We start from the raw sequence: 52,909 nt of genomic DNA on the forward strand, positions 1-52,909 counted from the left end.
CCCTGCACTTTGAGCGGTCCGTCGATGCGCGAGATCGAGGTTCCGACGAGCCCATGTTTGTGGCGGTTCAGCGGGTCTGGCCTCTCTCCCTGGCCCCAGCTATTGGCAGCAAGCCCGACAGCGGCTGCCAGCGTTCCCGCATTATTTGCTGCACTCATGAGAAGTCTCCCGCGAGGCTCGTGAGCACGGCTGTCATCGTCCGGATGGCAAGCTCGACTTTGAAGCCATTCCCGCTGAGAGGTACGGCGTCGATGAGTTCGGCCTCCGCGGCGCTGCGAAAGGCCGCTTCAGTGGCTGGCCCACCAAGCAAGGCATTTTCTGATTGTCGGGCACGCCATGGTTTGGGAGCCACGCCGCCAAGGGCCAGCCGAACGTCGGTGACTTTGCCGTTCTCGACGGCGAGGACCGCCGCTACCGACACAAGCGCAAAGGCATAGCTCGCTCGGTCCCGAACTTTTCGGTAGCTCGACCTTGTTCCAACCAGGGGAGCAGGCAGTTCAATTGCCGTAATCAACTCGCCCGGCAGAAGGACCGCCTCATTCTGCGGGTCATCGTCCGGCAGAAGGTGGAGATCGGTCAGCGGTATCGCGCGGGAGCCGGCCGGACCCTGCAAATGAACGATCGCGTCCAGCGCGGCGAGTGCCACACACATGTCGGAAGGATGGGTCGCAACACAGGATTTGGACGTGCCAAGAATGGCATGGTTGCGATTGAAACCATCAATGGCGTCGCAACCTTGGCCCGGGCTCCGTTTATTGCAGCGTGAGCCTTCCGTATCATAGAAATAGGCGCATCGCGTGCGCTGCAGGATGTTTCCGCCGACAGTGGCCATGTTGCGAATTTGCGCTGAGGCACCGGCGACGATCGACCGGGTAAGCATAGGGTATTGCGAACGTACCAGCCGATGCTCAGCGAGCGCCGTATTTGTTGTGGCGGCGCCAATCATCAATCCACCGCTGGGCGTGCTTGTGATGCTGGAGGAGAGACCGGTGACGTCGACAAGCGATGATGGCCGCTCGATCGTCTCACGGAGAAGATCAACGAGGTTCGTCCCACCGCCAAGGTATTTTGCTTGTGCCATCGCACCAAGTTGGACGGCCTGGCCGGCATCGCTGGCGCGAGAATAACTGAAGGGGGTCAAGCTGCAGCCTCCTTCTTGTCCTGATCTTGACGACTATTTTGAACCTCGGCGATAGCGGCAATAATGCCGTTATGCGCACCACAGCGACAGAGATTGCCGCTCATGCGTTCGCGGATTTCCTCAAGGGTCAGGTCAGCACCGTAATCTTCGAAATCGACCGTCACGACACTCGGTACGCCACGCTCGAACTCGGCCGCCATGCCCAGTGCGGAACAAAGCTGTCCTGGCGTACAGAACCCGCATTGAAAGCCGTCGTGCTCGATGAATGCTCTCTGCAAGGGATGAAGACCGTGTTCGTCGGCCAGACCCTCGACCGTCGTGACGTCGCGCCCTTCGCATTGAACGGCAAGCGTGAGGCAGGACAGAACGCGCTGGCCATCGACCAACACAGTGCAGGCGCCGCAGGCCCCCTGGTTGCAGCCCTTCTTGGCGCCAAAAAGATGCAGGTCTTCGCGCAGCAAGTCTAGAAGCGACACTCTCGGGTCCGCCGGAGCGCTTGCTTCCGTTCCGTTGATCCTGATTGGCATGGTGTTACCTTTCAGTCTGTGCAAAGTGCATTTGTTTATCGTTGACCGCTTCTGGCAGCCTAGCCTTTGCGTCCAGGACAAGCTCGACTTTCCTTGCTGCTAGCTCCGCCTATTCTTGTTCAGGGGCCTGCCCACTCGTTACTTTGAGCCAGTTTTTAGCATGAGTAGATGCCCATCGGGATCCTGGGTCGGCTTGACGCTGATTTCATCGAAGCGATCGGTTTCAGATGTATCAAGAACTATTCTCACGGAAGCGATATCGCCAATCCCGAACATTTGCAGAGCAAATTCAGTTTTAGGGGCACGGTAAGAAAGCAGCTCCAAATGAGGCGTCCTGGAGCTAGCTGTCACCAAGGCGACAACATCAACGATTGGGTTAGGTGTGTCGTCTAGATTGCCCTGTTCGACACCATGGTTGATGCCTCGCGACAATGCCGTAAAGCCAAGTCCTTCATAATAGGCGAGGCTCTCTTCGACATTTTGGACAGTGATTGCTGTGTGATCATAGCCGAGGAAAAGGGCAGCCGAGGATTTAGTGAGCCATTTGGGGTCGCCGGAGCTTGGCGGAAACTCGATGAGTTCGAGAGGATGTCCGTCGGGGTCCCGAAACTTGAAAGCCTTCACACCGCCCGATGATGGCGGCAATTGCTGCGGACCACCGACGGTAATCGGCTCGAAGTCGAAGTGCTGAAGGCAAGCATAAGCGCTGTTGATATCCGATACAACAATTGCGATATGCTGGAACCAAGGGTCGGTTGCGGCGCGGGGCGACGGGTAGGGTGAGCCCAATATCAGTGGTTGAAAAAGCTCAAGAATCTCGTCCCCAAGCTGCAAGCACATGCGATGCCCGGGGAACTCCCCCATTACCGTCTCAGAAACAGCGATCACTGAGAAGCCTAGAGCATCACAGTAAAATCTCGATATTCTTTCGAGGTTGGAGACGGTGATGCTGATTCGAGCAATACGCGTGACCGGGCTCATGGTCGTTCAACACCCCGGACATTCAGATAGATGGCGTAGAGTGTATGCGAGCCGCAAATGAATAGCCGGCTCCGATTCCGTCCACCAAACGTCAAATTTGATACCACCGCCGGCACTTTGACTTTGCCGAGTAGAACGCCATCGACATCTATGCAATGAACGCCATCCGCGGCACTGCACCAGATCCGCCCGTCTTCATCGGCACGAAAGCCATCTGCGAAACCGGGGTCGATTTTGTGAAAGATGCGGCCATTGGCCAACCGGTCCCTCACGACATCGAAGACACGAATATGCTGCACAGGGTTTGCCGCGAACTGAAGGCCACTTTCAGCCACGTAAAGCCGCTGTTCGTCCGGTGAGAAACACAGCCCATTCGGTCCCTCAAAGTCATCTGCAACGACCATGATAGACCCATCGCTCGGGTCAAGCCGATATAACGCAGGCGGCAATTCTGGCGTTTGCTTACCGCCTTCGTAGTCGGTATTGATGCCGTAATGTGGGTCGCTGAACCATATCGTCCCATCAGATTTGCAGATGACGTCGTTCGGCGAATTCAGACGCTTTCCGTTATAGCGATCTGCGAGGACTGTGACCTTGCCGTCCAGCTCTGTACGCGTAAGACACCGATGGCGGTGCGAGCATCCAATGAGGCGTCCCTGACGGTCGCGTGTATGGCCATTGGCGAAGCCGCTCGGTTGCCGATAAACGGAAACACCGCCGGATTCCGTCCACCGGAGAATGCTATCATTGGGTAGATCGCTGACGAGGAGGCAGTCCTGGTCAGCAAACCAGACCGGACCTTCGAGCCAACGATAACCTTCCCCAAGCGTCTCTAAGGGAGCGTTGGGCAAAATCAGCGCGTTGAAGCGATCATCATAGGATTCGAATCCGCTTGTCATGTGAAGTGGCATGGAGAGTGTTTGGGCGGGACATGAAGCTGCACCGTCATCAACACCGCAGGTTGATCCCCGATCGTCCCGGATCGATGCCCTTTTTTCCTTGAAGGATCAGCAGCACATCCTTGGTCTTCCCCCAGAGAAAATTCGCCGGGGCCTTGCTCGATCCTCGTACCATCCATGGCCTCTATCCACCACCGTCCGGACAAAACGACGATCCATTGGGGAGCGGGGTTCTCGTGCCATTCGCCGACCCAGCCAACCGGCTGTACAGTGAAAACAACCGTAGAGTCAGCGTGGATCAGCTTGTCATTCCATTGCGGAGCGGCGTCACCGACGCCCTTGAACTCCCAGTCCGTGAGAGCGCATTGTGTTTGATGGCTGATACCCTCATCGTCACACCACAGATGCCAATAGGGAATGCTTGGGCTTTCCGGCATGATACGTCCCTCTCAATGCATTGCGTATGGATGGGTTGATGCGGTTGGGTTCGAGATGAACGCATGGAGACCGCCTCCATTCAGCCCAACCGTGATGAGTAGGAAGCCACCCGCCAGCGCAAAATTCTTGAGAAAGTCCCAAAAAAGGTCGCGGCCCTTGCTCTCGCCATGGGCCCAGAAATCGCCTGGCGTCCAAAATTGCTTAAAGAGTAAGGCGGTGACGATACAGTAGCCCGCAAGAATAAAGGCAGCGAGGCGATCAGCCGTGCCTGTGATGATCCCTAGTGGCATCAAGGCTTCAACAGCCAAGCCTGTGAAAATCATAGCCACTGCCACGGGACGGGCTTTGAACACCTGCTGCGCCTGACCAACAGCGCCCCCAAAATTCAAGGTTTTATCAAGGGCGCTGAACGGAAAGAACAGCACCACCAGCAGGCACCGGATGGCAAAGGCCGCGACGACCTGGCTGGTCATGCTGTAAGCCGCTCTTTGATCCTGTCGGCGACCCGGAGCGCGTTCGCGATGATGGTGAGCGTCGGGTTGACCGCTCCGATGGACGGGAAGAAGGACGCATCGGTGATATAGAGATTGTCGAGTTCGTGGGCCTTGCAATCGAGATCGAGCACTGATGTTGCCGGGTCCGTGCCGAAGCGCGCCGTTCCGGCCTGATGGGCCGTTCCGCTAATCGGAATGTTTTTGCCGAGATAAAGGCTGCGTTCAAGAAGCACAGGATGGGCGCCGACCACGCTCATGAGATGTTCGAGCTTCTTCTTGAGGCGGTGATGCGCCTCCATATTATTCTCGGTGACGTCAAGCACGACGCGGTCGCCGTCATAGTAGATCCGGTTTTCCGGCCGGGGCAGATCCTCGCTCTGCAGCCAGAAATCCATCGAGTACTCGGCCATTTTGTCGAATGGCATCGCTGGCAGCCATTCAAGCCATTTTGGAAGCGCCTCGCCTTTAATTTGTTCAGCATGGGAGGTCGCGCACATTTGGATCAGCCCGAGCGGATAATCCCAGTCGTCTGATTTGAAGTAGTAGTCGCTGAGAGCGAGCGTCTTCTGAAAAACCGTATGATTGGGCTCCTTCAGAATTGCCATCAAGACGCTCATATTATGCCGGATGTAATTACGTCCCACCTGGTCAGAACCATTAGCCAGACCGTGAGGATGCTGGTCATTGGCCGATCGCAGGAGCAGAAGAGCAGAGGACAAGGCGCCACAGGCGACGACTATGATGTCGGCTGAATATTCTTCCTCGCCCCCGTCACGCTCGACGACCACTTTGTTGACCCGACGACCAGAGGCATCGGTTTCCAGCCGCGAGACGTAAGCTCCGGTCATCAGCGTCACATTCGAATAGGCGGCGAGCGTCGGGTCGATCAATATGACCTGAGCATCGGCCTTGCCATTCAGCAGACAAGGAAAGCCGTCAAAAGCATCGCACCGGATGCAGATGCTTGTGGGCGTCGGCTTCCCGTTTTTTTCGTCGAGCAAGATACCAAGCGGCAGGTGGAAGGGCTTAAGGCCTTCATTCACCAAGCTATCGTTCAGTTCTTGAATTCGCGCCTCGTGGGAGACGGGCGGGTGAGGATAGGGCCCGCTTGCCAAAGGTTCCAGAGGGTCCTCGCCACGCTGACCATGGACATGAAACAGGCGCTCGGCCTCCGCATAATACGGCTCGAATGCCTCATACTTCAGGGGCCAAGCAGGCGAAACGCCGTCGACGTGGTGAACCTCCTCGAAGTCCGCCTTGCGCAGACGGAAAAGTGCCGCGCCATAGACTTTGGAGTTTCCGCCAACGTATCGATGTAGTGCTGGTTGAAAGGTTTGACCGTCTCCACCGTACCAGGTCTCGTCCGCCTGATAGGCGCCATCGACGAAGACAGTCTTTGAATCCCAATTGGCGGGCGAGCGAGGAAGATAGTCTCCTCGTTCCAGGATGAGGATTCTCTTGCCCGTCGGTGCCAGGCGCTGCGCGACGGCGCCCCCGCCTGGACCGCTGCCGATGATAATCACGTCATAGTCGTTGTTTGTCATCGGTCTATCTTGCCCAAATATGTCTGGTGCTAACCGCCGGTTGCGAAGCCGGGATAAAGCGTCATGCCGCCATCCACGAACAGGGTGGCGCCGGTGACGTAGTCGGCCGCTTCAGAGGCAAGCCAAACAGCCGCCTGCGCGATGTCATCGGGCTCGCCAATTCTCTTGTAGGGAACCAGCGTCATTAGGTCGGCGTAAGCCGAGGGCGTCTCCCAAGCGGCTGTATTAATAGGCGTCCGGATGGCACCGGGCCCGATGCTGTTGACCCGAATGAAATGCGGAGCGAGTTCCTGCGCGATGCTCCGCATAAGTTGCATGACACCGCCCTTGGACGCCGCGTAGTTGGCATGGCCCCCCCAGGGAATAACCTGATGAACCGAACTCATGCAGATAATTTTCCCGGCAGCCTTGGAAACGGAAGGCACGACACCGCGGCGCTTGAACTCGCGGGTCGCGGCGCGTGTGCACAGGAATTGCCCCGTCAGATTTACGCCGATCACAGTATTCCACTGCTCAAGTGTCATCTCATCATAGGCGGAGTCCCGCTGCAGGCCTGCGTTGCTCACCACGATATGCAAGGTTTCGAAATACGAAATGGCGTCGGAGAACATCTTCTCGACTTCGTCTTCGCGGCTGACATCTGCCTTCAAAGCAATCGCCCGACGTCCCATGCCAATGATTTCCTGAACGACAGCGTCCGCGGCATCAGGGTCTGTCACGTAATTGACCACGACATCGGCGCCGGCGCGTGCCAATCCGATTGCGATGGCCTTACCAATGCCAGAATTAGCGCCGGTAACGAGGGCAGGTTGGCCTGTGAGCACGGGATTATAAGCGACATCGGGAACACGGCTGCTATCGAATGATGCAGGCGCGGCTGGATCTTTTGAATTCATAGATGTTTTCCCGCTTAACGCGTTTGGGCTTCGAGAAATCGTACATGAGTAAGGACGCGAGAGACCAACTTGTAAAATTGGTTCGCATCTCGTCTCGACAGCAATCTCGATATCTTCGCCAGAGAAAGTCTCGCTCTAGCACAGAGGCAGAATGCTAGGTTGAAAGCGGAACTACTTGTCCTCGTAGTCACGCGTCCAGTGCCAATGGCGGTCGGCCTCGCCTTCCGGATGACCCTCCATTTCCCACAATTTGTACGCTCTCAGACGGAAGTGCTCATCCCGCGCAGCATGCCAAAACTCGGCATCGCGTCCGGCCGGACAACCAGCTGCAAACCATAAAAAGTAAGCCCGATCCCGAACACTTTGTTCAAGGCTCATTCGGGTCTCCGCCAAAGGCTCAAGACTGTCACCGTACGCGGTTAATTGGCCGCCACGACTGACATGGTCTCGCGCCGACAGGCGCTCTATTTCGTCTGCGGGTACCAGTTGTGCATGGCGGGCGGCAGACAACGCCTTCTCATATAGCTTTTCTTCAGTCGAATCAGGCTGTGGGATGTCAACGGGAAACGTGTGGAGCACATTTTTCTTGTCATTAAGCACGTCAACCAAGCGCTCAGTCATGATTTGACCTTTCCAGGGCGATGGACACTAGGTGGGGTGTGAGCCATTCACCACAAATCGAATTGCGATAAAGCATTCGACCCTCCCTATTTTGTGAATTCCGTGATGTGGGCCGCGCTAGGTCAACGGGCGCTAGCTTCATCGCCTGGACGGGTGGCGCTTTGCTTTTTTGGCGGATGCGGCTAGCCAAGAATCCCCACCGTTGGCGGAACTTGGGATCAGATTAATGATAGTGATTGTCAGACGATTAGCTTGGATCAGCGCTCTGAATTGCGTCGACTGGCTTGCCCAAGCAGAGAGGCCCTTGTGCTGATCGTATTCACCAGGACGCCGACCAGACGGTTACGGGTAGAGGATGAAGCTGTCCGCCTATCGCGGACGAGCGGACGGACGAAGTGGGAAATTGCGGCGGATCTCGGGATCGGCCTGTCGACACTGAAATAATTGCATGAAGCAATCAATGGCAGTCATAAATCGATTATGAAACGGTGAGCCGACGATAGCGCGTCGGCTCACGCAATTGCCCCAAGCTGGAGCAGAAGAAACCATACTGGCTGATTGGCTAGGATCCGCCGCCAGAGGCCGGTCCAGCCTTTGGAGCCGTTTCTTGTCGAGCCTTACTGATTTGTTGTGGCGTCACCTGGCCTTGGCGCCCGCTGAACTGGCCGATAACGTAGTTGCCCACCGCAGCCAATTCATCGTCCGTGTAAGCCCCCGTAAAGGGGTGCATGAACATCAGACCTTCGTTGGTTTCGATCTGGCTGCCGTTCGTCAGAACCTGGACAACGTTAGTTCCCGTTACATCGCCCGTGCTGTGGTCCCCACCGAGAGCGGCCCATGGCGATTGGCGGCCTGTGCCGTTCGGCAGGTGGCAACCCGCACAGGCACGAATGAAAATATGTTCTCCGAGAGAGGCCGTGGAGAGCGGCGTCACGGTCGCCGGCACGATGGCAGGCCCATCGTCGCGTGCGGGAATGGTGCGAAGATAGGTCACCATCGCCGCGATATCGTCAGGTGTCATATACCGCAGACTGTACTCAATCGCCTCTGCCATCGGTCCGGAAGCAAGACCATGACCGGGCGCCTTGCCGGTCGACAAAAATTCTTCGAGTGACGCATCGGACCAGGCACCAATCCCATGGACCGGGTCGCTGGTCAGGTTATAGGCGAACCAGCCCGCCTGTATGGTACCCGCAAATTGGCGGCTGCTTTTCGCCTGCATGAAGTTGCGCGGCGTATGGCATTCGGCGCAATGACCCAAGGCCTCAACCAGATAGGCGCCTCTGTTCCAGGCAGCCGATTTTGACGGATCCGACTGGAGCCGGGAATCCGGATTATTGATCAGGTTCCAGAACACCATCAGCCAGCGCTGATTGAACGGAAATCCGAAATTATTGGGTTTTGTTGGCGCGTGCACGGGGGGGAGGCTGAATAGGTAAGCCTTGATCGCGAGCGCATCCTCGTCACTCATCTTAGTGTAAGACGGATAAGGCATCGCCGGATAGAGATGCTGGCCTTCTCGCCCAATGCCCCGATGGAGCACACGTATAAACTGTGCGTCGGTGTATTGTCCGATGCCTGTCTCTTTGTCCGGCGTGATATTTGGTGAATACAGATCACCAAACGGCAATTGGAATTGGCGTCCCCCGGCATAGGTCGTGCCGCCCGGCGCTGTATGGCAGGCAGCACAATCGGCCGCCCGCGTCAGATACTCGCCCCTCTGTACCAAATCCGACGTAGAAGCAGCGCGCGCTGCGAGCGGGGCTGCAAGGCTCAGCAGCAACGCGAGAACGAGGCGCCTCATGATGACACCAATTGGCCAGTGCCAAAGGGGATGCGGCGAAGTCTTCGCCCTGTCGCGGCGAAAATGGCATTAGCAAGAACGGGCGCAGCCGCAACCGTTCCCGTTTCCCCGATGCCGCCGATCTCGCCGTCGGGATTGTGAACGATATGCACCTCGACCTTGGGGGCTTCATCAATGCGCAGAATGCGATAGTCATGGAAGTTGCTTTGATCGACGCGGCCATTGGTCAGCGTGATCTCGCTATAGAGCGCCATGCTGAGACCGAAGATAAGACCGCCCTGGACTTGGGCCGCTAAGGTGTCGGGGTTGACCACCGGTCCGCAATCGACGGCCACATCGGCCCTGATCAGCTGGATTTCATTGCCTGCGCCAATCTCGATTTCCAGCACCGTCGCCATATAGGTCTGGAATGCATATTGAAGCGCGACGCCGCGCCCGCGCCCGGCGGGCAGCGTTTCACCCCAGTTCGAGGCCTTCGCCGCGAGATCGAGCACGCCGAGCGCGCGCGGGTTCTTCGTCAGTAGGGTGCGACGGAAGGCAATGGGGTCCTGCTTCGCGGCCGCCGCCAGCTCGTCCATGAAGCTTTCAATGACAAAGACATTATGCGTGGGGCCAACACCGCGCCACCAAAGGGTTGTCAGAGCGCTCGGCTCGGAGCGGACCCAGGCGACCTGATGCGTGGGGAATTCGTAGGGCGTGTCGGCCGATCCCTCAACCGCATCAGGGTCAAGCTTGCCGCCCTCCTCCATGCCAGGCGGAGCCCATCGCGCCATGACCGACGACCCTGTGGTCCGGTGCGACCAGCCGGTGACATTGCCGGATGCGTCGAGGCCGGCTGAGATCTTATCGTAATAATAGGGCCGATAGAGATCGTGCCGAATATCTTCCTCACGCGTCCAGATAAGCTTGACCGGGTAAGGAACGTGTTTGGCGATGCGCGCAGCCTGCGTGACGCTGTCGATATCGAGGCGCCGGCCGAAGGCGCCACCCATGAACTGATTGTAGACCTTGACGCTCTCCTGCGGGAGGCCGGTTTCCTTCGCCACCGTCATCTGGGCGCGCACCGGCACCTGGGTGCCGACCCAAACCTCGGCACCATCGGGGCGGACGTGAATCGTGGTGTTGATGGGTTCCATCGGCGCATGCGCCAGGAAGGGAAGCTGATAGGTGGCGTCGTATCGGGATGCCGCTGCTTTGATCGCGCCCTCGGCATCACCGAGCTTCTTGGCAACGAAGCCCGCCTTCTCCGAGTCACTCGCAAGATGGGCGATCAGGCTTTGCGTGTCGATATGGGCGTTGGGGCCGTCATCCCAGACCGGGTTCGCGGCCTGCAGGCCCTTCATCGCGGCCCACATGTGATCGCCGATTACGGCCAAGACATCATCCAACTGCACCACATCGCGCACACCCGGCACCGCGCGGGCGGCCGCCTCGTCGATCCGCACCAGCTTGCCGCCAAGCACAGGGCTTGCCGCGACAGTGCCGATCTTCATGCCCGGCACCTGGATATCCATGCCGTAGACCGAGGTTCCGTTGACCTTGGCGGGCGTGTCGACCCGCCGCGGGGAGGTGCCGATCAGCTTGAATTGCGATGATGACTTAAGGGCGACATGCGTCGGCACCGGCTGCTTGGCGGCATCGTTGGCAAGATCACCGTAGCCAAGTGCCTGCCCCGCTGGGCCATGGACCACGCCACGCTCGGCATGGCAGGCGGACGGGCTGACATTCCATTTCTCGGCCGCGGCGGCGATCAGCATCATCCGGGCAGCGGCACCCGCCTCCCGCAGCGGCTTCCAACTGCCGCGAATGGAGGCAGACCCGCCGGTCGCCTGCTCGCCGAGCAAGGGATCCGTGTAAAGCTTGAGATCGGGGGGCGCGGCTTCAACCAGGATCTGGTCCATGCCGACTTCCAGCTCCTCGGCGATAAGCGTCGAGGCGCCGGTATAAATGCCCTGGCCGCATTCGGTATTGCGCATGATGAAGGTAATCGCGCCCTTCGGATCGATGCGGATAAAGGCGTTGGGCTCAAAATCTCCATCAAAGTCCGGCGGCGGCATCGGGGTTGCGCGCGTCAAGAACTCTGCGGCGCTGGCGGTTGAACTGAGACGCAGGCCGATGAGAAGACCGCCTCCAGCGGCGAGGCTCGCCTTCAGCAAGCCACGGCGGGACAAAGGCTTGGGGGCCAGACCGTTCATCCTAGGCGTCCGCCGCCGCGTGGATCGCCTCTCTGATACGGACATAGGTGCCGCATCGGCAGATATTGCCCGCCATCGCCATGTCGATATCGGCATCGGTCGGCTTCGGTGTCGCATCGAGCAAGGCGGTCGCGGCCATGATCTGGCCGGACTGACAATAGCCGCATTGAACGACTTCGTGGTCTAGCCATGCCTTCTGGATCTTGGCGCCGCTCGGGGTTTCGCCGACCGCCTCAATCGTCGTGATCGGCTGTCCGGCCACACTCGACGCTGGAAGAAGGCAAGACCGCACAGCGTTGGCGCCCACATGAACCGTGCAAGCACCACATTGCGCGATACCGCACCCGAATTTGGTGCCTGTCATACCGAGCACGTCCCGCAAAACCCAAAGAAGGGGCATGTCGGGCGGCACATCGACATCATGAGTCTGGCCGTTGACCACAAGCTGAAACATGGCTGTTTCCCTTGTAAAAAGATTGGCCGCCCTAGGCGGCAAGGACGAAAATCACTTGGCCAGGGGCAGCATGTGCCAAAACAAGAAGCGACGCCAGATCAGATATTATTAAGGAATAGGTCAAAACTGCGAATAGTTCTCACTCTCAATTTTTGATATTGGCTAGAAGGATTTTGTGCGACCAACTTGAAAGAACTCTGGCCAAGAATCGCTTTTTTCTAATTAACCGGACGGCATACCGTCAGCGCAATGTCATCGAGCGCATGTTTTGCCGCATGAAGGACTGGCGGCGCATCGCTACACGCGACGACCGCCGTGCCAGAAACTTCATCTCAGCCATCGCAATCGTCGCAACCGCTTGCTTTCGGCTCAGTTAATTGAGTCGGCAGCCTAGTCTTGCGGGGCAGGACTGGCCTGGGGGAACCAGGCGGGAATCGTGTGGCGGTTATCGTCGCGGGCCGCCTGAATGGCAGCGTCACGATGCTGACGATAGAGACTGCGGAAGGTCGCGTAAGGGTCCAGCGCACTGAACTGGATTTGGGAGATGGGCTTGAGGAGTTCGGCCCGCGTATTGACGATGGTCAAGGTTGTGCGGGCATAGCCGAGGTCTGTCACGATCGCACCCTGACCGACCCAGAAGAACGGGTCGGAGACGATGCCGACGCCGAAGCCGGCGGCGTCACGCGGGTCTGACGGGCCCAGAACCGGCAGATACAGGAAGGGTCCGGTGCCGACACCCCAAAGTGCGAGAGTGATGCCGAAATCCGCCTCATGCGCGGGCCAGCCCATCCCGGTCGCGACATCGAAAATACCGCCGACACCGAGCGTGGAGTTGACGACGAAGCGCATCAGGCTGTCGCCGGCGCGGCGGGATTTGGCTTCCAGAATGTCGTTGATGAAGACGACCGGCGTATGGAGGTTAGCGAGGATATTGCCGATATGATTGCGCACCACGCGCGGGACGACAAAGGCATAGCCCTGCGCGACCGGTTTCAGGGCATAGGTGTCGAGCGCGTTGTTCACCGCATAGAGCTTGCGGTTCATCGGTTCCAGCGGATCGTCATTCTGCTGATAGGCGGCCAGGGCGTCGGGGTTGGACGCTGACGGCCGGGTGGCACAGCCCGTCAGCAGGCTGGCTGAGATCAGTCCGGCGATCCAAAGCCTGGATGTCACGCAACGGCCCGGTTTTGACATGCTGTTCTTTGCCAAGGTTATGACGTTCGATGGCGCATCAAATACGTTCATCCAGACTTGAAAAGAATGTCTCGACTTCTCTCTCGTCACGGTCATGGTCGCGCAATTCAGCGTCAGGCGCGCGTCCATTATCGATGAATGCAATCATCCAAACGGCCAGTTTCAGCAGACATCGATCCAGAATTCGATCAGGCAACGACATAGGACTTTCCCCACTGGCCCTGACCGCCTAGGCGGCCAAGGACCGGTCTTGCGGATCAGCTGGGCCAGGCGGAGCCACGGATGACGGAGCAGAAATTGCCGCGATGGAAATGCGGATCCTTATCCGCGAGGACATCGGCCTTCACATTGCCAAAGGTCGTATCAGGCTTGTGCTTGATGCCATCATAGAAGGCCTGGATGATATCCTCCTTGAAATGGGCCGTGCGCGGATGGGCTTTGACAATGGCATCGCGTTCGGCATCGGTATAGTCGGGGTAAGTCAGGCCCAGCACATCCATTTCGACCCCGGCGGTCACCAGCGCCACAACGGGATGCATATGCTTTGGGATGCCGGGTGTCGTGTGGAGTGCGATCGCGGTCCAGACCAGATCGATATCGGCGGGTGCGATACCGCGCGCTAGCAGAAAATCGCGGGCTGCATTTGCGCCGTCGACTTCAAACCGCTCGTCAGGACTGCTATATTGCGGCACCAGCCCGACATCATGGAACATGGCCCCCGCATAGAGCAGTTCCGCGTCACAGCGCAGCCCGCGATGCTGTCCCGCCAGGGCACCGAAGTGATAGACGCGGCAGGAATGATGGAACAGGAGCGGGCATTCCGTGTCCTGGACAAATTCCGTGATTTCCGCGGCAAGCTTACTGTCCGGAACCGAGAGTCCTGGGAGCATGAGCGACATCAGAGTCTCTTTTCGTTTTGCTGCAGTCAATGGGCCAGGACGACTAGCCAAGCATCGGGATATTACTGCCCCTGCGCGTCATGATACCGCCCGAGCGCTTGCCGCACGCCGTCGCCATAGGCGGGGTCGGCGCGGGCGCAATTGTCGATATGGCGTTCCTGGATAGGCTCGGCCGCCCCGCCGATCTGTCTGGCCGTATTGTCAAATAGCGCCTGGCGCTGCGTCGCCGTCATCATGCGAAACAGATCGCCGGGCTGCTTGAAATGATCCTCGTCGATACGATGGTCCCAGTGCGCGGCCGCGCCTTCGATGCGCAACGGCGGATCGCTGAGCGTGGGCTGATCCTGCCATTCGCCCAGACTATTTGGGAAATAGCTCGGCGTGCCGCCGAGATTGCCATCGGTCCGCATGGCCCCATCGCGGTGGTAACTGTGATGCGGGCATTTCGGCGCATTGACGGGAATATAATTGAAATTGACGCCAAGCCGGTAGCGCTGCGTATCGCCATAAGAAAACAGGCGCGCCTGCAGCATCTTGTCGGGTGAGAAGCCGATGCCCGGCACGACATTGGCCGGCGAGAAGGCTGCCTGCTCAACCTCAGCGAAATAGTTTTCCGGATTCCGGTTGAGTTCGAAGAACCCGACCTCGATCAGCGGGAAATCGGCCTTGGGCCATACCTTGGTCAGATCAAAGGGATTGAACGGGAAGGTTTTTGCTTCCGCATCGGTCATGACCTGGATGAACAAGGTCCAGCGCGGAAAGTCGCCGCGCTCGACGCTTTCGTAGAGGTCGCGGCCATGGGTTTCGCGGTCCCGGCCGATCATGGCTTCCGCTTCCGCATCGGTCAGATTCTGGATGCCCTGCTGGGTCCGGAAATGGAACTTCACCCATTGCCGCGTGCCGTCGGTGGCGATCAGGCTGAAGGTGTGACTGCCGAAACCGTGCATATGACGGTAGCTGCGGGGAATGCCACGCTCGCTCATCACGATGGTCACCTGATGCAGCGCTTCGGGCAGCAGGCTCCAGAAATCCCAGTTGTTATTCGCACTTCTGAGGCCGGTGCGGGGGTCGCGTTTGATCGCGTGATTGAGGTCGGGAAAGCGCAAGGGATCCCGGAAGAAGAACACCGGCGTATTATTGCCGACGACGTCCCAATTGCCGTCTTCGGTATAGAATTTCATGGCGAAGCCACGAATGTCCCGTTCCGCGTCCGCCGCGCCGCGTTCGCCCGCGACGGTTGAAAACCGCACGAACATCGGCGTCTGCTTGCCGATGGCCGAGAATATCTTCGCCTTCGTGAACCGCGTGATATCGTGGGTTACAGTGAAGACGCCGTGCGCGCCGGACCCCTTGGCATGCATCCGCCGTTCGGGGATCACTTCCCGGTCGAAATGGGCCAGTTTCTCGATCAACCAAATATCCTGCAGCAGTGCGGGCCCGCGCGGACCGGCCGTCTGGATATTGAGATTGTCCGATACGGGCGCCCCGGTTGCATGCGTTAAAGGGCCTGGCACGTCCTGTATCGACATTGGGAACTCCAAATTTGACCGAACCATTGAAAAACGGCTTTCGCCACAGCCGGGAAACGGCGGCTTCTCATGAAGCGTGATGAGTTCAGCCGATCCCGAAAACCGTCCTAGGACAGGAAGACCGCGGCCTTGCGGAAAACGCTTGAATGCAATGACCCTAGAGGCGGGACGATAGCCGGTCTGGAACAAACGGGCGGTTTTTAGGATAAACATGCTACTAAAATTCGGCAGCATGCCAATCAGGCCTCGTCAACGCCGATAGCGCCTTGGCATAGTGTTAAGCATTATCCGCCTCAGGTAGGAATGGAAGGGGGCCATTGCGTGCTTGCTGACCGTATCGCGGACAATTTGGGCGAAAGGTTCCAGATTCCGCCGCCACCGACGCTTGCAGCCCGGCTCATCGGGAATACGCAAATCGGATTCTCGCGATTTCAGAATCTGGAATCGCGCTATGGCGATTCCGCGCCGTCCGAGCGCGAGGATGCATTTGCATTCATCATATCGCTGAGGGCGACTTATTTCTCGCGCGTGGTCATTGGGGGCAGCGAGCAGTCGGTGGTCCAATCCCCGGGCGAGGCCTATCTGTTCGACCTGAACGCCAGCAATCAAATCAGTCTCGATGGAGAATTTGATAGCATTCGGTTTTATATTACCCAAGCCGGCATCGATCAGATGGCGGAGGATAAGGGTAATTGCCGGATAGGCGGGCTGCATGCCAAATCTTTCGGGCAGGCAGATCAAATACTCCATCGTCTGGCGATGGTGATGATACCGGCTATAGAAAAATCGTCCGAGGTGACGACGGCCTTTGTCGAATACATGGGACTAGCGTTCTATGACCATGTCGCCCATACCTATGGCGGAGCGCAGAGCAGCGACCCGCTGGCGAGCGGCCTGGGCCATTGGCATCTGGGACGGGCTTGCGAATTCATTGAGTCTAACCTGGCCGGCGATCTTTCGATTGCGGCGCTCGCGACCGAATGCGGGATGTCCATGAGCCATTTTACCCGAGCTTTCCACATGGAAACAGGAATGACGCCACATCAATGGATCATTCATCGTCGTTTGTCCCGGGCCAAGATCCTCATGCAAAACGCGGATCTGTCCTTGAGCGACATTGCATGCGCCTGTGGTTTCGCGGACCAGAGCCATCTCGGCCGGCATTTTGTGCGGGCAACAAAATTGACGCCGGCACAGTGGCGTCGTCAGCGATAGTGAGACGGATAGAGACGAGCGATCCCGGCCGGAAAAGGGAGAAAGATTTTCGCCCGAAAGAACAGGACGCGACGGCAGTGGATAAGGATTTTTTCGACAGAGACGACAAGGAACGCGAGCTATGGATGTAATGTATTATAATCCGGCGCAGCTGACGGGCCCGGACTTGATCGAAAAACTATCGGCCGATCATAGTTGCAGCAGATTCTTCTCCAGACTTGGCAGCACCTGCTATACGGCCTTGTCTCAATCGGAACCCGAACGGGTTCTGTGGCTGCAAGAGGCTGCTTTTCGGGGGTCAAAGCTCAATCAGCTTTATCTCCATCTCTCCGAATACTGGAGGATGAAAGGCAGATCAGCGAGTTTGCCGGCAGAGACGGAGTTTTTGGAGGATATATTCTCGATTTTTTATATGCTCCAAAGGCTGGAAGATGGAAAATTGGAGATTCAACCCATCATCCACACAGTTTGGTCGCTGTCCGAACTGTTCAAGCCGCTGTCTCTCGCCCGGTTTTCTTCCGAAGGGCAATCCGATCTGTGGTTGCCGTTGCCGGTTGCGCGGGCAACCCTTCTCATTGTCTTCGATCTGCTCCTGGCATCTCTGGTCAGGCAGTTGAGCCACCTGGTTCCCGGACAAGTTCATATTTCCGTCGAACGTCTGGGCCGTTACGACGGGCAGATAACCTATACCGATCCCACCATCGGCCCCGGGGACTTCATGGACTCGCCCATTTTTTCTATAGCAAACGGCCTGTTTTCCGCGTTTGATGGGGAGCAGGTTGTTCAACCTGTCCCACAGGAGGGGACCATGTTCGTCGCCCGATTTTCCTGCACAAAGGCAAGATGGATCGCACGCTCGAATGCCAGAGTGATCGCGGCGCCGGGAAAGCCTGCATCGGTACAGCCGGTTCCTTGAACATATGGACAGGTTATCTGATGGATTTTGATAAGGGTGATAAGGCGCTCCACTCGTCTCACCGGATCAGGATGGTCTGGGTCCTGGCGGGCTTTTCAGCTTTGATGTCATCGACGGCTGCGAACGCGGCAGCGGGCGCGGCCGCGCTGCCGCCTGCGGATAGCGGCAGCATCTACACGGTCCGGGTCGAGAATGACGTCACCGGCACGACGGACGAATACTATACCAGCGGCCTCCAGCTGGGTTGGACAGGCCCAACCGGTGCGGTGCCGGGTTTTCTGGCCCGCCTGGGGCATGCGGCTCTTGGTGTCGGCAATCAGCGGGTCAGCATCGATCTCAGCCAGCAGATGTATACGCCGTCCGATACCCAGCTTAATCCGCCGGACCCGAATGACCGTCCCTATGCCGCGACGCTGCTGCTGACCGGCCAACTCATTCAGGATAATGAAACAAGCCGCACGCGGCTTGGCATGCAGGTCGGCGTATTGGGCCCCGATGCCGGCGGTGAGATTGTCCAGAACGGCTTTCACACCATTATCGGTGACGCGCAGAATCAAGGCTGGGACGATCAGCTTGATAACCGGCCGGTGCTCAATGTCTTTGCTGATCGCACCTGGCGCTTGCCGTTATTGGCGCTGACATCCTTGCCGGCGCTGAACGCGGCGCCGATCGGCATCGATATCCTGCCCGATGTCACCGGCTTCGTCGGCACCGAGCAGATCTACGCCCAGGCCGGCGGCATCATGCGCATCGGGCAAGGGCTGGAGGACGATTACGGCGCCGGCCGCATCCTGCCCGGTATCGGTGGTGGGGATGCCTATCTGCCCGATTCCGGCTTCGCCTGGTATCTCTTCGGTGGCATGGACGGGCAGGCCGTTGCCTATAACACGCTGTTGGAAGGCAATTCCTTCGCCAATGGACCAAGCGTCACCAAGAAGCCTTTCGTCGGCGAGTTCGAAGTCGGGCTGGCGATGATCTGGCATGGGGTGCGCATCACCTTCAGCCAGACCTGGCAGACGCATGAATTCACGTCGCAGCAGGGCGGGATGTTCGATTTCGGCTCCGTCGCCGTCTCCGCCCGGTTCTAGGAGAAGGGCTGCCGTCAGCCCTGCCGGCGATAGCGATCGGCGACGTCACATCAAAGTCGGATTATGCGGAAAGATCGCCGAGCAGCCGACCGAGCTCAAGTTCAGCCTCGCGGGTCTGAAATCCCTTGGCGACGGCCGCCTTGATGCGCTGCTGCGCTTCAGGCTGTTTCACGCCATTGCCGAAGAGGTCGGAATCCCGCCTGAACTCCTCCACCGGCGCCAGAGCGATGGCATTGACCCGATCCTTGACCGCAGCATAGCCGGAAGCCGGGAAACCGGCGATGCGTTGAGCGAGCTTGGCGACGAAGGGCCGCAACTCGGCGGCCGGCAGCGCGCGATTGATCCAATTGTAGCGCTCGGCCAAGTCCGCGTCGTAGTCGTCAGCGCTGAGCAGAACCTCAAGCGCCCGCGCGCGCCCCAGAAGGCGCGTCAGATGCTGGATGGCGCCGCCGCCCGGCACCAAGCCGAAGGCCGGCTCATTCTGGCAGAAAATGGCGGTTTCGCGCGCGGCGAACGTCATGTCGCAGGCGAGCATGAATTCGCTGCCGGCGCCCCGCACCCGGCCTTCGATCATCGCGATGGTCACGGCTTTGGTCTGGCTCAGCCGGCGGAACAGCATGGCGATGGACGCCTCACCGGTCAGACGCGCTGCTGCCTCGCGGTATTCACGGATTTTGGTGACATCGACATGGGAGATGAAAAAATCCGGATCGCCGCTGGAGAAGACGACGACCTTGATGGGGTCGGCCCGGTCCAGCTCTGCAATGAGCGATACAAGATCAAGGATGAGTGCGGGGCCGATCAGATTCATCGGCGGCGCGTGGATTTCGGCAAAGAGCACGGCGCCCTCCTGCCTTGTCTTCAGTGTTTCATAGGTCTGGGACATTCTGGCCTTCAATCATGGGACGGCGGATCGACAAATCTTGGGCCGGTGAGGTGCCACAGGCCCGTGCCGCACAGACCTTGAAGCGAGGCGCTTGAATGTTGCCGATCCTGCGGCTAGGAACACTCAGCGTCTGGAATAGTCGGATCTTTTTTGGATAATTCTGCGGCTAAAATTATGGCGCTTCCCATCGGCTCTCGGCATCCTGTGACCTTGGTGGCAGACCGGTCTGTGGTTTGCGGCTGGGCGCAATCGTGAAGGAGGGTCTTGGCGTGCAGGTCGATCGCATTTCGGGCGCCTTGAGCGGTCGGTTCAAGATTCCGCCGCCACCGACGATTGCGGCAAGGCTGATCGGCAACAACCAAATCTCGTTTTCCCATTTCAGGAATTTGGAATCCCGGCCGGAAAGCTCGGCGCCGCCCGAACGGGAGGAGGGATTTGTCCTATGCGCGTCGCTGACAGCGACTCGCTTCTCGCGGGTTTGTCTCGCGGGGCGCGCTCAATCGGTCCTCCAATCGCCGGGGGAGGCTTATCTGTTCGATTTGACGTCCCAGTATGAAATCAGTCTTGATGCGCAATTCGACAATGTTCGGTTTCAAATTTCCCAGGCCGCTATCGATGAGATGGCCTATGAAAAGGGAATAGGCCGGGTCGGCGGCCTGCATTCGAAGTATTTCGGGCAGCAAGACCAGATTCTCCATCATCTGGCGCAGACGATACTGCCCGTGATCGAAAATACATCTGCCGTCACGACCGCTTTTGTTGAATATATCGCACTCGCCTTCCACGATCATGTTATCTACACTTATGGCGGCGTTCGCAAAGGCGGCCAGGCGGTGGGGGGATTGAGCCCCTGGCAACTCCGCAGGGCCTGCGACTTCATTGAAGCGAATTTGGCGGGTGACCCTTCGATCCAGGCGCTATCGGCTGAATGTGGCCTCTCCACGAGCTATTTCACCCGCGCCTTTCGCTTGTCCAAGGGCATGACGCCCCATCAATGGATCATCCAGCGGCGCATTTCGCGTGGGAAGAGCCTGCTGCGCGATCCAAGACTGACCCTGGCCGAAATTGCCCAGCTATGCGGCTTCGTCGATCAAAGCCATTTCGGCCGCCATTTTGTGCGAGCAACCGGAACGACGCCGGCGCAGGCGCGGCGCGACGGACGATCGCGCGGTTAGCAGGCAGGACTTGGATCGCCGCACGGCCGAATCTGGACGACCAGCAATGCCGCGATCCTGCCCTGGTCTCAGAACTCCGCCAGCGTTTCGCGCAAGGTCGAGGTCGCATAGGCGCTGCGCACCAGACCTTTGCGTTGCAGCGCAGGAACCAGGCCGTCGGTCACTTCGATGATGTATCGGCGGCTCATACGCAATGAAGGCGATGTGATCAGGAAACCGTCGCCGCCGACCTCCTCCATCACCTCGCCCATCTTTGTCGCCACCTGATCCGGCGTGCCGACCAGTTCGAAGGACGAGACCAATCCGCCCGAGGCTTCGATCACCAATTGCCGCAAGGTCTTGCCGCTGCCCCATTGCGCGAATTTGTCAAGCGAGCCTTGCTCTCCATTCGTCGTCATATGGGGCAAAGGCTCATCCAGATTGAAGGCTGAGAAGTCGATATCGGTGACGCCCGCGATGAAGGCGAGGCTCTGCTCGATAAACCGATCTGAATTGATCATGCGCGCGTGCTTGGCTTTTGCCTCCTCCTCGGTCTCACCCAGGGTCGGGGTGATGCAGAAGAAGATCTTGATGGCGTCGGGATCGCGCCCGGCCTTCACGGCGCGGGACCGGATATCCTCCCGGTATTTTTTCATGCCGGCCACGCCATTGCCGACGGCCACGATGGCGTCCGCATGCTTGGCCGCGAAATCCTTGCCGCGCGGCGAACCGCCGGCCTGGAAGAAAGCCGGCCGGCCTTGCGGTGACGGCGCGGTATTCAGCGGGCCACGGCACTTGAAGTATTTGCCATTGAAATCGATCGTGCGGACCTTGCCGTGATCGGCGTAATACCCCGTCTCCCGGTCCATGACGACGGCGTCCTTATCCCAGGAGCCGAAAAGCTGGCGGACGAGATCAAGATATTCCTCAGCCATATCATAGCGAATCTCACGCGGGGGGAGTTCGTCCATGCCGAAATTCTGTGCCGAGGCATTCTCGCCGGTGGTGACGATATTCCAGCCGAAGCGCCCGCCGGAGATGTGATCGAGGGTCGAGCACAGCCGGGCCAGCATGAAGGGCGGATAGGCCATGGTCGACATGGTCGTGACGACGCCGATATGCCGCGTCGCCGCCGTCATCAAGGCCGCCAGCGGTGCCGGGTCATGCTTCGGTGCCATCAGCGCATGTTTGAGATAGACTTCCCGGGAATGGCCATAGGCTTCGGATACCATGAGCGTGTCTTCGACCATCATGAAGTCGAAGCAGGCGCGTTCCAAAGCCTTCGCCATCTCGACATAGAAGCCGCCGTCCCACGGCGCGCCGCCATTGGCGAAGGGCTCGTTCCATTCATCCGGCGAGAATCCCATGAACCAGCCGAGATGGAATTGCGTCGTCATGATGTTTTCCTCTTTGTTGGGCCTTAGCCGCGATAGCGCGTGATCAACAAGGCCAGTGCGGTGATCAACAGCGTGATCAGGATAATGCCGGTGCCGACGGCGTTGATGGCGGGGGTGATGGTCGTCCGCATCATCCCCCAGATGAGGGTCGACAGCGTATTGCTGCGCGTCGTGAAGAAGGCGATGACGAAATCGTCCAGCGACAGCGCCATGGCGATCAGCAGGCTGCCGACGATGGAGGTGCCGATGGCGGGTAGCGTCACATGCAGGAAAGCGCGGAGGGGGGAGGCGCCGAGGTCACGCGCGGCCTCGACGGCCGCCTGGTCAAGCGCCACCACCCGGGCATAGAGCACGGCGGTGACGAAGGGCTGGGTGAAGACGAGATGGGCAAGGATGGTCGCAGGCACGCCCGGATGCAGGCCGATAAAGGTGAAGAAGGTCAGAAGCGACAGGCCCAGCACCAAGGGCGGCAGCATCAGCGGCAGGCAAAGCAGCATGAGCCCGAAAACGGCCCAGCGCGGTCTGAGCCGCGCGAGGCCGAGGGCCGCCATCAGGCCGATCAGCGTCGCGGCGATGCCGCAGCCGAGGGTGATCCGTGTCGTCGTCGAGACCGCCTGCCAAAATTGCGGATCGGCCGAGATCACTTTGTACCAATGCAGCCCCAGGCCCGGAATCGGGAAAGCCGAGGACAAGCCGGTCGAAAACGAGAAGAGCACGCATAGAACCAGCGGCGAGATCAGGAATAGGACGACAAGGCCGGCGAAGGCGCGCGGCAGAAGGGCAAGGCCGGTCATCGCGCGCGGAACACTCTGTTGATGACGAAACCTACGACGCAGAGCAGTGCCAGGCTGGCGGCGATCAAGGTGAAGGACATGGCCGCACCCTCGGGCGTGTTCATGCGCAGGCTGAACTGCTCCTGGATGAAATTGCCGAACATGGCCCGGCCGGGACTGCCGACCAAAGCCGGCGTCACGTAATCGCCGGCCGCGAGCAAAAAGCACAAGCCGAAACTCGCCAGAAGGGCAGGGCGGATCTGCGGCAGCACGATGTCGCGCATCGCGCGGCCGCCGCTGGCCCCCATGTCGCGCGCGGCCGCCAGTTCCGTTTCATCCACCTCGCGCAGCGCGCCGTAGATCGGCAGAATGGCGAGCGGCAGCAGGTAATGCGTCAGCGTCACCACGACAGCGCCGGTATTATAGAGCAGGATCTGCAGGGGCTGGCGGATCAGGCCAAGGCGGATCAGGGCGCTGTTCAGGATACCGTCAACGCCGAGGATGGTAAGCCAGGCGTAGATCTTGACCAGATAGCCGCCGAACAGGGTGGTCAGCGCTGTCAGCAGCAGAACATTGCCGAGCGAGCCGAGCGAGAACCGCACGGCATAGGCGAACAGGAAGCCGAGGATCGTGGTGACCGTCGCGACCAGAAAAGCGATGTCGAGCGTGCGCAGCAGCGGCCCGCTATATTGAGTGAAGACCTCAATATAATTGTCGAGATAGAAGCCCGGCACGATGCTGAAGATCGACGCCTTCCAGAAACTCTGCACGAAGAAAAAGGACAGCGGGGCCACAAAAAGACCGAGGAAGACCAGGAAGGCGGGCAGCAGCAGCACTATGGTAGCGATGCGGCTGCGACCGTCCGGCGATGGTGTCGCGGTCAATTTCGTGGCCAAGTTTTCTGGCATCAGGCCTGGTCCAGGACCAGATGATTGCCAGCCTGCCAGCCCAGGGTGACGTTACTGCCGAGGGCCGGCATTCTATTGAGGTCGTTACTGTCGATCTGGACGAGAAGACTGGCGCCGGTCGCCAGTTCGCAGCGCAGATGCGAAAAAGGACCGAGGAAGATCGCATCGACCATACGCGCTTGCAGCCGGATGGCGGTCTCGGCGCCTGGGCCGAACTGGATCTGCTCCGGCCGGATGACGACATTGACGGGCTGATCGGGGCCGGGATCGGCCAGGACGGTGCCGGGAGCGAGTTCGATCACGCCGCGCAGACGATTGGCCGGCAGGATATTGGCCTCCCCGACGAAAGCGGAGACGAAGGCATCGGCCGGGCGCGTATAGATGTCGCGCGGTGCGCCTTGCTGCACCACCTTGCCGCCATTCATCACGGCGACGCGGTTGGCGAGCGTCATGACTTCGGTCTGATCATGGGAGACCAGGATGAAGGTGCCGCCGATCGCCTGATGGATCTGACGCAACTCCCGATGCATGGCCTTGCGCAGTTTCAGGTCGAGAGCCGCCAGCGGTTCGTCCAGCAGCAGGACCTGAGGTTTCAGAATGAGCGCGCGGGCCAAGGCCACGCGCTGGCGCTGCCCGCCGGACAATTGCGGCACAAGCCGGTCCGCGAAGGCCTCCAGATGGACCAAGGCCAGCATCTCATCCACGGCCCGGTCCAAGTCGCGGCGCGCCGTCCGGCGCAGCCGCAACCCATAGGCGATATTCTGACGCGCGGTCATATGAGGAAAGAGGCCGTAGTTCTGGAAGACCATGCCGGTCGGCCGCCGTTCCGGCGGCAGGCGGGTGACGTCCGCGCCCGCGACCAGAATCCTGCCCTCCGACGGCGGGACGAAGCCACCGATCATGCGCAGCAAGGTCGTCTTGCCGCAGCCGGACGGTCCCAGGATCGCGAAGAAGTCGTTCTTCTCGATGGCGAGGGAGGTCGGGTGAACAGCCGTATGGGCCCCGTAGCGCTTCGCCAGACCGCGCAGTTCCAGCAGGGGTCCCACCATCGGCCTGTTCCCTATCCCAGTCCTCAGGCCTTCAGGAAACGCTCATAGGCATCGAGAACCTGCTCGTAGGAGACATGGGCCCCGTCACTCTGGGCGGGATACATGCGGGGATAGACATGGGCATGCGCGAAATAGGCGTCGAGATTGTCGAAACCATAAAGCGCCTTGACCTCGGGTGTCAGTTTCGCAATCGCGTCGCCGTTGGTGACGCCCAGAAAATTGTCGTTGCCGAACTTCGCCTGGGCATCGACGCTCATCACCTGATCGATGAAGAGGTAGTCGAGATCGAGGTTCGGCGCCTGTTTGGCGATGTTGAAGGTATCGACAAAACCCCAGGTGCCCTCGACCGGCTGCGCGATTGAAACGTCAACGCCCTTGGCCTTGCACCAGAGCACCATCGGCTCCCAGCCCATGATCATGGCGACTTCACCGCGGGTCAGCAGATCGGCGCCGTCGCCCAGGCTGGCCGGCATGGCGCGGACATGGTCCTTCTTCAGCGTGATCAGGAGCTGAATGGTCTGATCGAGCTGGTCCGGCGTCAGCAGGGTCGGGTCTTTGACGCCGGTCGCGACCGGCGCCCAAACCAGGATATTGGTCAGGGCGTCGCTGAACAGCGCAACCTTGCCCTTGTATTCCGGCTTCAGGAAGTCCTTCCAACTCGTCGGCGCGGCCGAGACCATCTTGGGATTGTAGAGAAGGGCGCAGGAGCTGAAGGTGAAAGGCACGCCGAAGCACTGGCCGTGGCTTTGGAAGGCCATCTGTTTGAACTTGGGCAAAAGTTCGTTGAAATTGGTCAAGCGATCTGTTTTCAGGGGGACGATCAACCCGGCCTCAGCCATCAGCGGGGCGTACATTTGATTGAAGGTCGTGAGGTCGACGATGCCCATGCCGCCGGAGCGCAGCTTGGTGATCATATCCTCGCTGGCATTGATATAGGTCGTGTCGACCGTCGCATTATGCTTCGCGAGAAAGTTACCGACATGGAAGCCGGCGTCATAGCCTTCCCAGCCGACGAAAGAGACGTGCTTCAGGGCGTCTGCGTAAGCGCTTTGCTGAAAGCCACCGAGGACGCCGGCGGCGAGGGCAGCGGCCGCGCCGCCCAATAGACTGCGGCGAGAGAGCGCGCCGGCCATGGCCTCGGCCGGCGATGCCGCGCGGCGCGCGTGATCCTGCGGAAATGAGCGCATCACATCGATCTCCATGCAGTTTATGGGGCAATGTCCTTCGGTCGCCGACGAAGCGGGGCGGGAAGGGTCAGCCGCGGTGTATGGCGAATTATTTGGTCATACGATCATAAACGTCAACAGATTTTCGCACCCTAAATGAGCATTTATCCATGATTAATCCCTGAAAATGCTCATATGGGCAAAAATCGGGCATCCGATTGCGCGTTTGCTCCAAAATCTGCTTTATCTGATGCAGGATAGCGAGACCTGATGGGGAGCAGAGCATGGATGACGGCCCGCTGATGGAACTGGACGCGCTCAGCCGCGGCATCATCGTGGCTTTGCAGGATGACGGCCGGGCGTCTTTCCGCGAGATCGGCATGAGGCTGGGCGTTGCGCCCAATACGGTCAGGGCGCGCTACCGCTTGTTGCAAGAGCAAGGCATCATCGATGTCATCGCTGTGCCCAATCATTGGAAGATGGGCCTCACCTGCCACGCGACCATTGGGCTGAAGCTTCGCCCCGGCTATGCCGAGCAGGCGATCGCCGTGCTACAGGCGCGGCGCGAGGTCGCCTGGGTCGGCCGCCTGCTCAATGGATATGACGTGCTGCTGGAGGTTGCGGCGACCGACGCCTTGACCTTCGTCCGGCTGAAGGAGGAGTTGTTTACCGCGATCGAGGGCTTTGTCGACGCGGATGTCTTCATGATGTCCGACGTTCGTAAATTCCGATATCGAATCGAAATAGGTGACGCCTAGAGTTTGTTGGGTTTTAGTAGATAATGCGTCATCCGCGCACTCGTTGCGCGGACCTACCCGTCGCGGCGCCCAGACGGCCGCTTGCCTGTTCGCAGGGGTAGATGCGCGGGTCGGGGCCCGCGCACGACAGATTTGAGGGCGTTTCCAACTAAACCTGACAGGCTCCAGCCCTCAGGCGGGGATCAACCCCAAAGACCGCGCCAGCGCCTGCATCGCGCTGATCAGCGCCCGCACGGCGGAGCGCGAGCGCGCAAGATCGGGCGCGGCCAGTTCCTGCAGAATGATGCCGTCGATCCCCGCCATCACCAATTGCGACAGCCGCTGCACATTCTCCGCCGTCGTCTGGTCATTGCCAGGCGCATGCGGCGCGAAGACGTCGTTATGGGCTTTGATATAGTCGTTATACTGGCGCTGGGCCATCCAGGCGGCGCCCTTCGTGCGCAGCGCGTATAGCGTCAACTCGTACTGCACGAGCTGGATCGCGAAATTTTCTTCGGTGGCGTTCCAATCCGTCAGCAGCGCCCTTTGAATGCATTCGTCCAGATTGCGGCTGCCGGCCACGCCGAGGCGCAGCGTCCGGGCCAGCCGCGCGCCCAGCATGTCGAGCACGGCCAGCAGCAGCATGTCCTTGTTTTCGAAGTGGTAATGCAGGGTTCCGAGTTGCACGCCGGCTCTTTCGGCGATCTTGCGCGTCGTGATCCCGGTGACGCCGTCCTCGCACAGAGCGAGCAGCGCCCCCTCGATCAGCTTCTCTCGCGTCTCCCTTGCCTTGCGGCTGGCGCGCGGGGCCGTCAGCACGGCGCCGGATGTCCCCTCGATGGCCTCGGCCAACCTTACTTCCTTCATGGTCCGTATTGCCTCGACAGCCGACACCAATCGTCCGGCTGCGCCTCTATAAGGCGTGCGGTCACGAAAGCGATGGTGCGCCGACGGAAAAGCGGTGGCTGGCCGATATACCGTTGAGATGCCCGGTCGGTTATTTGGTCTATTGACCAGTTTTGCAAAATGCATCCTTATTGAAGCCCGGCGATCTTGAAGCCCGAACGGGCTGAAGAATCGTCGAAATACGCCCATATAATAGGTCGGTCGTCCAATAGAAAGCGACGACGGCCCAACCCCATTCAGGGAGCTGCGCGTTGCGGAGAATCGGCGTCGATACGGGTGGAAGCTTTACCGATTGCGTGCTGATCGATGATGCGCTTGGCACAGTCACGGTCGAAAAAGTACCGTCGCAGCCGGCCCATCCCGAGCGCGCGATTCTGGACGGTATCATGCGTCTGGTCGCGAAAGCCGGGCTGACGCCCGCCGATATCGGCGCCATCGTGCATGGCACGACCATCGCGACCAATATCGTCATCGAGGGAACCTACGCGACCGCCGGCATTCTTGCGACCGCCGGTTGCCGCGACGTGATCGAGATCGGCACGCAGCAGCGCCCACAGCCCTATGACCTGCTGCACCGCCCGAAGCCCGTGCTGGTGCCGCGCGACAGGCGGCTGGAGGTGGCGGGCCGGATCGCGGCCGACGGCGCGGAAGTGGAAGCGCTGGACGAGACTGCGGCGCGTCAGGCCATCACCGCGCTCGCGGGCGCCGGGGTGCAGGCGATTGCCGTCACCGGGCTGTTCTCCTTCGTCGCGCCAGCGCATGAGACGCGGCTTGCGGCGCTTGTCAGTGAGATCGCACCCGAGATCTATGTCGTCGCCTCCTCCGACGTATCGCGGGAGATGCGGGAATATCCGCGCTTCGCCACCACGGTCGTGAATGCGGCGCTGGCCCCCAAACTGGACCCCTATATCCGGCGCCTGCAGGAGGAGATCCGCCGCCAAGGCTTTGCGGCCGATCTGTATGTCATGCAGAGCAGCGGCGGCATCGCGACCGCTCAACGGTCCATGGGCCAGCGGGCGCATCATCTGGTGCTATCGGGTCCCGCGGCCGGCATCATCGGCGGGCTTGTCACCAGCCGGCTCGTCGGCATCGATCGGCTGGTGACTTTGGATGTCGGCGGCACCAGCGCCGATATCGGCATCCTGGCCGAGGGCCAGTCCCGCATTCGCTACGAGATGCCGATGCCGAACGGCATGCCGCTGCATGTGCCTAATCTGGAGATCGAGACGATCGGGGCGGGCGGCGGCAGCATCGCCTGGATCGATGCCGGGGGCGCCTTGCAGGTCGGTCCGCGCAGCGCCGGCGCGCGGCCGGGGCCGGTCTGCTTCGGCCTCGGCGGTACCGAGCCGACCGTGACGGATGCCCAGCTTGTATTGCGGCGGCTAAACCCGGCCGGGCTGCTGGGCGGTGCCCTGACCGTGGACCGCGATGCCGCCGTTTCGGCCGTCGGGCATCTGGCCGAGCGTCTTGGGCTTGGGGTGGAGCAGGCGGCGCTGGGCATCGTCGCCGTCATGGAAGCGAATATGGCCGGCGCCATCATGCGCACGGCCGCGCGCCACGGCGACGACTTGCGGGACTTCGCGCTGATCGCGGCCGGCGGTGCCGGCGGGCTGAGCGTCGTCCCGCTTGCCATCGCGCTCGGCATGCCGCGCGTCGTCATCCCGCCGCATCCCGGGCTGCTGAGTGCGGCGGGACTTCTGGCGGCGGATCTGCGCCATGACCTTTCGGTGCCGGTTCTGATGGACGCGGCCAAGCCGGACGCGGCTTTGGTCGCGCGCCATCAGGCGGATCTGGAAGCGCAGGCGCTGGCCTATCTCGCGGCCGACGGCATTCCGCCCGCGCGCAGGCTGTGCGAGCATGCGCTCGATATCCGCTATTTCGGCCAGGAATATGCCGTGACCTTGCCGGTACAGACCGGCGAAAGGGCAGACGCCGTGCTGGCGCGATTCCACGACAGCCATGCCAGGATCTACGGTCACAGCGCGCCGGGGACGGGTGTCGAACTGACGGCGATCCGCGTCACCGGCCGCAGCCTGCCGCAGGCCGGCGCGCTGCCCATGAGCGAGGCCGCGACGGAACCGGCTGCGGGGACAAGCCGGGCCGTCTGGTTCGAAGAGACCGGCGGTTATGTCGAGACCGCCATCCTTGACCGGTTCGGCCTGCTGCCCGGACAGATCGTCGCCGGGCCAGCCATCATCGAGCAGCTTGACAGCACGACCGTGCTGCCGCCCGGCTGGACGGCGCGGGCCGCTGCCGGCAATTGCCTCATCATCGAGAGGATGACGCCATGATCGATCCCGTGACCGTGGCTGTGGTCGGCAGCGTGCTGAAGGCGCTGATCGGCGAGACGGGTGACGCGCTGCGCCGCAGTTCCCATTCCCCGATCATCCGCGACATGCTCGACTATTCCTGCGCCCTGTTCAACGCCCAGGGCGAGGCTGTGGCCGAGGACGCCAATATTCCGGCGCTGCTCGGCTCCATGACCTATTCCATGCCGCATCTGCTGGCGGAGAATCCGACCGAGACGGTCTTCCCCGGCGACGTCTTCATCGGCAACGATCCTTATCGGGGCTGCACCCATACGCTCGACATCCATATTTTCGCGCCGGTCTTTGCGGAGGGGCGGGTGGTTGCCTGGATCGGCAATCTTGCCCATCACAATGATATCGGCGGCACCAACCCCGGTACCGAGGGCTTCGCCAACCGCTCCATCTACGAGGAAGGGCTGCGCTTCCCCTGGGTGAAGCTGGTCGAGCAGGGGCGGGAGAACACGGCACTTGTCCGCTATTTCGAGAATAACACGCGCGACCCGATCGCCAGCCTGGGCGATTTGCGGGCGCAGATCGCGGCGGCCCGGCTGGGCGTGCGCCGCATGGCCGATGTCGTCGGCAAATTCGGCGTCGTGACGTTGGAGGCAGCGATGGCCGAACGCCTTGCGCAAAGCGAGCGGCGTATCCGCCGCGTTCTGGCCGAAACCCCGGACGGGGCCGGTTTCGCCGAAGGGTTCCTCGACAATGACGGCATCGGATCGGAGCCCGTGCGCATCGCCGTTTCGGTCGCGGTGGCGGCCGACGAACTCGTGGTCGATTTCACCGGCACGGATCCGCAGATGGCGGGCGGCATGAACTGCTCGCGCACCGCGACCTTGGCCGGCGTCATCTTTGCGGTGAAGGCGGCTTTCGATCCTGACGCCGATCAGACCGCGGGCAGTCTGCGCGCGTTGCGGGTGATCCTGCCCGAGCGCACGGCCGTCAACCCGGTCTATCCGGCGGCCGTCAGCTTGCGCCATCTGGCGGCGCAGCGTGTGACCGATACCATCGTCAGGGCGATGACCGGCTTCAAGCCCGATCTGGCGGTCGCCGGCGGCTTCGTCGGCTTCTCCAGCCTGGCCGCCGAATGCCGCCATCCGCGCACCGGGCTGCCCGTCATCATGGCCGATGATCTCGGCGGCGGCATGGGCGGCAACCGTCTTCATGACGGGCTGAGCGCGGTCGACCCTTATCTGGGCAATGTCGGCATCCTGCCGATGGAGGTCTGCGAGCGCCAATACCCGATCCGTATTCTGACGACGGCGTTGGAACCGGATAGCGGCGGCTGCGGGGCGCATCGCGGCGGGCTTGCCATCCGGCGCGTGTACCAGTTCCTCGACCGTTGCGACGTCGTCTTCTACACCGAGCAGACGCGGGCGGAATTCGCGGCCTGGGGTGCTTCCGGCGGCAAGGCCGGCGCACCGGCGCGCCTGGTGCTGGAACGGGCCGACGGCACGCGCCTGCCGATCACCAAGAACCGCCTGATGGTCGAGGCCGGCGACCGGTTGGTGACCGTCACCGGCGGCGGCGGCGGCTGGGGTGACCCGGCACAGCGCCCGGCCGCGCGCCTCGCCCAGGATCTGCGCGAGGGTAAGATCAGCCGCGAGGCCGCCACTGCCTGTTATAATTTGGCAGCAATATCATGAGCGCGCTGGTGCCGGACCTGCTGTCCTTCCTGGCCGCGAACCCCGACATCACCGCGATCGACGCGGTTTTCGTCGATGCCAATGGCCGGCTGAGGGGCAAGCGCCTGCCCCGTGACGCGGCGGCGGCGATAGGCGGCGGCAGCGTCACCATTCCTCAGGCCACGATGGCGCTGACGACGCCGGGCGAATGCCTGGATGCCGGCGGGCGCGGCATTTCCGACGGCGATCCGGACGGGATCGGCCTGCCCGTCGCGGGCTCCGTCGTGCGGCTGCCCTGGGCCACCGCGCCCACCGCGCAGGTGTTTCTGCGCCTGGCCTCGGCCGAGGGCGCGCCGCTCGGCCTGGACCCGCGTGACGTGCTCGACCGGGTGGTGACCCGGCTGGCGGCGCTTGGCCTGCGGCCGGTCACGGCCTTCGAGGTGGAATTCTACGTCATCGACCGGACGCGCGCGGCCGACGGCGCGCCGCTGCTGCCGGCGGCGATGACCGCCTTGCCGGTCTGGTCGCAGCGGTCCCACGCGGTCGAGCCGCTGGACGCCCTGGCGCCCTTCTTCGCGACGGTCGAGGCCTATGCGGCGGCCCTGGGTCTGCGGACGGGCGGGGTGACCGCCGAGACCGGCATCGGTCAATTTGAGATCAACCTGATCCATGGCGAGGATCCTGGCCGGGCGGCTGATGAGGTTATTCTGCTGCGTCAGGCCTTGACCCAGGCGGCGCGCGCTTGCGAACTCGACGTTACCTTCATGGCGAAGCCGATGGCCGACCGGCCCGGCAATGGGTTGCACCTGCATCTGAGCCTGATCGACGCGGAAGGCCGCAATATCTTCGCGGGCGAGCAGGGGGAGGAGATGCTGCGCTTCGCTCTTGGCGGCCTGCGCGCCATGATGCCGGACGTGCTGGCGATCCAGGCGCCGAACCATAATTCCTATCGTCGCTTCGTCCCCGGCAATTTCGTGCCGGTCAACCGCAGTTGGGGCCGCGACAACCGGTCCGTCGCGCTGCGTGTGCCGAGCGGGTCGTTGTCCGCGCGCCGTATCGAGCATCGGATGGCGGGCGGCGACGCGCATCCGCATCTTGTCATGGCAACCGTGCTGGCCGGGGTGGTTCATGGATTGGAGAACCGCCTTGATCCCGGGCCGGCGTCGGACGGGAATGCCAATCTTCTGGCCGATCCCGCGCTGCCGCGCGATTTGAGCGCGGCGCTGGATGCCTTCTCCGCCAGCCCGGTCGTGCGGGACTATCTCGGCGCCGCCTATGTCGATCTTTATACCGATCTGCGCCGCAAGGAATTCGACCGCCTTTTGAGCTTCTATTCCCCCAAGGAATACGAATGGTATCTGTGACGGCTCTCGCGCATCCCGACACGCTATATGCCGCGACCTGTGCGCTGTTGCCGCCGCAACCGGCTTTGCAGGGCCGGGCCGAGAGCGATGTCTGCGTCATCGGCGCGGGCTTTACCGGCCTCGCGGCGGCCATGCATCTGGCGCGCGCCGGTCGCAGCGTCATCGTGCTGGAGCAGGGGCGCATCGCCTCGGGCGCTTCGGGCCGCAATGGCGGCCATGCCAGTTTCGGCATGCGGCTGAAACAGGACAAGCTGGAAGCCTGGCTCGGGGTCAAGGACGCGCAAGGGCTGTGGCGGATGTCGCTTGACGCGATGGCGCATCTCAAAGGTCTGATGGCGGATGGTCTTGACTGTGACTTCGTCCCTGGCGTTCTGCGCCTGGAGCACCGGCCGCAGGACGTCGCCGCCGCCCACCGCTACGCCGAGCGGATGCGGCGCGACTATGGTTTCGATGCGCTGGAACCGCTGACGGCCAGCGAGGTGCGGCAGCGGGTCGCAACCACGGCCTATCACGGCGGCATCTATGATCGGGCGTCCGGCCATCTTCACCCCCTGAAGCTCGCCATGGGGCTGGCGCGGCGCGCGCTGGACGCGGGTGCCGTCATCCACGAGCAAACGCGCGTCCAAGGGGTCGCGGCAGCGGGCGAGCGGTTGATTGTGCGGACGGATCGGGGGCAAATACTTGCCCGCGACGTGATCTATGCCGGCAACGGCATGATGAGCGGCTTAGACCGCGATATCGACCGCCATATCATGCCGATCCGCAATTATATTCTGGCGACCGAACCTCTGCCGCCGGAGGTCGCGGCCGGTTTGATCGCCGAGGGCGCGGCGGTCAGCGATTCGCGGTTCGTCGTCTACTATTTTCGGGTCTCCGCCGACCGGAGACTGATCTTCGGCGGAGGTGAGACCTATAGCTATCGCACCCCCGCCGATTTGAAGGGCTTCGTGCGTCGGCATATGCTGGGGGTCTATCCGCAGCTTGCGGATCTGCGGATAGACTATGCCTGGGGCGGGACGCTGGGCATTACGCGCTCGCGCATGCCCTATCTGCGCCAGCCCGCGCCCGGCCGCTGGCTGGCCGGAGGCTATTCCGGCAAGGGCGTTGTGCTGGCACCCTATATCGGCAAGGTGCTGGCCGATGCGATCGGCGGCGACCGGCGCGCATTCGACCTGCTCGCGCGCCTGCCGAGCCGCCGCTTCCCCGGCGGCGCCACATTACGGGCGCCGCTGCTCGCGGCCGGCATGGCCTATTACAAATTCCGCGACGGCCTTGGTTGAGAGCGCGGAGATGTTCTTATTGCGCCATCATCAATAGAGCGGCGGCGTCACCGCCCAGATGACGACGCATTGGACTGATCCCGAATTGGAAAAGCGATGCGGCAAGGTCGCGGGAAACCGGAAGGAATCGCCCGCATTCAAAATCTGCTCGTCACCGTCGACCTCAAGCGTCAGGCTACCTTCGAGGACGGTGCCTGCATCCTCGCCCGCATGGGTATAGGTCGAATCGCCTGAGCTTCCCTGCGGCGCGACGGTGACGATCATCAGCTGAATATGACCTTCCCCGGAGCAGAGCATTTCCTTCCGGCAACCGCGGGACGGCAGATCGAGCACCCGCCGCTGGGTCCGCCGCTGCACCCAGGCCGGTCCGGTGGCCGCCGAGCGTGTCTCGTCAAAGAACCAGCCCATGGTCACGTGGAAAATCTCAGCGAGGCGTTGCAGCGTGCGGATGGAGGGGGAGGCGATGTCGCGCTCCAACTGGCTCAGCATGCTGACGGATATGCCGCTGCGCGCCGAGAGATCCTGCAATGTCCAGTTCCGGCCCTGCCGCATGATGCGCAATCGGGCTCCGGCACCCACCGGCTTATCCTCGATGTCGGCCTCCGTTCCCGCGGCCTGCACCCGATCCAGTGCCTTTTCAGCATCCGGACTAAAAATTTTAGTCATTTTTTTTAACTCTATTGTCAAACTGGCGAGGTGATTATAACGTTGCCACACGACGACGCTGAGGTAAAGATATGCGGGTAGGCATCGAAGTTGGTGGCACGTTCACCGATCTGGTTGCGATTGACGACGGCCAGGTGCGCGTGGTCAAGGTTCCGAGCACGCCGCGAAGTCCGGATATCGGGGCATTCAACGCCTTTGGCGCGGCGGGTCTCGATCCCACGACTGTAACTGACCTGGTTCATGGATCGACCGTCGCCACCAATGCGATTTTGGAGCGCAAGGGCGCGCCGATCGCTTTTATCACGACAGCCGGGTTTCGAGACATTCTTTTCATGCAACGGCATGACCGGCGCAATATCTACGACCTCAAATACCAGAAGCCGCTTCCTCCGGTGCGCCGGCGCGACTGTTTCGAGATCGCCGAGCGGATCACCTCCTCCGGTGAGGTGATCGCGCCGATCAAAGAAAGCGATATCACGGATATCCTGGTACCCGCATTGCGGCAGGGCCAGTATGATGCCATCGCGATCTGCCTTCTGTCGTCCTATGCTTCGGCGGCCCATGAAATTATCCTCAAGACTATTCTAGAGCGTCTGCTGCCGGACGTACATATTACCTGCAGCCATGAAGTTGCGGCCGAATTTCGGGAGTTCGAGCGGGCGTCCACGGCGTCGCTGTCCGCCTATGTCCAGCCCGTCATCAGCCGCTATCTCGATCGGTTCGAGCATACGCTGCGCGAGGCTGGCTTTCGCGGGCATTTCAACATCATGCAATCGAACGGCGGGCGCATGCCGGCCGCCGCCATGCGCCGCAACGCGATTACCGCCCTGTTGAGCGGTCCCGCCGCCGGTGTTGTGGGGGCAATACGCCAGGCCGCGCGGTCGCAGCGCAGCAACCTCATCACCTTCGACATGGGTGGTACATCAACCGACGTGTCGCTGGTCCAGAACGGCGAAGCCTCGCTCGCGCCGGAAACCGAAGTGGACGGTCTGCCGATCCGCACGCCGGTTCTGGACATCGTGACGGTCGGCGCGGGCGGCGGCAGCCTTATCTGGATCGATGACGGCGGCATGCTGCGCGTGGGGCCCAGAAGTGCCGGCGCGGATCCTGGCCCTGCCTGTTACGGGCGCGGCGGAACATTGCCGACGGTTACCGACGCCCATGTCGTTCGCGGCACCATCCGCCCGGACGCGTTTCTGGGCGGCGCGATGAAGCTGGATACCGAGGCCGCGCATCTGGCCTTCGCGGATATCGCGGCACGTCTTGGCGTCAGCGTGCGCGAGGCGGCGGCCGCCGCCATCAAACTGGCGGTCGCCAATATCGTCCGCGCCATGCAGTTGGTCTCGACCGAACGGGGACGCGACCCGCGCGACTATACGCTTTTGCCCTTCGGTGGCGCAGGCCCGCTATTGGCGGCCGAAATCGCCGATGAAATCGGCATTCGGGAAATCCTGGTGCCGCCGAACCCCGGTGTCATCTCTGCCCTTGGCCTGCTTTCGGCGGACTATGTCAAAGTACAAGGTGTGACGCGCCGCCAGGCGCTGAACGCCGAAGCGCCGGCCATGCTGCAATCGGCCTTCGCCACGTTCCAGGAACAGGCCAAGCAGGAATTCGGCGCCTTGGGGCTGGACGGTGCGCTGGACTATTCCCTCGAAGCCGATATGCGCTTCGTGGGTCAGGCCTTCGAGATTCCCGTGGCCCTGGATACGACGGCGCTGACCAGCCTGCGGGAAGCCGATCTTGCCGCGCGTTTCGCGGAAGAACATCAGCGCGTCTATCTTCATGGCGGGGAGCCGGGACGCAAGGCAGAGTTGGTCAGTCTTCGCTTCGGTGTCAGACGCCGGCTGGACGCGATGCCGGAAGTCTATGAGAGACCGTCCAATATGGAACGGCCGCCGGCCACGGAAATTGTCGTCGATGCGAAGGTTGTGCCCGCCCGCATTCAGGACGCGGCCGATCTTGTAACCGGTGACAGCCTGACCGGACCGGCCTTGATCGAAGGCTATTCCTCCACAATTTGGGTACCGCCAGGTTGGCGCGCGACGCGCGATGCTGGTGCAAACATCCTTCTGCAGCGGGAAGATTGAAATGGCAGCCAGCGAGAGGCTCGACCCTGTCGAATACGCCATTCTCAGCCAGTCGCTTATCGCGGCCGCGCGCGAGATGGGCGTCAAACTGATCCGATCCGCCTATTCCACGGTCCTGCGTGAGGCGCGCGACGGCTCGGCCGCCTTGCTTGATGCGGCGGGCGGCACCGTGGCGCAGGCGGAACTCATCCCCATGCAGCTTGGCAGCATCGGCAAGATATTCCAGGCCTGCGCTGCGCTCTATCCGGTCGAATCGCTTGAAGAAGATGATTTCCTGATCATCAACGATCCCTATTCCGGCGGGCAGCATCTGCAGGATGTCTTCTTCTTCCATCCGATCTTCGATGACGGCGTCGTTATCGGTTTCGCGGCCTCCGTCGCGCATCACCTCGATGTCAGCGGCGGCAGCCCGGGGCTCAACCCCAACGCGATGGATCTCTATGCCGAGGGCCTTATCATCCCGCCCTTGAAGCTGAACATGAAGCGCGATTGGCATGGCGGCGGCTTCCAGCGTCTGCTGCGCGCGAATGTGCGCGTTCCGCAGCAGACGATGGGGGATTTCGACGCGCAGATCGCCGCCAATAATATCGGCGCGCTGCGCGTGCGCGAATTGGTGCAGCGCTACGGCCGCGAGAAGGTGGCGCTGACCATGGCCGCCTTGCAGGATTATTCCGAGACAAGAATGCGGGCCGCGATCCGCGCCGTGCCGGACGGCATCTATTACGGCGAGGCGGTGCTGGACGATGATGGGCTGGGCAGCCCGCCCTTGCCGGTGCGTGCTGCCGTCACGGTTGCGGGTGATTCGATCTCCGTCGATTTCACCGGCAGCGCCCCGCAGGTACGCACGAATTTGAACGCGCCCTTCGCCTCGGTCATTTCGGCGGCCGTCTCCTGCGTCAAGGCCGCGCTCACCGACCCGGATATCCCGTTCAATGACGGTTCGCTGCGGCCGATCAGCGTTTTCGCGCCGAAAGGGAGCATCCTCAACCCCAATCATCCCGCACCCGTCAGGGCGCGAATGATCAGCGTTTCGCGCGCCTGGAATGCGGTGATGCGCGCGCTGGCCCAGGCAGTGCCGGAACGGGTCATTGCGGCCGGCTATGACACCACGACCTCCTTTTGTCTTTCCTATCTCGAACCGCATGGTTGGTCGGTCTATCTGGAGATTTTCGGCGGCGGCTATGGCGCCAGCATCGAGAAGGACGGTTGCGACGCGGTCGACAATCCGCTGTCCAATTGCTCGAATACGCCGGTGGAAGCGACGGATCAGGATTTCAGCTTCTTCCGCATCTCCCGCTATGCGCTTGAGACCGACAGTTGCGGCGCCGGGGAGTTTCGCGGCGGGGCCGGTTTCTCGCGATCCTACGAAATTCTGAAGGACGGCGTCAGGCTCGCGATTTACAGCGACCGCTTCACGCAATCCGCTGACGGCATCTTCGGCGGCGGGGCGGGCGAGCATGGCGGTTGCACGATCATGCGCGACGGCCAGGCTATCACGGTCCGCTCCAAGGACGCGGTGGAGCTGCGGCTGGGCGATACCGTGACCATAACGCTGGGCGGCGGCGGCGGCTACGGCAGCCCGGCCTTGCGGTCGGAAGCGAGCCTGCTTCGGGATGTCGAGGACGGTTTCGTTTCTGCGGACAAGGCGCGCCTTTGGGCGCAAGCGGCGGCGGACTGACCTGTCAATGAACACCTCCTCCGCTGCGAGCATTGATGACGCTCTTTGGACGGCCACGGCGCAGGAACCGGCCATTCGCGCCGAGCCGCTGACTGAGGAGATCCTGACGGATGTCGCCATTATCGGCGGCGGCATCACGGGATGCGCGGCGGCTTTGGCTTTGGCCGAGACCGGTGCGTCCGTCCATCTTGTCGAAGCGAAGCATATCGGTTGGGGGGCGTCTGGCCGCAATGGCGGTCAGGTCATTCCCGGCCTTAAATACGATCCGCCGGCCCTTCGCGAGAAGTTCGGCGAGCGCGTCGGCCAGGCGCTGGTGGAACAGGCCGGAGGGGCCGCGGATTTTGTCTTTTCGCTGATCGAAAAGCATCAGATCCGCTGTTCGCCACAGCGAAAAGGGTGGATCCAGGCCGCACATTCGGTGAAGGCGCTGGAAACGGTCCTGTCCCGCGCCCGCAGCTGGCAGGCGGAGGGCGCACCGATCGAACTGCTGGAGGCCCCTGTGCTGGCCGCACGCACCGGCGCCGTCGGCTATCACGGCGGCTGGCGGGACGCGCGGGCGGGGACCATTCAGCCGCTCGCCTTTGTCCGTGGTCTTGCCCGCGCGGCGCAGGCGCTGGGGGCGGTGATCCATACCGCGACGCCGGTCCTGTCCCTGTCGCGTGAGGGCGACCGATGGAAGATCCAGACGCCGAGTGGGGTCTTGTGGGCGTCTTCCGTCATTATCGCGACGGACGCTTATTCCGATCGGCTCATAAAAGGTCTTGAGCAGACAATCATCAAGGTACAGAGTATCCAGATCGCGACGGAACCCTTGTCGGAGGATCGGGCATTGCCGGGCGGGGAATGCATGTCCGAGACAAGACGCCTCGCTTTCTACTTTCGGCGTTCGCCTGACGGGCGCATCATGTTCGGTGGGCGCGGCGCGGTCGGTGACCGGCAAAGCCCCGCCATGTTCACGTCGTTGATCGGCGCGATGAGCCGTATCCTGCCGGGCACCAAGGGTGCCAGGATCGACTACCGCTGGTCCGGCCAGGTTGGCCTGACACTCGACGGATTGCCGAAGGTTCACGAGCCGCTGCCCGGCGTCTTCATCGGCCTGGGCTATAACGGACGTGGTGTGGCGATGGCGACGCGCATGGGCCATTGGCTGGCCGCGCGCATCCATGCCGATATTGAAACGCCTTTGCCTAGGACTAGCATAGAGCCTCACGTCTGGCATCGGTTGCGGCGTCCCGTGATTGCCGCGGGTGTCGCACTCGCCTGGACTCAAGATCGCCTCGGCTTGGGGGCATGACTCAGCGAACCACAAATCACCAAGAGGATTTCATGGACAATCGTCGCGGCTTGCTAAAGCGGTCTGCCGGTGTGGGCGCCGCGAGCATTGGTCTTTTGGCTGGGATAAACAAGGCGAGCGCGGCCGACGCGGGCAAGCCGATTCCGGTCGGCTCCGCCCTGCCGCTGTCGGGCATTGCCGCCGCCGACGGCGTGGAATATCGCAACGGCCTGACGCTTGCGGCCGAAGAGATCAACGCGGCCGGTGGCATTCTGGGGCGGCCGATTCAGCTCCATATCGAAGATACCGGCAATATGGGCCCGGTGTTGACGACGCAGGCCATGCAGCGCCTGATCGACCGCTACAATGTGCCGGCCATCATCAACGGCTATAACGATGCCACCAATATGGCCGAGATGGATACCGCGGCCGATGCCGATATCATCTTCTCGCATTACAACACGCTGCTCTCGGCCAATACCAAGTTCAATTCGAATCCGAAGAAATACTATGGCTGCTTCCAGGGCTGTCCGCCGGAATATTACTACGGCGTCGGCCTGCTGGTTTATCTGAAGACGCTGATGGATGAGAAGCGCTGGACCCCGGCGAACCGCAAGATCGCCATCATCCCGTCCTCCGTCGAATATGCCATCGTCATCGCCAACGCGATCCGTGACAAGGCAAAGGATTTCGGATGGGAAGTCTCCCTGTTCGAAACCGTGCCCTTCCCCAATAACCAGTGGGGCCCGACGCTTGCGAAAATCCGCCAGGATACGCCGGGCGTCATCGCCGTCACGCATCCGCTGCCGCAGGACCTGGCGCAGTTCGCGCTGCAGTTCACGCCGCAGCCGACCAATAGCCTGCTCTACATGCAATATGGCCCGTCGCTGCCCGCTTTCCGCCAGATCGGCGGCAAGGCCACGACCGGCGTGATCTACTCGACCCTGATCGGTTGCGTGCCGGATGAATTCTCGGAACAGTTCCGCCATGACTATACGCAGAAGTTCGGGCCCAATTCGACCTATCTGACCGGCAGCCAGACCTATGACGCTCTGTGGAAATGGGCGCTGTCCGCGGCCATTGCCGGCGGCCCGGGCGAACCCTACCAGAAGGCCCAGGCGCAGAAGATCGCGCAGGTGATGCGTCAACTGGTCTATCGCGGCACCAGCGGCACCTCGCGCGTCGATCCCGACGGGCAGTCGGCCTATTGCTACCCGACCCAGACGCCCGATCCTTCGCTCGGCATGCCGCATCAGTTCCTGCAGGTGCAGGATGCGACAAAAACCCCGGCTCTGATCGCGCCGGATCTTTATGCGCAGGCGAAGTTCGTGACGCCGCCCTGGATGTCGTGAGCAGCTTGGCCGAGGCACTTCTCTCCTGTCGACAGGTGAGCCGATATTTCGGCTCGCTTGCCGCCGTCAAAGACGTCTCGCTGGACGTTATGCCGGGTGAAGTGCTCGGCATCGGCGGGCCGAATGGCGCAGGTAAAAGCACGCTGTTTGATGTCATCACCGGTCTGGTGCCGGCCAGCGCCGGCAGCATCAGCTTCGCCGGGCGCAGTATTTCAGGCAAAGGTGCGGACGAAATCTGTCATGCCGGCGTTGCCCGGACATTTCAGCTCAACGCGGCCTTCGAACATCTGTCGGTTCAGGAGAATATCGAGGTCGCCGCGCATTTCGGTTCGACCGCGCGGATATTCCCGGGCTTCCGCGTCGCTGCTTCGGCCAGGGCGGCGGCAGCCGAAAGCCTGGAGACCGTGGGGCTGATCGGCAAATCCGCGCAGCGCGCGGGCGCCCTGCCGGTCTTCGATCGGAAGCTGCTCATGATCGCAGGTGCGATCGTGACCAAGCCCAAAATTCTGTTCCTTGACGAGCCTGTCGGCGGTCTTAACCGAGACGAGATCGACCTGATCCAGGCTTTGATAGAACGTCTACGCACCAGCGGCATGACGATCGTGGTGATCGAGCATGTCATGCGCTTTCTTCTCACGCTGTCGTCCCGGGTCATCATCATGCATCACGGCGAGATCATCTTCGAAGGATTGCCGGGCCAGGTCGCGGAAGACCGCACCGTGGTCGATATCTACCTGGGCCAAGGCGCGGCACAGCGATTGCGCGCTCATTTTTCCGATACCCAGCATGCATGACATCGCCAGTCTTTCGCTCTCGGACGTATGGGCGGGCTATGACGGTCCCGATATCCTGAAAGGCATCTCGCTGGAGGTGCAGCCGGGACGGATCGTGACCGTGGTCGGGCCGAACGGCCACGGCAAGTCGACGCTCCTCAAGGCGATCTCCGGCCTCATTCGCGTGCGGCGGGGCGACATTACCCTGTCCGGCCGCTCCGTGTTGCCGCTATCCCCGCACCGGATCGCCGCGACCGGTGTGGTGCATGTGCCGCAAGGCGATTTGCTGTTTCCGAATATGTCGGTCTACGAAAATCTTCTGATGGGCGCTTACGGCGAGCGCGATGCGAAACAGACGGCGCAACGTCTTGACGAAGTCTATGCGCTTCTGCCGCGCCTGGCCGAACGTCACCGCCAGATCGCGAGTTCGCTATCGGGCGGCGAACGGCGCATGGCGGGCATCGGCCGCGGGTTGATGGCGGGCGGGCGCATCCTCATGCTGGATGAGCCTTCGCTCGGTCTCGCACCGCTCGTCATCGAGCAGATTTACGATGTCATCGGAAAACTCCGCGCCCAGGGCCGCACCATCCTTCTGGTCGAGGAAAATCCAGCACGTGTGGCCGATCTTTGCGATGACATGCATCTTCTCGATGACGGTCATATCGTCTGGTCCGGACCGCCGCATGAATTGATGGGTCGGGACGAATTGCTGGCCGCTTATCTCGGGGGATAGACATGCTCGATACAGTGGTCACGGTGCTGACGACCGGCCTTACCAATGGGGCCTTATATGCGCTGGCAACCATCGGTCTCTCCCTCGTCTGGGGATCGATGGGCATGTTCAACATGGCCCATGGCGCCATGCTGGCCTTGGGCGGCTATCTGACCTTCACGGTCTGCACGCAGCTCGGCCTGCCGCTGCCTGTCGCGGTCATCGCGGCCGTCGCGGGCGGCGCCTTGTTCGGTGTCCTGCTCTACCTTGTCGTGGTGCAGCGACTTTTGGCGCGCAGCACGGAGCATTTCGAAACCAGCGTCATGATCGCGACGGCCGGCATTTCGATTGCTTTGGAGGAGGCATTGCTGGTGGCCTTCGGCGGCCAGCCGCTGAAGCAACCTTTTACCGTCTCGGGCAATCTGCATCTCGGCCAAAGCGTCGTCCCGCTGCTCGACCTCGCCGATGTCGTCATCGCGCTGATCGTCATGGGCCTGACCTATTGGTTTTTGTCGGGCACCAAGATGGGGCGGGCGATCCGCGCGACAGCACAAAATCGCGATGCCGCCGTGCTGATGGGCGTGCCGGTGCAGCGCATCTTTCTTCAGGCGCTGGCAATTTCCGGTGCCCTGGCCGGCATCTGTGGTGTGTTGATGAGTTCCGTCACGCAGCTGACGCCCTGGTTCGGGGACGATCCGATGCTCAAGGCCTTCATCATGTGTGTCGTGGCGGGGCTCGGCAATCTTCCCGGTGCGATCGCGGCCTCCTTCTGCCTGGCGATCATTGAGGCCGCGGTCGAATTCCTGGCCGGGGCGCGCTGGGGTTTTCCCGCCTTGCTCTTCATCGTCATCGCGATCCTGATTTGGCGCCCGGCCGGCTTGTTCGGACGCAGCCAGATCCGCCGCCTGTAATTCGGAGCGCTCTGATCTTGGTCAATTTCATCAAAGACCGCTCATCCCGCTGGACGCTGCCCGCAGACGCATGGATCGGTCTCCTCGTCATCATTATTGCTGTTGCCGTCCCCTTCGTGATCCAAAGCCGCTATCTGCTCGGTGAAGTCATCCTGGCTTTGATCTGGGCGGGCGTTGCCTCGCAGTGGAACCTGCTTTTCGGTTATGCCGGCGTCTTCAGTCTGGCACCGATGGCCTTTTTTGCCTTCGGTGCCTATGCAACCGCGATGCTGAGCTACTATCTGGGCTGGAGCGTCTGGCTGTCGATCCCGGCCGGCGCCATCGTCAGCATTCCGTTTTCCCTGATCATCGGACTGGCTTGCCTGCGCCTTGAGGGCGTGTATGTGGCACTGCTGACTTTCGCCGTCGCGCAGATGATGTATCTCCTCATCGTCACCGACACCGGTTGCTTCCAGCAGATCGGCGGGTCTTGCGTGCAATTCACCGGGGGCGCCACGGGTTTTTCCGATTTCGGTGATTTCGGCATGCGGCCTTTGCTGCATCAGTATTGGATGATCGGCAACTACGCCGTCGTATGCTGCGGCGCCTTCCTGACCATGCTGGTGTCCTGGATCGTCATTCGCAGCCCGATGGGTCTGGCGTTCCGCGCCATCCGCGACAATCCCGGCTATGCCATGGCGCGCGGCGTCAATCGTTTTCGGACGCATCTTCTGGTCTTCGGCATATCGGCCTTCTTCATCGGTCTTCTCGGTGGTCTTTACGCGGTCCATTTCCAGGCGATCGGCCCCACGGTTTTCTCGCTCTCGCAGCTGTTATTCGTCATCGCCTCGGTCGTCGTCGGCGGCGTCGGATCCTTCTGGGGGCCTTTGCTCGGTGCGGTGGTGCTGACCGGCGCGGACGAATTTCTATCGGATTTCGGAGAATATCGAAGCCTCGGGCTTGGCCTGATCATTACCGCCTTCGTGGTATTTTTGCCGCGCGGTCTGGTCGGCGAAATTGTTCATCTATTCGCATTGTGGCGCAGAAAGCGACAATCCCATGTATGACACGATCATTCTTGGTGCGGGCAGCGCGGGTTGCGTGCTCGCCAATCGGCTCTCGTCCGATCCGGATCGGAAGGTGCTGGTTCTGGAAGCCGGGCGGGAGGCGCCGATCAACTCCCGCGTGCCGTCCGACTGGGTGTCGATGTTCAATACCGCGGTCGACTGGGGTTATCACACAACGCCGCAGGCGGGTTGCCGGGGCAGGCGCGTGTTCTGGCCGCGCGGCAAGATGATCGGCGGTTCAGGCGCCATGAACGCGATGATCTATATCCGTGGCCTGCCGTCCGATTTCGACGGATGGGAAGCGCTCGGCTGCCCGGGCTGGGGATGGAAGGACGTGCTTCCCACCTTCATGGCTTGCGAGAGCAATGCGGATTTCACGAAGTCTCCCTTCCATGGGACCGAGGGGCCGCTGCATGTCGAGCATCCCAATGCGGTGCATCCCTATGAGCAGCTTTGGATCGATGCCGGGATCGGGGCCGGGTACCCGGCCAATGCGGATTTCAACGGTGCCAGCCAGGAAGGTTTCGGCACCTTGCAGTTCACCATCCGCGGTGGCGAGCGATCGGGCACCGGCCGGGCCTATCTGCAGCCCGCGCTCGATCGGCCCAACCTGACCGTGACGCCGGGCGTTCTTGTCACGCGCCTGATCATCGAGAACGGCCGCGCGGTCGGCGTTGAATATCTTGAGAACGGGCAGCAGAAGCGGGCTTTCGCATCGGAACAAGTGGTGCTGGCGGCCGGCGCCATCGGCTCCCCCCAATTGCTCATGCTGTCGGGGATCGGTGCGGCGGATGAGCTGTCACGACAGGGGATCGGCCCTGTGGTCGATCTGCCGCAGGTCGGCCGCAACCTGCAGGACCATATCAACATCATCATCGGCTATCACACGCGCGAACCCGTGGGCGTCGGTACCTGGACGGCCGAGTTTCTCGATGCCAGCTTGAAGCAATGGGAGGAGGAGCGGAGCGGGGATAGGAGTTTGGCCTGGTGCGCGGCCGCCGCCCATATCAGCAGCAAGCCGGAGATCGATCCTGATCTGCAGCTTTACGGCCTTGTCAGCCCGCATCGCGATGCCGGACGTTTTCTGTCCTCCCGATCCGGCATGACCTTCTGCACCGTGTTGCAGCGGCCGGACGCGCGCGGTGAGATCACGCTGCGGTCAGCCGATCCCATCGAGCAGCCGGACATCAATCCGCGGTATTTCGAATCCGGCACCTATGGCGCTGATCTGACGACCATGGTGGAGGGTATCCGCATTCAGCGTCGTATCGCGCGGACGGCGCCGCTGGCTGACGTGCTGGATGGCGAGATGTCGCCCGGCGCGGAATGCCAGACGCATGAGGAAATCGCCGATTTCATCCGGGGCCATTGCCAGACCATCTATCACGCCTCCGGCACCTGCCGCATGGGCAAGGACGACAGGGCGGTGGTTGATCCGACGACCTTCAAAGTCAAGGGGGTCGAGGGGTTGCACGTGGTCGATGCGTCCGTGTTTCCCACGGTGCCGTCGGGCAATATCAATGCAACGGTAATCATGGTTGCCGAACGTGCGGCCCGCGCGATCCTGGGCGGTGGCTTGTCCTGACGATTGCTGCCGCCAAGCCGGTGTGGCCTGTTCAATCAATCTCTGTCCAGCCTGCACGTTGTGCCGGCCGGTGAGGAAAGACGATGCTCAATAAGGTTGGGGTAGAGATCGGTGGAACCTTTACCGATCTTGTCTGGGCGAAGCCCGATGGTACCGTCGTCACGGGCAAGGTGCCTTCGACGCCCGAGGCGATCGACCAGGCCGTCATCGATGCGCTGACAAAGGCCGAGGTGCCGCTCGCGGAGATTGCGCAGTTTTCGCATGGGTCGACGATTGCGACGAATGCCCTGCTGACGCGCCGCGGTACCAAGGCCGGGCTGCTGACGACGGAAGGCTTCCGCGACGTTATCGAGATCGGGACCCATGACCGCGTCGGCAGCATCTACAATATCTTCTATCGCAAGCCCGCGTCACCGATCCCGCGCCGGCTCATCGGCGAAGTTTCGGAGCGTATGGATGCGGCCGGGCGGGTGCTGAAGCCGCTCGATCTCGATCACGCCTGGGCGGGCGTAGAGCGGTTGCTGGGGGAAGGTGTCGACGCAATCGCCATCAGCCTGCTGCATGCCTATGCAAATCCGGCCCATGAGCAGGCGCTGGCCGCGCTGATTGCCGAGCGCGCGCCGGGCATCGCCGTCTATGCCAGTCATGTCGTCTCGCCGGAGTTTCGTGAATATCAGCGCAGCATGACGACGGTCGTCAGCGCCTTCGTGGGGCCGGTCGTCGGCCGTTATGTCGAGAGCCTTGCCAACCGGCTTGCGGCCGGCGGCTATACCGGTGTGCTTGGCATCATGCAGTCCAATGGCGGCATGATGCCGGCCAGCGCGGCGGGTGCCAATGCGGCCCGCATGCTGCTCTCCGGCCCGGCGGCCGGCGTGCGTGCTGCCATCTGGTTCGCGCGGCGCAACGGGCTCAAAGACATCATCACGCTGGATATGGGCGGGACCAGCACGGATGTCGCGATCGCGCCGGATCTGACCCCGCGCATGGCGTCTGAACTGATGGTGGACGGTCTGCCCGTGCGCACGCCGGCCGTTGATATGGAAACTGTGGGAGCCGGGGGCGGCAGCATCGCGGCCATCGACGGCGGCGGCTTTCTGGCCGTAGGCCCGGCGAGTGCGGGTGCCTTGCCGGGTCCCGCCTGCTACGACCGTGGCGGTGACCGGCCAACGGTGACGGATGCCCAGGTGATCGCGGGTCTTCTGCGCCCAAGCCGCTTCTTTGGCGGCCAGATGGCGCTGCGGACCGATTTGGCGGAGGCGGCGCTTAACAGTCTCGATCTGCCGGGGATGACGACGGCGGCGCGTGCCGACGCCGTGTTGCGGACCGTCAACGGGAATATGGCGGCCGCCGTTCGTCTGGTCTCCACCGCGCGCGGTATCGATCCGCGCGGTTTCGCGCTGGTCGCTTATGGCGGCGGCGGTCCGGTGCATGGTGCTCTGGTCGCGGATGAGGTCGGCATTCGCCAGGTGCTGGTGCCCTGGTCGCCCGGTATCGGCAGTGCCTTCGGCCTTCTTGTCGCGGATGTCGTGGTCGATCTTGTCCGGACAAACCTGCACCGGTTGGATGACCGGACAATGGATGAGGCGGCGGTCGCGACCTTGCTGGCCGAATGCCGTCAGACGGCGATCGCCAATGGTCTGGGCGAGTCAGGCTATGATGTGCAGCTCGGGCTCGATCTGCGCTATGCGGGCCAGGCTTTCGAACTCACCATCTGGTCGGATGGTTCCCCGGTCGATGCGGCAACCCTGCGCGGCAGATTTGAGGCGGAGCATCGGGCGCGCTACGGCTATGCCCGTCCGCAACTGGCGGTGGAGGCTGTCAACTACCGGGCGCGCGTGCTGCGGCGTAACGACGCCGTCATCACGCCGCCGCGGCCGCCAGAGGGCGAGGCCAAGCCGGAATTCGGTGAGATCAGTCTGGCCGGGCGACGGGTCAAGGCAGGCTTCTACGCCCGCGATGCGATCGGCGCCGGACAGGTCATAGCCGGCCCGGCCGTGGTGGAGGAGGCTACCGCCACTACCATCGTGCCGGATGGCTGGACCTGCCTTTGCCTGGACAGCGGAGATCTTTTGCTGGAGCGCCTGTCATGAGCGAGATTGACCCGACGCGGCTTGCCATCCTGGCGCGCGGCCTGAAGGCCGCCGCCGAGGAGATGGGGCTTAACCTTATCCGCTCCGCCTTCTCGACCGTCGTGCGTGAAGCGCGGGATTGTTCTGCCGCCATCCTGGACATTAAAGGACAGGTGATTGCGCAAGGGGACGTCATTCCCATGCAGACGGCAGCGATGAGCCGGTCCTTCGCAGCCTGCATGGCGCAGCTTGACCTTTCCAAAGTGACGCCCGACAGCGCTATCTTGCTCAACGATCCCTATAGTGGCGGACAGCATCTCAACGACATCATTCTGTTTCAGCCGATCTTCCTGGACGCCAAATTGTTGGGCTGGACCGGCAATACGGCGCATCACCTCGATATCGGCGGCGGCACGGCCGGTATCAATCCGGCGGCGGTTGAGCTGGTTCAGGAAGGGCTGATCATTCCGCCCATCCTGTTCGAGGTCTCACGGGATTGGCACGGCGGTGCGGTGGAGCGGTTGATCTTTGCCAATATCCGTACCGCCGAAATCGGCCTCGGCGATATCAATGCGCAATTCGCCGCCAATCATATCGGCATCGAGCGCGTGCAGGATATGGCACGCCGCGAAGGACCGGAGATGGTGGCGGCAGCCATGGCTGCGTCGCTGGATTACAGCGAGCGTCGCACGCGCGCCGCGATCGCGGCTTTGCCCGACGGTTGCTGGACCGGGAAGGCCTGGTTCGATCATGACATCCTCGGCACCGAACCCGTGTGTGTGGTCGCAACGGTGACGATCCAGGGTGATGCCCTGACGGTCGATTTCACCGGCACGACGCCGCAGGTGCGGGGCATGTTCAATGCGCCCATTGCGAGTGCCACATCGGCGACGCTGACGGCCGTTCGCAGTATCCTTGCGGATAATGATATCCCGGCAAATGACGGCTGCAACCGGCCGATTACCCTGGTCTTTCCGGAAGGTTCCGTCATCAATCCGCGCAAAGGTGCGCCGGTCCGGGCCCGGATGGTGGCCGCCCTTCGCACGCTGGATGCGGTGCATGCGGCCCTGGCCCAGGCGGCACCGGATGCGGTGCCTGCGCAAGGCTTCAATACCACGACCGCCCTCTATTTCTCGCAGCCGCGCGGCGACGGTACCTCGCGCATGTATTGCGATGTGCTGTCCGGCGGCTTCGGCGCCGGAAAGAATTATGACGGCGCGCATGCCCTGGATCATATTCTGTCATCCTGCCGCATCACGCCTGTCGAATCGCTTGAACAGGTCGAGACCTATCTGCGCATCCGCCGCTTTGCCATGTTGCCGGATAGTGGCGGCGCCGGCGCATTCCAAGGCGGTTTGGGCTATGTGCGCGAATATGAGGTTGTCGAATCCGGCGTGCTTCTGACCACCTATTCCGACCATTTCGAATTGCCGCCGAAGGGCGCGGGTGGCGGTCGTGACGCTGCCCTTGGGCGATTGAGCATTCAACGCGGCAATGAGATTTTGCCGCAGCCGGCGGCGACGATTCAGACCTTGCAGAAAGGCGATGTCGTGTCGATTTTTCTCGGCGGCGGCGCCGGTTGGGGCAGGCCGGAAGACCGCGATCCTGGCCGCGTGAAATCCGATATCGCGGACGGCATCATAACGCCGGACTTTGCCTCCCGCTTCTACGACGTCGAGCCTTCCTGAAGAAGCGCTCCCAATCTGGATTGAAAACGCTATGTCAGATGACCGGCTCAGCACACTTGTGTCCTTGCCGCCGTTGCAGGCTCTCACGCGCGGCTTGATTCCAGGCGATATAGTCATCGATGGCCAATTCCGGCCGGCCGGGGGGGCGGCCCGTTTCGCGGTGGAAAACCCTGCGGACGGGCAGGAGATCGGTCAGGTCGCGGATGGGTCCGTCGCGGACGGGTTGGCGGCCATGGATGCCGCCGCCAGTGCGGCGGCCGGTTGGGCCGCGCGCTCCCCGCGTGCCCGGTCCGACATTCTGCGCCGCTGCTTTGAGCTTATGGCATTGCACGAAGCCTGGTTCGCCGAACTGGTTTCCCTTGAGAACGGAAAAATCCTCTCCGACGCATTGGGTGAAGTGCGCTATGCGGCGGAGTTCTTCAGGTGGAATGCCGAGGAAGCCGTGCGCATTCCGGGCGAGATCGGGGTTTCCCCAAACGGCGGCTATTCCATTGTCGTCGGCCATCAGCCGGTTGGCGTGTCAATTCTGGTGACGCCCTGGAATTTTCCGGCGGCGATGGTGACGCGCAAAGTGGCACCCGCACTGGCGGCAGGCTGCACTTGCGTGCTGAAGCCGGCGGCCGAGACGCCTTTTACCGCACTCGCGCTCGCGGTTCTTATGGAGGCGGCGGGCGTTCCCCCCGGCGTCGTGAATATTGTGCCCACGACGCGGCCCGGCCCGGTCGTGGATGCCATGATGCATCACGCGGCGGCGCGCATGCTCTCCTTCACCGGATCGACCGGTGTCGGCCGAAAACTTCTGAAAGGTGCGGCCGATCAGGTGTTGAAATCCTCCATGGAGCTTGGCGGCAATGCGCCGTTCATCGTTCTGGCGGATGCGGATCTGGACCAGGCGGTCGCTGGCGCCATGGTCGCGAAGATGCGGAACGGTGGCCAGGCCTGTACGGCCGCCAATCGCTTCATCGTTCACCAGAGACTCTACGAGCCTTTCTGTACTCGCATCACCGCGGCGATGGAGGCTCTGCGCGTCGGCCCCGGTACGGATCCGCTGAGTGAATGCGGGCCGCTGATCCATGCCGGTGCGGTCGATAAGGTCGACGCGCTGGTACAGGACGCGCTGAGCAAAGGTGCGCGGCTGCGCACGGGCGGCGTGCGGCCGAACCGCGTCGGCGCCTTTTATCCTCCGACAGTTCTTGTCGATGTTCCAAGGAATGCGCGCCTTCTGCGGGAGGAGATTTTCGGGCCCGTCGTCGCTGTCATGTCCTGCCAGTCGGATGATGAGGCAATCGCCCTTGCGAACGACACGGAATTCGGTTTGGTCGCCTATCTGTTTACGGCGGACAAGGGACGTGGCATGCGGATTGCGCCCAGGATCGAGTCCGGCATGCTGGCGCTCAATCGCGGTCTTGTGTCTGATCCGGCCGCACCCTTCGGCGGTGTCAAGCAAAGCGGCCTGGGTCGCGAAGGCGGCCAGCATGGGATTCTTGAGTTTCTAGAAACGCGCTATGTCGCAACAACATTTTGATTGCGCGCCTATTTTTCAAAATGATCGCAATCGCGCCAGGATAGCTTTTATGACATCGCTGCAAATATTCGACCTCCATAATCTGCCGCAACCGGTAGAGAGCCGGCCTAGTGCGGAGCGCGTGATGGACGGCGACCCGGCGTTCAAAACCTGGGAACTTGCGACCGTCCATGACCGCAAAATCCGCTCGGGCGTCTGGGAGGCCAGCCCCGGATCCTATCGGTCGGTCAAGGGCGGCGTATTCGAATATTGCACGATCCTCTCGGGACTTGTCGAACTCACCGAAGATGGCTGCGATCCCGTTATTCTAGGGCCGGGCGCGACCTTTGTGATGCAGCCGGATTTCGTCGGCTCTTGGCGGACGATCGAAACCGTACGCAAGCTCTGGGTGACCGTCTCACCCTAGACCAGATGTTCGCCTGAGAAGGGGTGACCCGTCTCACAATATGCAGGTTTTCGAGGGTTGCGCTGGATAGGCTGGCGCAGAGCCTTAATGCATAGGGAGACGGGTCGTGGAGAAGCTTACCATTTACGTGGGCCTGGACGTTCACAAAGAGACGATTGCGGTGGGGCTTGCAGACGAGGGCAAGCGGGGAGATGTGCGCGTGCATGGAAAGATTGCCAACACGCCCGCGGCCCTGACAAAGCTGATGAACAAGCTTTCCCAGAATGGTCGTGACCTGAAGTTCTGTTATGAGGCCGGACCGTGCGGCTACGGTATTCAGCGGCAGCTGAGCGCGGCAGGGCACGAGTGCATCGTGGTTGCTCCCTCACTGATCCCGATCAAGGCGGGCGACCGGATCAAGACCGACCGCCGGGATGCGATCAATCTTGCCAAGCTGCACCGCGCCGGCGAACTAACAGCAGTGTGGATACCCGATCAGGCACACGAAGCCGTCCGCGATCTCGTTCGAGCCCGTCTGGTAGCGGTGCGCAGCTTACGGCAGGCCCGCCAGCAACTGTCCGGGTTTCTGCTGCGTCACGGCCGGCACTACAACCGACCGGCCTGGACGCTGCTGCACCGGCGCTGGCTGGCGGAACTACAGTTCGAGCAGCCTGCGCATTACCTTGTTCTGGAGGATTGCATTGCGGTGATCGAAGCCGCGACGACCCGGCGCGATCGTCTCGAAGCTCATATCGAGGCTGCACTGCCGC

48 protein-coding genes and 1 pseudogene (1 of these 49 running past the window's edge) are annotated in these 52,909 nt (G+C 61.6%); 24 read left to right on the top strand and 25 right to left on the bottom strand.

Features of this window, described 5'->3' with window-relative positions; all coding sequences use genetic code 11:
* The 13 genes from ACELLULO517_RS25785 to ACELLULO517_RS25850 form a co-directional block, all read right to left on the bottom strand.
* Positions 1-158 carry the 5' end (the start) of a xanthine dehydrogenase family protein molybdopterin-binding subunit gene (locus ACELLULO517_RS25785; RefSeq protein WP_227310352.1) on the bottom strand. 2,149 nt of this gene lie to the left of the window's left edge, so the window shows 158 of its 2,307 coding nt (coding positions 1-158); the start codon lies at positions 156-158; its stop codon lies beyond the left edge, outside the window.
* Positions 155-1,141 carry an FAD binding domain-containing protein gene (locus tag ACELLULO517_RS25790; protein WP_227310353.1) on the bottom strand — a complete coding sequence of 329 codons (987 nt, stop codon included), beginning with the start codon at positions 1,139-1,141 and terminating at the stop codon, positions 155-157. The genes ACELLULO517_RS25785 and ACELLULO517_RS25790 overlap by 4 nt, the downstream gene beginning before the upstream one ends.
* Positions 1,138-1,668 carry a (2Fe-2S)-binding protein gene (locus tag ACELLULO517_RS25795; RefSeq protein ID WP_227310407.1) on the bottom strand — a complete coding sequence of 177 codons (531 nt, stop codon included), beginning with the start codon at positions 1,666-1,668 and terminating at the stop codon, positions 1,138-1,140. Before ACELLULO517_RS25795 ends, ACELLULO517_RS25790 begins: the two co-directional genes overlap by 4 nt.
* Positions 1,669-1,806: 138 nt before the next feature.
* On the bottom strand, positions 1,807-2,649 hold the full coding sequence (locus ACELLULO517_RS25800) for a VOC family protein (RefSeq protein ID WP_227310354.1): 843 nt from the start codon (positions 2,647-2,649) through the stop codon (positions 1,807-1,809).
* Positions 2,646-3,548: an SMP-30/gluconolactonase/LRE family protein gene (locus tag ACELLULO517_RS25805; RefSeq protein WP_227310356.1), complete on the bottom strand. Its 903-nt coding sequence runs from the start codon at positions 3,546-3,548 to the stop codon at positions 2,646-2,648. The genes ACELLULO517_RS25800 and ACELLULO517_RS25805 overlap by 4 nt, the downstream gene beginning before the upstream one ends.
* The gene (locus tag ACELLULO517_RS25810; RefSeq protein ID WP_227310357.1) at positions 3,545-3,985 is read right to left on the bottom strand and encodes a cupin domain-containing protein; all 441 of its coding nucleotides are present in this window, start codon (positions 3,983-3,985) and stop codon (positions 3,545-3,547) included. Before ACELLULO517_RS25810 ends, ACELLULO517_RS25805 begins: the two co-directional genes overlap by 4 nt.
* Positions 3,986-3,997: 12 nt before the next feature.
* Positions 3,998-4,459: a DoxX family membrane protein gene (locus ACELLULO517_RS25815; protein WP_227310359.1), complete on the bottom strand. Its 462-nt coding sequence runs from the start codon at positions 4,457-4,459 to the stop codon at positions 3,998-4,000.
* Entirely contained in the window at positions 4,456-6,024 is a 1,569-nt protein-coding gene (locus ACELLULO517_RS25820; RefSeq protein WP_227310361.1) for a GMC oxidoreductase, read from the bottom strand. The genes ACELLULO517_RS25815 and ACELLULO517_RS25820 overlap by 4 nt, the downstream gene beginning before the upstream one ends.
* 29 nt (positions 6,025-6,053) lie before the next feature.
* Complete coding sequence (locus ACELLULO517_RS25825; protein WP_227310362.1) at positions 6,054-6,920, bottom strand: SDR family oxidoreductase; 867 nt, start codon at positions 6,918-6,920, stop codon at positions 6,054-6,056.
* Between the two features lie 171 nt (positions 6,921-7,091).
* Complete coding sequence (locus ACELLULO517_RS25830) at positions 7,092-7,541, bottom strand: DUF2934 domain-containing protein (RefSeq protein WP_227310364.1); 450 nt, start codon at positions 7,539-7,541, stop codon at positions 7,092-7,094.
* Between the two features lie 562 nt (positions 7,542-8,103).
* Complete coding sequence (locus tag ACELLULO517_RS25840; RefSeq protein ID WP_227310366.1) at positions 8,104-9,345, bottom strand: cytochrome c; 1,242 nt, start codon at positions 9,343-9,345, stop codon at positions 8,104-8,106.
* A complete protein-coding gene (locus ACELLULO517_RS25845; RefSeq protein ID WP_227310367.1) occupies positions 9,342-11,540 on the bottom strand; it encodes a xanthine dehydrogenase family protein molybdopterin-binding subunit in 2,199 nt (732 codons plus the stop codon). The genes ACELLULO517_RS25840 and ACELLULO517_RS25845 overlap by 4 nt, the downstream gene beginning before the upstream one ends.
* Position 11,541: 1 nt before the next feature.
* Complete coding sequence (locus ACELLULO517_RS25850) at positions 11,542-11,994, bottom strand: (2Fe-2S)-binding protein (RefSeq protein ID WP_227310369.1); 453 nt, start codon at positions 11,992-11,994, stop codon at positions 11,542-11,544.
* A gap of 236 nt (positions 11,995-12,230) precedes the next feature.
* On the opposite strand from ACELLULO517_RS25850, the pseudogene ACELLULO517_RS25855 reads away from it, so the two are divergent.
* A pseudogene (locus ACELLULO517_RS25855) lies at positions 12,231-12,371 on the top strand (IS5/IS1182 family transposase); the annotation flags it as partial.
* A 13-nt stretch (positions 12,372-12,384) separates the two neighbouring features.
* Here ACELLULO517_RS25855 and ACELLULO517_RS25860 read toward each other — a convergent pair.
* The 4 genes from ACELLULO517_RS25860 to ACELLULO517_RS25875 all read right to left on the bottom strand — a co-directional run bounded on the left by ACELLULO517_RS25860 (position 12,385) and on the right by ACELLULO517_RS25875 (position 15,616).
* Entirely contained in the window at positions 12,385-13,167 is a 783-nt protein-coding gene (locus ACELLULO517_RS25860) for an MlaA family lipoprotein (protein WP_227310370.1), read from the bottom strand.
* 58 nt (positions 13,168-13,225) lie between these two features.
* Positions 13,226-13,390 carry a hypothetical protein gene (locus tag ACELLULO517_RS25865; protein ID WP_227310372.1) on the bottom strand — a complete coding sequence of 55 codons (165 nt, stop codon included), beginning with the start codon at positions 13,388-13,390 and terminating at the stop codon, positions 13,226-13,228.
* A 55-nt stretch (positions 13,391-13,445) separates the two neighbouring features.
* On the bottom strand, positions 13,446-14,087 hold the full coding sequence (locus tag ACELLULO517_RS25870) for an HD domain-containing protein (RefSeq protein ID WP_227310373.1): 642 nt from the start codon (positions 14,085-14,087) through the stop codon (positions 13,446-13,448).
* 62 nt (positions 14,088-14,149) lie between these two features.
* Complete coding sequence (locus tag ACELLULO517_RS25875; RefSeq protein ID WP_227310374.1) at positions 14,150-15,616, bottom strand: catalase; 1,467 nt, start codon at positions 15,614-15,616, stop codon at positions 14,150-14,152.
* A 321-nt stretch (positions 15,617-15,937) separates the two neighbouring features.
* Between ACELLULO517_RS25875 and ACELLULO517_RS28990 the strand changes: the two genes are divergently transcribed.
* From ACELLULO517_RS28990 to ACELLULO517_RS25890, 3 genes are all read left to right on the top strand, one after another.
* On the top strand, positions 15,938-16,831 hold the full coding sequence (locus ACELLULO517_RS28990; protein ID WP_227310375.1) for an AraC family transcriptional regulator: 894 nt from the start codon (positions 15,938-15,940) through the stop codon (positions 16,829-16,831).
* Positions 16,832-16,952: 121 nt separating this feature from the next.
* Complete coding sequence (locus tag ACELLULO517_RS25885) at positions 16,953-17,747, top strand: hypothetical protein (protein ID WP_227310376.1); 795 nt, start codon at positions 16,953-16,955, stop codon at positions 17,745-17,747.
* Positions 17,748-17,767: 20 nt separating this feature from the next.
* Positions 17,768-18,835, top strand: a complete 1,068-nt coding sequence (locus ACELLULO517_RS25890) for a lipid A deacylase LpxR family protein (protein ID WP_227310377.1) — start codon at positions 17,768-17,770, stop codon at positions 18,833-18,835.
* Positions 18,836-18,896: 61 nt separating this feature from the next.
* On the opposite strand, the gene ACELLULO517_RS25895 is transcribed toward ACELLULO517_RS25890, so the two are convergent.
* Entirely contained in the window at positions 18,897-19,721 is an 825-nt protein-coding gene (locus tag ACELLULO517_RS25895) for an enoyl-CoA hydratase/isomerase family protein (protein ID WP_227310378.1), read from the bottom strand.
* Between the two features lie 251 nt (positions 19,722-19,972).
* Between ACELLULO517_RS25895 and ACELLULO517_RS28995 the strand changes: the two genes are divergently transcribed.
* The gene (locus ACELLULO517_RS28995) at positions 19,973-20,896 is read left to right on the top strand and encodes a helix-turn-helix domain-containing protein (RefSeq protein WP_227310379.1); all 924 of its coding nucleotides are present in this window, start codon (positions 19,973-19,975) and stop codon (positions 20,894-20,896) included.
* Positions 20,897-20,964: 68 nt separating this feature from the next.
* Here the strand turns inward: ACELLULO517_RS28995 and ACELLULO517_RS25905 are convergent, their stop codons facing one another.
* Genes ACELLULO517_RS25905 through ACELLULO517_RS25925 form a run of 5 tightly spaced genes read right to left on the bottom strand, consistent with a single transcriptional unit; the run spans position 20,965 to position 26,189 of the window.
* Positions 20,965-22,272 (bottom strand): NtaA/DmoA family FMN-dependent monooxygenase, encoded by a 1,308-nt coding sequence (locus ACELLULO517_RS25905; RefSeq protein ID WP_227310380.1) that lies wholly within the window; start codon positions 22,270-22,272, stop codon positions 20,965-20,967.
* A gap of 23 nt (positions 22,273-22,295) precedes the next feature.
* The gene (locus ACELLULO517_RS25910; protein WP_227310381.1) at positions 22,296-23,066 is read right to left on the bottom strand and encodes an ABC transporter permease; all 771 of its coding nucleotides are present in this window, start codon (positions 23,064-23,066) and stop codon (positions 22,296-22,298) included.
* On the bottom strand, positions 23,063-23,953 hold the full coding sequence (locus ACELLULO517_RS25915; RefSeq protein ID WP_227310382.1) for an ABC transporter permease: 891 nt from the start codon (positions 23,951-23,953) through the stop codon (positions 23,063-23,065). The genes ACELLULO517_RS25910 and ACELLULO517_RS25915 overlap by 4 nt, the downstream gene beginning before the upstream one ends.
* Positions 23,953-25,002 carry an ABC transporter ATP-binding protein gene (locus ACELLULO517_RS25920; RefSeq protein ID WP_227310383.1) on the bottom strand — a complete coding sequence of 350 codons (1,050 nt, stop codon included), beginning with the start codon at positions 25,000-25,002 and terminating at the stop codon, positions 23,953-23,955. The genes ACELLULO517_RS25915 and ACELLULO517_RS25920 overlap by 1 nt, the downstream gene beginning before the upstream one ends.
* A 23-nt stretch (positions 25,003-25,025) precedes the next feature.
* Positions 25,026-26,189: an ABC transporter substrate-binding protein gene (locus ACELLULO517_RS25925; protein WP_227310408.1), complete on the bottom strand. Its 1,164-nt coding sequence runs from the start codon at positions 26,187-26,189 to the stop codon at positions 25,026-25,028.
* Positions 26,190-26,452: 263 nt separating this feature from the next.
* Here ACELLULO517_RS25925 and ACELLULO517_RS25930 point away from each other — a divergent pair, with 263 nt between their 5' ends.
* On the top strand, positions 26,453-26,926 hold the full coding sequence (locus ACELLULO517_RS25930; RefSeq protein ID WP_227310384.1) for an Lrp/AsnC family transcriptional regulator: 474 nt from the start codon (positions 26,453-26,455) through the stop codon (positions 26,924-26,926).
* Between the two features lie 171 nt (positions 26,927-27,097).
* Here the strand turns inward: ACELLULO517_RS25930 and ACELLULO517_RS25935 are convergent, their stop codons facing one another.
* On the bottom strand, positions 27,098-27,772 hold the full coding sequence (locus tag ACELLULO517_RS25935) for a TetR/AcrR family transcriptional regulator (protein WP_227310385.1): 675 nt from the start codon (positions 27,770-27,772) through the stop codon (positions 27,098-27,100).
* A gap of 290 nt (positions 27,773-28,062) precedes the next feature.
* Between ACELLULO517_RS25935 and ACELLULO517_RS25940 the strand changes: the two genes are divergently transcribed.
* The 4 genes from ACELLULO517_RS25940 to ACELLULO517_RS25955 are packed head-to-tail and all read left to right on the top strand — an operon-like array spanning position 28,063 to position 34,389.
* Entirely contained in the window at positions 28,063-30,102 is a 2,040-nt protein-coding gene (locus tag ACELLULO517_RS25940; protein ID WP_227310386.1) for a hydantoinase/oxoprolinase family protein, read from the top strand.
* Positions 30,099-31,766 (top strand): hydantoinase B/oxoprolinase family protein, encoded by a 1,668-nt coding sequence (locus ACELLULO517_RS25945; protein WP_227310387.1) that lies wholly within the window; start codon positions 30,099-30,101, stop codon positions 31,764-31,766. Before ACELLULO517_RS25940 ends, ACELLULO517_RS25945 begins: the two co-directional genes overlap by 4 nt.
* Positions 31,763-33,109 (top strand): glutamine synthetase family protein, encoded by a 1,347-nt coding sequence (locus ACELLULO517_RS25950; protein ID WP_227310388.1) that lies wholly within the window; start codon positions 31,763-31,765, stop codon positions 33,107-33,109. The genes ACELLULO517_RS25945 and ACELLULO517_RS25950 overlap by 4 nt, the downstream gene beginning before the upstream one ends.
* Positions 33,097-34,389 carry an NAD(P)/FAD-dependent oxidoreductase gene (locus ACELLULO517_RS25955; RefSeq protein WP_227310389.1) on the top strand — a complete coding sequence of 431 codons (1,293 nt, stop codon included), beginning with the start codon at positions 33,097-33,099 and terminating at the stop codon, positions 34,387-34,389. The genes ACELLULO517_RS25950 and ACELLULO517_RS25955 overlap by 13 nt, the downstream gene beginning before the upstream one ends.
* A gap of 30 nt (positions 34,390-34,419) precedes the next feature.
* Here ACELLULO517_RS25955 and ACELLULO517_RS25960 read toward each other — a convergent pair whose 3' ends face one another.
* Positions 34,420-35,055 carry a cupin domain-containing protein gene (locus ACELLULO517_RS25960; protein ID WP_227310390.1) on the bottom strand — a complete coding sequence of 212 codons (636 nt, stop codon included), beginning with the start codon at positions 35,053-35,055 and terminating at the stop codon, positions 34,420-34,422.
* A gap of 71 nt (positions 35,056-35,126) precedes the next feature.
* Here ACELLULO517_RS25960 and ACELLULO517_RS25965 point away from each other — a divergent pair, with 71 nt between their 5' ends.
* From ACELLULO517_RS25965 to ACELLULO517_RS26030, 14 genes are all read left to right on the top strand, one after another.
* Positions 35,127-37,142: a hydantoinase/oxoprolinase family protein gene (locus tag ACELLULO517_RS25965; RefSeq protein WP_227310391.1), complete on the top strand. Its 2,016-nt coding sequence runs from the start codon at positions 35,127-35,129 to the stop codon at positions 37,140-37,142.
* A gap of 1 nt (position 37,143) precedes the next feature.
* Entirely contained in the window at positions 37,144-38,820 is a 1,677-nt protein-coding gene (locus tag ACELLULO517_RS25970; protein WP_227310392.1) for a hydantoinase B/oxoprolinase family protein, read from the top strand.
* Positions 38,821-38,827: 7 nt separating this feature from the next.
* Positions 38,828-40,114, top strand: coding sequence for an NAD(P)/FAD-dependent oxidoreductase (locus ACELLULO517_RS25975; RefSeq protein ID WP_227310393.1), 1,287 nt, complete (start codon positions 38,828-38,830; stop codon positions 40,112-40,114).
* A 32-nt stretch (positions 40,115-40,146) separates the two neighbouring features.
* Positions 40,147-41,445 carry an ABC transporter substrate-binding protein gene (locus tag ACELLULO517_RS25980; RefSeq protein WP_227310394.1) on the top strand — a complete coding sequence of 433 codons (1,299 nt, stop codon included), beginning with the start codon at positions 40,147-40,149 and terminating at the stop codon, positions 41,443-41,445.
* On the top strand, positions 41,442-42,239 hold the full coding sequence (locus ACELLULO517_RS25985; protein ID WP_227310395.1) for an ABC transporter ATP-binding protein: 798 nt from the start codon (positions 41,442-41,444) through the stop codon (positions 42,237-42,239). The genes ACELLULO517_RS25980 and ACELLULO517_RS25985 overlap by 4 nt, the downstream gene beginning before the upstream one ends.
* Positions 42,232-42,951 carry an ABC transporter ATP-binding protein gene (locus tag ACELLULO517_RS25990; RefSeq protein WP_227310396.1) on the top strand — a complete coding sequence of 240 codons (720 nt, stop codon included), beginning with the start codon at positions 42,232-42,234 and terminating at the stop codon, positions 42,949-42,951. The genes ACELLULO517_RS25985 and ACELLULO517_RS25990 overlap by 8 nt, the downstream gene beginning before the upstream one ends.
* Before the next feature lie 2 nt (positions 42,952-42,953).
* On the top strand, positions 42,954-43,841 hold the full coding sequence (locus tag ACELLULO517_RS25995; protein WP_227310397.1) for a branched-chain amino acid ABC transporter permease: 888 nt from the start codon (positions 42,954-42,956) through the stop codon (positions 43,839-43,841).
* A gap of 17 nt (positions 43,842-43,858) precedes the next feature.
* Positions 43,859-44,887: a branched-chain amino acid ABC transporter permease gene (locus tag ACELLULO517_RS26000; protein ID WP_227310398.1), complete on the top strand. Its 1,029-nt coding sequence runs from the start codon at positions 43,859-43,861 to the stop codon at positions 44,885-44,887.
* Complete coding sequence (locus ACELLULO517_RS26005) at positions 44,880-46,472, top strand: GMC family oxidoreductase (protein WP_227310399.1); 1,593 nt, start codon at positions 44,880-44,882, stop codon at positions 46,470-46,472. The genes ACELLULO517_RS26000 and ACELLULO517_RS26005 overlap by 8 nt, the downstream gene beginning before the upstream one ends.
* A gap of 83 nt (positions 46,473-46,555) precedes the next feature.
* Positions 46,556-48,562: a hydantoinase/oxoprolinase family protein gene (locus tag ACELLULO517_RS26010; protein WP_227310400.1), complete on the top strand. Its 2,007-nt coding sequence runs from the start codon at positions 46,556-46,558 to the stop codon at positions 48,560-48,562.
* Entirely contained in the window at positions 48,559-50,229 is a 1,671-nt protein-coding gene (locus ACELLULO517_RS26015) for a hydantoinase B/oxoprolinase family protein (protein WP_227310401.1), read from the top strand. Before ACELLULO517_RS26010 ends, ACELLULO517_RS26015 begins: the two co-directional genes overlap by 4 nt.
* Before the next feature lie 31 nt (positions 50,230-50,260).
* Positions 50,261-51,754 (top strand): NAD-dependent succinate-semialdehyde dehydrogenase, encoded by a 1,494-nt coding sequence (locus tag ACELLULO517_RS26020; protein ID WP_227310402.1) that lies wholly within the window; start codon positions 50,261-50,263, stop codon positions 51,752-51,754.
* 49 nt (positions 51,755-51,803) lie between these two features.
* On the top strand, positions 51,804-52,160 hold the full coding sequence (locus ACELLULO517_RS26025; protein WP_227310403.1) for a cupin domain-containing protein: 357 nt from the start codon (positions 51,804-51,806) through the stop codon (positions 52,158-52,160).
* Positions 52,161-52,266: 106 nt separating this feature from the next.
* A partial coding sequence (locus ACELLULO517_RS26030; protein WP_227310404.1) for an IS110 family RNA-guided transposase occupies positions 52,267-52,909 on the top strand: 643 nt, incomplete at its 3' end.

The organism is Acidisoma cellulosilyticum (genome assembly GCF_020621385.1).
Taxonomy (GTDB): Bacteria; Pseudomonadota; Alphaproteobacteria; order Acetobacterales; family Acetobacteraceae; genus Acidisoma; species Acidisoma cellulosilyticum.

Coding starts and splice junctions, on each gene's coding strand:
- ACELLULO517_RS25795 (WP_227310407.1), bottom strand. CDS start 1,668: ATGCCAATCAGGATCAACGGAACGGAAGCAAGCGCTCCGGCGGACCCG.
- ACELLULO517_RS25800 (WP_227310354.1), bottom strand. CDS start 2,649: ATGAGCCCGGTCACGCGTATTGCTCGAATCAGCATCACCGTCTCCAAC.
- ACELLULO517_RS25805 (WP_227310356.1), bottom strand. CDS start 3,548: ATGACAAGCGGATTCGAATCCTATGATGATCGCTTCAACGCGCTGATT.
- ACELLULO517_RS25810 (WP_227310357.1), bottom strand. CDS start 3,985: ATGCCGGAAAGCCCAAGCATTCCCTATTGGCATCTGTGGTGTGACGAT.
- ACELLULO517_RS25815 (WP_227310359.1), bottom strand. CDS start 4,459: ATGACCAGCCAGGTCGTCGCGGCCTTTGCCATCCGGTGCCTGCTGGTG.
- ACELLULO517_RS25820 (WP_227310361.1), bottom strand. CDS start 6,024: ATGACAAACAACGACTATGACGTGATTATCATCGGCAGCGGTCCAGGC.
- ACELLULO517_RS25825 (WP_227310362.1), bottom strand. CDS start 6,920: ATGAATTCAAAAGATCCAGCCGCGCCTGCATCATTCGATAGCAGCCGT.
- ACELLULO517_RS25830 (WP_227310364.1), bottom strand. CDS start 7,541: ATGACTGAGCGCTTGGTTGACGTGCTTAATGACAAGAAAAATGTGCTC.
- ACELLULO517_RS25840 (WP_227310366.1), bottom strand. CDS start 9,345: ATGAGGCGCCTCGTTCTCGCGTTGCTGCTGAGCCTTGCAGCCCCGCTC.
- ACELLULO517_RS25845 (WP_227310367.1), bottom strand. CDS start 11,540: ATGAACGGTCTGGCCCCCAAGCCTTTGTCCCGCCGTGGCTTGCTGAAG.
- ACELLULO517_RS25850 (WP_227310369.1), bottom strand. CDS start 11,994: ATGTTTCAGCTTGTGGTCAACGGCCAGACTCATGATGTCGATGTGCCG.
- ACELLULO517_RS25865 (WP_227310372.1), bottom strand. CDS start 13,390: ATGTCGTTGCCTGATCGAATTCTGGATCGATGTCTGCTGAAACTGGCC.
- ACELLULO517_RS25870 (WP_227310373.1), bottom strand. CDS start 14,087: ATGTCGCTCATGCTCCCAGGACTCTCGGTTCCGGACAGTAAGCTTGCC.
- ACELLULO517_RS25875 (WP_227310374.1), bottom strand. CDS start 15,616: ATGTCGATACAGGACGTGCCAGGCCCTTTAACGCATGCAACCGGGGCG.
- ACELLULO517_RS25885 (WP_227310376.1), top strand. CDS start 16,953: ATGGATGTAATGTATTATAATCCGGCGCAGCTGACGGGCCCGGACTTG.
- ACELLULO517_RS25890 (WP_227310377.1), top strand. CDS start 17,768: ATGGATTTTGATAAGGGTGATAAGGCGCTCCACTCGTCTCACCGGATC.
- ACELLULO517_RS25895 (WP_227310378.1), bottom strand. CDS start 19,721: ATGTCCCAGACCTATGAAACACTGAAGACAAGGCAGGAGGGCGCCGTG.
- ACELLULO517_RS25905 (WP_227310380.1), bottom strand. CDS start 22,272: ATGACGACGCAATTCCATCTCGGCTGGTTCATGGGATTCTCGCCGGAT.
- ACELLULO517_RS25910 (WP_227310381.1), bottom strand. CDS start 23,066: ATGACCGGCCTTGCCCTTCTGCCGCGCGCCTTCGCCGGCCTTGTCGTC.
- ACELLULO517_RS25915 (WP_227310382.1), bottom strand. CDS start 23,953: ATGCCAGAAAACTTGGCCACGAAATTGACCGCGACACCATCGCCGGAC.
- ACELLULO517_RS25920 (WP_227310383.1), bottom strand. CDS start 25,002: ATGGTGGGACCCCTGCTGGAACTGCGCGGTCTGGCGAAGCGCTACGGG.
- ACELLULO517_RS25925 (WP_227310408.1), bottom strand. CDS start 26,189: ATGCGCTCATTTCCGCAGGATCACGCGCGCCGCGCGGCATCGCCGGCC.
- ACELLULO517_RS25930 (WP_227310384.1), top strand. CDS start 26,453: ATGGATGACGGCCCGCTGATGGAACTGGACGCGCTCAGCCGCGGCATC.
- ACELLULO517_RS25935 (WP_227310385.1), bottom strand. CDS start 27,772: ATGAAGGAAGTAAGGTTGGCCGAGGCCATCGAGGGGACATCCGGCGCC.
- ACELLULO517_RS25945 (WP_227310387.1), top strand. CDS start 30,099: ATGATCGATCCCGTGACCGTGGCTGTGGTCGGCAGCGTGCTGAAGGCG.
- ACELLULO517_RS25950 (WP_227310388.1), top strand. CDS start 31,763: ATGAGCGCGCTGGTGCCGGACCTGCTGTCCTTCCTGGCCGCGAACCCC.
- ACELLULO517_RS25955 (WP_227310389.1), top strand. CDS start 33,097: ATGGTATCTGTGACGGCTCTCGCGCATCCCGACACGCTATATGCCGCG.
- ACELLULO517_RS25960 (WP_227310390.1), bottom strand. CDS start 35,055: ATGACTAAAATTTTTAGTCCGGATGCTGAAAAGGCACTGGATCGGGTG.
- ACELLULO517_RS25965 (WP_227310391.1), top strand. CDS start 35,127: ATGCGGGTAGGCATCGAAGTTGGTGGCACGTTCACCGATCTGGTTGCG.
- ACELLULO517_RS25970 (WP_227310392.1), top strand. CDS start 37,144: ATGGCAGCCAGCGAGAGGCTCGACCCTGTCGAATACGCCATTCTCAGC.
- ACELLULO517_RS25975 (WP_227310393.1), top strand. CDS start 38,828: ATGAACACCTCCTCCGCTGCGAGCATTGATGACGCTCTTTGGACGGCC.
- ACELLULO517_RS25980 (WP_227310394.1), top strand. CDS start 40,147: ATGGACAATCGTCGCGGCTTGCTAAAGCGGTCTGCCGGTGTGGGCGCC.
- ACELLULO517_RS25990 (WP_227310396.1), top strand. CDS start 42,232: ATGCATGACATCGCCAGTCTTTCGCTCTCGGACGTATGGGCGGGCTAT.
- ACELLULO517_RS25995 (WP_227310397.1), top strand. CDS start 42,954: ATGCTCGATACAGTGGTCACGGTGCTGACGACCGGCCTTACCAATGGG.
- ACELLULO517_RS26005 (WP_227310399.1), top strand. CDS start 44,880: ATGTATGACACGATCATTCTTGGTGCGGGCAGCGCGGGTTGCGTGCTC.
- ACELLULO517_RS26010 (WP_227310400.1), top strand. CDS start 46,556: ATGCTCAATAAGGTTGGGGTAGAGATCGGTGGAACCTTTACCGATCTT.
- ACELLULO517_RS26015 (WP_227310401.1), top strand. CDS start 48,559: ATGAGCGAGATTGACCCGACGCGGCTTGCCATCCTGGCGCGCGGCCTG.
- ACELLULO517_RS26020 (WP_227310402.1), top strand. CDS start 50,261: ATGTCAGATGACCGGCTCAGCACACTTGTGTCCTTGCCGCCGTTGCAG.
- ACELLULO517_RS26025 (WP_227310403.1), top strand. CDS start 51,804: ATGACATCGCTGCAAATATTCGACCTCCATAATCTGCCGCAACCGGTA.